Origin of the sequence: Pseudomonas sp. SIMBA_067 (genome assembly GCF_046534675.1) — a bacterium.
GTDB classification, from domain to species: domain Bacteria; phylum Pseudomonadota; class Gammaproteobacteria; order Pseudomonadales; family Pseudomonadaceae; genus Aquipseudomonas; species Aquipseudomonas putida.
In genome coordinates, this window is sequence record NZ_JAWRYH010000001.1 from 340,727 (window position 1) to 397,839 (window position 57,113).

52 protein-coding genes, 2 pseudogenes and 1 riboswitch (2 of these 55 running past the window's edge) are annotated in these 57,113 nt (G+C 62.8%); of the genes and pseudogenes, 18 read left to right on the plus strand and 36 right to left on the minus strand.

What is annotated here, in order from left to right:
• The 8 genes from SB765_RS01630 to SB765_RS01665 form a co-directional block, all read right to left on the minus strand.
• Positions 1–505 carry the beginning of a carboxylate-amine ligase gene (locus tag SB765_RS01630; RefSeq protein ID WP_410930809.1) on the minus strand. The gene continues 602 nt to the left of window position 1, outside the view, so 505 of the gene's 1,107 nt are visible here — the first part of the coding sequence; its start codon is at positions 503–505; the stop codon falls past the left edge of the window.
• Positions 506–511: 6 nt separating this feature from the next.
• Complete coding sequence (locus tag SB765_RS01635) at positions 512–1,465, minus strand: methyltransferase (RefSeq protein WP_410930810.1); 954 nt, start codon at positions 1,463–1,465, stop codon at positions 512–514.
• On the minus strand, positions 1,465–2,796 hold the full coding sequence (locus SB765_RS01640; protein ID WP_410930811.1) for an iron-containing redox enzyme family protein: 1,332 nt from the start codon (positions 2,794–2,796) through the stop codon (positions 1,465–1,467). Before SB765_RS01640 ends, SB765_RS01635 begins: the two co-directional genes overlap by 1 nt.
• A gap of 18 nt (positions 2,797–2,814) precedes the next feature.
• Positions 2,815–3,012, minus strand: a complete 198-nt coding sequence (locus SB765_RS01645; protein WP_016499655.1) for a hypothetical protein — start codon at positions 3,010–3,012, stop codon at positions 2,815–2,817.
• 60 nt (positions 3,013–3,072) lie between these two features.
• Positions 3,073–3,249: a general stress protein gene (locus SB765_RS01650; protein WP_016499654.1), complete on the minus strand. Its 177-nt coding sequence runs from the start codon at positions 3,247–3,249 to the stop codon at positions 3,073–3,075.
• Positions 3,250–3,396: 147 nt separating this feature from the next.
• Positions 3,397–4,680 carry an NTP/NDP exchange transporter gene (locus SB765_RS01655; RefSeq protein ID WP_410931052.1) on the minus strand — a complete coding sequence of 428 codons (1,284 nt, stop codon included), beginning with the start codon at positions 4,678–4,680 and terminating at the stop codon, positions 3,397–3,399.
• A 4-nt stretch (positions 4,681–4,684) separates the two neighbouring features.
• The gene (locus tag SB765_RS01660) at positions 4,685–5,596 is read right to left on the minus strand and encodes an aldo/keto reductase (RefSeq protein WP_341795545.1); all 912 of its coding nucleotides are present in this window, start codon (positions 5,594–5,596) and stop codon (positions 4,685–4,687) included.
• 89 nt (positions 5,597–5,685) lie between these two features.
• Positions 5,686–6,546 carry a Dyp-type peroxidase gene (locus tag SB765_RS01665; RefSeq protein WP_341795544.1) on the minus strand — a complete coding sequence of 287 codons (861 nt, stop codon included), beginning with the start codon at positions 6,544–6,546 and terminating at the stop codon, positions 5,686–5,688.
• Positions 6,547–6,730: 184 nt separating this feature from the next.
• On the opposite strand from SB765_RS01665, the gene SB765_RS01670 reads away from it, so the two are divergent.
• On the plus strand, positions 6,731–7,624 hold the full coding sequence (locus tag SB765_RS01670) for a bile acid:sodium symporter family protein (RefSeq protein WP_410930812.1): 894 nt from the start codon (positions 6,731–6,733) through the stop codon (positions 7,622–7,624).
• Between the two features lie 78 nt (positions 7,625–7,702).
• Here SB765_RS01670 and SB765_RS01675 read toward each other — a convergent pair whose 3' ends face one another.
• Positions 7,703–8,170 (minus strand): beta-carotene hydroxylase, encoded by a 468-nt coding sequence (locus SB765_RS01675; RefSeq protein WP_258911904.1) that lies wholly within the window; start codon positions 8,168–8,170, stop codon positions 7,703–7,705.
• 397 nt (positions 8,171–8,567) lie between these two features.
• Here SB765_RS01675 and SB765_RS01680 point away from each other — a divergent pair, with 397 nt between their 5' ends.
• Positions 8,568–9,281: an MgtC/SapB family protein gene (locus SB765_RS01680; protein WP_410930813.1), complete on the plus strand. Its 714-nt coding sequence runs from the start codon at positions 8,568–8,570 to the stop codon at positions 9,279–9,281.
• A 17-nt stretch (positions 9,282–9,298) separates the two neighbouring features.
• Positions 9,299–9,808, plus strand: coding sequence for a GNAT family N-acetyltransferase (locus SB765_RS01685; RefSeq protein WP_410930814.1), 510 nt, complete (start codon positions 9,299–9,301; stop codon positions 9,806–9,808).
• Between the two features lie 22 nt (positions 9,809–9,830).
• On the opposite strand, the gene SB765_RS01690 is transcribed toward SB765_RS01685, so the two are convergent.
• The gene (locus tag SB765_RS01690; protein ID WP_341795541.1) at positions 9,831–11,399 is read right to left on the minus strand and encodes a sensor domain-containing diguanylate cyclase; all 1,569 of its coding nucleotides are present in this window, start codon (positions 11,397–11,399) and stop codon (positions 9,831–9,833) included.
• 152 nt (positions 11,400–11,551) lie between these two features.
• Here SB765_RS01690 and SB765_RS01695 point away from each other — a divergent pair, with 152 nt between their 5' ends.
• Complete coding sequence (locus SB765_RS01695; RefSeq protein WP_410911653.1) at positions 11,552–12,052, plus strand: DUF4142 domain-containing protein; 501 nt, start codon at positions 11,552–11,554, stop codon at positions 12,050–12,052.
• A gap of 8 nt (positions 12,053–12,060) precedes the next feature.
• The gene (locus tag SB765_RS01700) at positions 12,061–12,312 is read left to right on the plus strand and encodes a hypothetical protein (RefSeq protein ID WP_341795539.1); all 252 of its coding nucleotides are present in this window, start codon (positions 12,061–12,063) and stop codon (positions 12,310–12,312) included.
• A gap of 95 nt (positions 12,313–12,407) precedes the next feature.
• Here the strand turns inward: SB765_RS01700 and SB765_RS01705 are convergent, their stop codons facing one another.
• Together SB765_RS01705 and SB765_RS01710 are read right to left on the minus strand one after the other, a co-directional pair.
• On the minus strand, positions 12,408–12,572 hold the full coding sequence (locus SB765_RS01705) for a DUF6021 family protein (RefSeq protein ID WP_241801080.1): 165 nt from the start codon (positions 12,570–12,572) through the stop codon (positions 12,408–12,410).
• Between the two features lie 55 nt (positions 12,573–12,627).
• Positions 12,628–13,614, minus strand: coding sequence for a DNA-binding protein (locus tag SB765_RS01710; RefSeq protein ID WP_341795538.1), 987 nt, complete (start codon positions 13,612–13,614; stop codon positions 12,628–12,630).
• 238 nt (positions 13,615–13,852) lie between these two features.
• Between SB765_RS01710 and SB765_RS01715 the strand changes: the two genes are divergently transcribed.
• From SB765_RS01715 to SB765_RS01725, 3 genes are all read left to right on the plus strand, one after another.
• On the plus strand, positions 13,853–14,458 hold the full coding sequence (locus SB765_RS01715) for a transcriptional regulator (RefSeq protein WP_341795537.1): 606 nt from the start codon (positions 13,853–13,855) through the stop codon (positions 14,456–14,458).
• Positions 14,459–14,564: 106 nt separating this feature from the next.
• Positions 14,565–15,566 (plus strand): threonine/serine dehydratase, encoded by a 1,002-nt coding sequence (locus SB765_RS01720; RefSeq protein ID WP_341795536.1) that lies wholly within the window; start codon positions 14,565–14,567, stop codon positions 15,564–15,566.
• Positions 15,563–16,510, plus strand: a complete 948-nt coding sequence (locus tag SB765_RS01725; protein ID WP_410930815.1) for an ornithine cyclodeaminase family protein — start codon at positions 15,563–15,565, stop codon at positions 16,508–16,510. The genes SB765_RS01720 and SB765_RS01725 overlap by 4 nt, the downstream gene beginning before the upstream one ends.
• A gap of 13 nt (positions 16,511–16,523) precedes the next feature.
• On the opposite strand, the gene codA is transcribed toward SB765_RS01725, so the two are convergent.
• The 5 genes from codA to SB765_RS01750 form a co-directional block, all read right to left on the minus strand.
• A complete protein-coding gene (gene codA / locus SB765_RS01730; protein WP_410930816.1) occupies positions 16,524–17,765 on the minus strand; it encodes a cytosine deaminase in 1,242 nt (413 codons plus the stop codon).
• A 4-nt stretch (positions 17,766–17,769) separates the two neighbouring features.
• On the minus strand, positions 17,770–18,987 hold the full coding sequence (locus SB765_RS01735) for a PucR family transcriptional regulator (RefSeq protein WP_410930817.1): 1,218 nt from the start codon (positions 18,985–18,987) through the stop codon (positions 17,770–17,772).
• Positions 18,984–20,249 (minus strand): cytosine permease, encoded by a 1,266-nt coding sequence (gene codB / locus SB765_RS01740; RefSeq protein WP_410930818.1) that lies wholly within the window; start codon positions 20,247–20,249, stop codon positions 18,984–18,986. The genes SB765_RS01735 and codB overlap by 4 nt, the downstream gene beginning before the upstream one ends.
• A gap of 281 nt (positions 20,250–20,530) precedes the next feature.
• Positions 20,531–21,196: a thiaminase II gene (gene tenA / locus SB765_RS01745; protein WP_410911663.1), complete on the minus strand. Its 666-nt coding sequence runs from the start codon at positions 21,194–21,196 to the stop codon at positions 20,531–20,533.
• Positions 21,193–21,840 (minus strand): TenA family protein, encoded by a 648-nt coding sequence (locus SB765_RS01750; protein WP_410930819.1) that lies wholly within the window; start codon positions 21,838–21,840, stop codon positions 21,193–21,195. The genes tenA and SB765_RS01750 overlap by 4 nt, the downstream gene beginning before the upstream one ends.
• A gap of 78 nt (positions 21,841–21,918) precedes the next feature.
• A riboswitch (TPP riboswitch) is annotated at positions 21,919–22,033 on the minus strand.
• Positions 22,034–22,285: 252 nt separating this feature from the next.
• Here SB765_RS01750 and SB765_RS01755 point away from each other — a divergent pair.
• The 4 genes from SB765_RS01755 to SB765_RS01770 all read left to right on the plus strand — a co-directional run bounded on the left by SB765_RS01755 (position 22,286) and on the right by SB765_RS01770 (position 30,230).
• Positions 22,286–25,681, plus strand: a complete 3,396-nt coding sequence (locus tag SB765_RS01755; RefSeq protein ID WP_410930820.1) for an Ig-like domain-containing protein — start codon at positions 22,286–22,288, stop codon at positions 25,679–25,681.
• A gap of 100 nt (positions 25,682–25,781) precedes the next feature.
• Complete coding sequence (locus SB765_RS01760) at positions 25,782–26,765, plus strand: SCO family protein (RefSeq protein WP_341795528.1); 984 nt, start codon at positions 25,782–25,784, stop codon at positions 26,763–26,765.
• An 81-nt stretch (positions 26,766–26,846) separates the two neighbouring features.
• Positions 26,847–29,171: a putative bifunctional diguanylate cyclase/phosphodiesterase gene (locus SB765_RS01765; RefSeq protein WP_410930821.1), complete on the plus strand. Its 2,325-nt coding sequence runs from the start codon at positions 26,847–26,849 to the stop codon at positions 29,169–29,171.
• A 108-nt stretch (positions 29,172–29,279) separates the two neighbouring features.
• Positions 29,280–30,230, plus strand: coding sequence for a site-specific integrase (locus tag SB765_RS01770; RefSeq protein ID WP_410911672.1), 951 nt, complete (start codon positions 29,280–29,282; stop codon positions 30,228–30,230).
• Here the strand turns inward: SB765_RS01770 and SB765_RS01775 are convergent.
• Positions 30,220–31,329, minus strand: a complete 1,110-nt coding sequence (locus SB765_RS01775) for an SMP-30/gluconolactonase/LRE family protein (protein ID WP_410931053.1) — start codon at positions 31,327–31,329, stop codon at positions 30,220–30,222. The two genes, SB765_RS01770 and SB765_RS01775, sit on opposite strands and share 11 nt — an antisense overlap.
• A 54-nt stretch (positions 31,330–31,383) precedes the next feature.
• A pseudogene (locus tag SB765_RS01780) lies at positions 31,384–31,944 on the minus strand (SDR family NAD(P)-dependent oxidoreductase); the annotation flags it as partial.
• Between the two features lie 126 nt (positions 31,945–32,070).
• On the opposite strand from SB765_RS01780, the gene SB765_RS01785 reads away from it, so the two are divergent.
• Positions 32,071–32,979 (plus strand): LysR family transcriptional regulator, encoded by a 909-nt coding sequence (locus tag SB765_RS01785; RefSeq protein ID WP_410911674.1) that lies wholly within the window; start codon positions 32,071–32,073, stop codon positions 32,977–32,979.
• A gap of 45 nt (positions 32,980–33,024) precedes the next feature.
• Here SB765_RS01785 and SB765_RS01790 read toward each other — a convergent pair whose 3' ends face one another.
• Positions 33,025–34,164, minus strand: a complete 1,140-nt coding sequence (locus SB765_RS01790) for a glycerate kinase (RefSeq protein ID WP_410911676.1) — start codon at positions 34,162–34,164, stop codon at positions 33,025–33,027.
• A 225-nt stretch (positions 34,165–34,389) separates the two neighbouring features.
• On the minus strand, positions 34,390–35,487 hold the full coding sequence (locus SB765_RS01795) for a sugar diacid recognition domain-containing protein (protein ID WP_410911678.1): 1,098 nt from the start codon (positions 35,485–35,487) through the stop codon (positions 34,390–34,392).
• A gap of 163 nt (positions 35,488–35,650) precedes the next feature.
• On the opposite strand from SB765_RS01795, the gene SB765_RS01800 reads away from it, so the two are divergent.
• The 4 genes from SB765_RS01800 (at position 35,651) to SB765_RS01815 (ending at position 41,172) form a co-directional block, all read left to right on the plus strand.
• Positions 35,651–36,979, plus strand: a complete 1,329-nt coding sequence (locus SB765_RS01800; protein ID WP_063424194.1) for an MFS transporter — start codon at positions 35,651–35,653, stop codon at positions 36,977–36,979.
• A gap of 196 nt (positions 36,980–37,175) precedes the next feature.
• Entirely contained in the window at positions 37,176–38,696 is a 1,521-nt protein-coding gene (locus SB765_RS01805; RefSeq protein WP_410930822.1) for an FAD-dependent oxidoreductase, read from the plus strand.
• Positions 38,697–38,768: 72 nt separating this feature from the next.
• Complete coding sequence (locus SB765_RS01810) at positions 38,769–39,779, plus strand: aldo/keto reductase (protein WP_341795519.1); 1,011 nt, start codon at positions 38,769–38,771, stop codon at positions 39,777–39,779.
• Positions 39,780–40,044: 265 nt separating this feature from the next.
• A complete protein-coding gene (locus SB765_RS01815; protein ID WP_410930823.1) occupies positions 40,045–41,172 on the plus strand; it encodes an alkene reductase in 1,128 nt (375 codons plus the stop codon).
• 126 nt (positions 41,173–41,298) lie between these two features.
• Here SB765_RS01815 and SB765_RS01820 read toward each other — a convergent pair whose 3' ends face one another.
• The 13 genes and pseudogenes from SB765_RS01820 to benR all read right to left on the minus strand — a co-directional run bounded on the left by SB765_RS01820 (position 41,299) and on the right by benR (position 54,230).
• Positions 41,299–41,511, minus strand: coding sequence for a cold-shock protein (locus tag SB765_RS01820; protein WP_410911684.1), 213 nt, complete (start codon positions 41,509–41,511; stop codon positions 41,299–41,301).
• 198 nt (positions 41,512–41,709) lie between these two features.
• Positions 41,710–42,621 carry a LysR substrate-binding domain-containing protein gene (locus SB765_RS01825; RefSeq protein WP_410930824.1) on the minus strand — a complete coding sequence of 304 codons (912 nt, stop codon included), beginning with the start codon at positions 42,619–42,621 and terminating at the stop codon, positions 41,710–41,712.
• 77 nt (positions 42,622–42,698) lie between these two features.
• Positions 42,699–43,391: a TraX family protein gene (locus SB765_RS01830; RefSeq protein WP_341795516.1), complete on the minus strand. Its 693-nt coding sequence runs from the start codon at positions 43,389–43,391 to the stop codon at positions 42,699–42,701.
• Positions 43,392–43,394: 3 nt separating this feature from the next.
• A complete protein-coding gene (locus tag SB765_RS01835) occupies positions 43,395–44,471 on the minus strand; it encodes a metal-dependent hydrolase (protein ID WP_410930825.1) in 1,077 nt (358 codons plus the stop codon).
• A 105-nt stretch (positions 44,472–44,576) separates the two neighbouring features.
• On the minus strand, positions 44,577–45,827 hold the full coding sequence (locus tag SB765_RS01840) for an OprD family porin (RefSeq protein ID WP_410911692.1): 1,251 nt from the start codon (positions 45,825–45,827) through the stop codon (positions 44,577–44,579).
• A 54-nt stretch (positions 45,828–45,881) separates the two neighbouring features.
• On the minus strand, positions 45,882–47,081 hold the full coding sequence (locus SB765_RS01845; protein WP_341795513.1) for a benzoate/H(+) symporter BenE family transporter: 1,200 nt from the start codon (positions 47,079–47,081) through the stop codon (positions 45,882–45,884).
• Between the two features lie 56 nt (positions 47,082–47,137).
• Entirely contained in the window at positions 47,138–48,469 is a 1,332-nt protein-coding gene (locus SB765_RS01850) for an MFS transporter (RefSeq protein WP_410911694.1), read from the minus strand.
• A gap of 56 nt (positions 48,470–48,525) precedes the next feature.
• Entirely contained in the window at positions 48,526–49,287 is a 762-nt protein-coding gene (locus SB765_RS01855) for a 1,6-dihydroxycyclohexa-2,4-diene-1-carboxylate dehydrogenase (RefSeq protein WP_028613974.1), read from the minus strand.
• A 145-nt stretch (positions 49,288–49,432) separates the two neighbouring features.
• Positions 49,433–50,443 carry a benzoate 1,2-dioxygenase electron transfer component BenC gene (benC, locus tag SB765_RS01860; RefSeq protein ID WP_410911696.1) on the minus strand — a complete coding sequence of 337 codons (1,011 nt, stop codon included), beginning with the start codon at positions 50,441–50,443 and terminating at the stop codon, positions 49,433–49,435.
• Positions 50,444–50,515: 72 nt separating this feature from the next.
• Positions 50,516–51,001, minus strand: coding sequence for a benzoate 1,2-dioxygenase small subunit (gene benB, locus SB765_RS01865; protein WP_004374327.1), 486 nt, complete (start codon positions 50,999–51,001; stop codon positions 50,516–50,518).
• Positions 50,998–52,356, minus strand: a complete 1,359-nt coding sequence (gene benA / locus SB765_RS01870; RefSeq protein WP_341798846.1) for a benzoate 1,2-dioxygenase large subunit — start codon at positions 52,354–52,356, stop codon at positions 50,998–51,000. The genes benB and benA overlap by 4 nt, the downstream gene beginning before the upstream one ends.
• 542 nt (positions 52,357–52,898) lie before the next feature.
• A pseudogene (locus tag SB765_RS01875) lies at positions 52,899–53,153 on the minus strand (RHS repeat-associated core domain-containing protein); the annotation flags it as partial.
• Positions 53,154–53,264: 111 nt separating this feature from the next.
• On the minus strand, positions 53,265–54,230 hold the full coding sequence (gene benR / locus SB765_RS01880; RefSeq protein WP_341798845.1) for a benABC operon transcriptional activator BenR: 966 nt from the start codon (positions 54,228–54,230) through the stop codon (positions 53,265–53,267).
• Positions 54,231–54,611: 381 nt separating this feature from the next.
• Between benR and SB765_RS01885 the strand changes: the two genes are divergently transcribed.
• Entirely contained in the window at positions 54,612–55,496 is an 885-nt protein-coding gene (locus SB765_RS01885; protein WP_341798844.1) for an alpha/beta hydrolase, read from the plus strand.
• Between the two features lie 93 nt (positions 55,497–55,589).
• Here SB765_RS01885 and SB765_RS01890 read toward each other — a convergent pair whose 3' ends face one another.
• Together SB765_RS01890 and hisN are read right to left on the minus strand one after the other, a co-directional pair.
• Positions 55,590–56,321: a hypothetical protein gene (locus SB765_RS01890; protein ID WP_341798843.1), complete on the minus strand. Its 732-nt coding sequence runs from the start codon at positions 56,319–56,321 to the stop codon at positions 55,590–55,592.
• 103 nt (positions 56,322–56,424) lie between these two features.
• Positions 56,425–57,113, minus strand: partial view of a histidinol-phosphatase gene (gene hisN, locus SB765_RS01895; RefSeq protein ID WP_410930826.1) — the 3' portion only. It continues 103 nt past the right edge of the window; 689 of the gene's 792 nt are visible here — the last part of the coding sequence; the start codon falls outside the window, past its right edge; its stop codon occupies positions 56,425–56,427.

Sequence of the window (57,113 nt, forward strand, 5' to 3'; positions counted from 1 at the left end):
TACGCTGGCCAGCCCAAAAGGGCGACGAGGTGCTCAGTACCAGCAACAACGGCAACCAGCCTAGCAAGCGGTTGATCAGTTGCATGCGGTCACAACCTGGCGGAACACCAACGTGCACATGCAAGCCGTTGAGCAGGCTTCGCCGGGCCACATGCCGGTAGTCATCGAACAGTTGCTGATAATGTGCCGGGGCTGCAGCCTTCTGCCGCAGCCAGGCGGCACTGGGGTGACTGGCCGCACCGTAAAGTCCCATCCCCTCCTCGGCCAGCGCCACGCTCAAACGCTGCCGCCTCTGCTGGAAGAACTCACGTGCTTCATGAAGGTTGCTGAACACCGGGGAGGCCAGCTCGATCTGGCTGCGGAACATCTCCTGGGCAAAGTATTGGCCCAGCACTTCGCGACAACGCCCAATTACCGCAGGGGACGGTGTCGCAGGGACCTGTCCTGAGTCCAGCCTCACCAGCAGGTATTCCTCCTCGATGCCAAATGTGCAGGCCCGGGCCATGTTGCCTCAGCGATGACGGGTTACCGTGAGCGCCACGGCGGCGATGCGTTCGACCTGCTCATACCCCGGTTCGGCCAGTTGCTCGCCAAACACGTCAGGGTCGATCTCGCGGTACACCCAGGCCCATTGTGGCCCCGCCAGGCGCAAGCGGACAGCTTCGAGCAAGGGGTCGCGGCCATCGACAATGGCCACGCCGGTGTATAGCAGCAAGGTGCCGTGGCGGGTCAGGCGTTCGCATGCCTGCTCAACGATGCGCAGCGACAGTTCAGCGCCCAGCGCACCACCGCCGTGGCGATAGGTGCGGGCGCTGCGGTCGAGCATGTATGGCGGGTTGGCGACAATCAGGTCGAACGTACCGGTGATGCCGTCCAGCAGGTCGCTGGGCGCTATCGACACATTACTCACCCCCGCCAGCGCCGCGTTGATCGCGGCGTAGCGCAACGCCAAGGGGTTGATGTCCACGGCGCTGACCTGCGCATGCTGAGCGGCGCGAGCGATCAGCAGCGCACCCACCCCGCTGCCGCAGCCGATATCGACTGCATGCTCGACCGGCATGGGGTGGTGCTGCAGGTGCTGGTGGATGACCTGGGCAAAGCGGTAGCTGTCCGGGCCGAAGAACACCGCATCGCTGGCGTCGGTGGGGAACGCTGAATGCAACAGCAGCAGGTCGTCCAGGCTGGACCAGCGCACCGCACTGCCCAGCAGTTCGCCCCTTGGGACCAGCACCTGCGCGCGTTCGAGCAACTTAAGTTCATCATTTGATACGAGGCCTGGGGCGAAAGGTCGGCTCCAGCCGAACACGTCGCGCAAGCTGCTGGCCTGTCCGGAACCCTCGCGGGCATTGACGCGGCTGTGGGTCGCGGGTGTCACGCAGGTAAATCGGTAGCCGTCCGCGCGTAACCGCTGGCCCAGTTGCAGCAACGCCTGGTCGGCCTCGACTTGTGTGGCATCAAGCATCATCAGCGGGGTTCCTCCTGAAGCAGCCCGGTGGTGCGAATGTATGCCCGGGTCGCCGCCAGGCCCTCTGGTGTGGCATGGCGGTTGCCGGCCATGCGCCCTATCAACGCGGCGACTGCTTCACCGGGCATTTCGCCTTGTGATTCCCCCGGGGATTCGGGCAGGCCCCAGCTACCGGGCGCTACACGGCGGATCGTGGGCCGCCAGGTGTCGGCGATCCAGTCGTGCCACAGTTGTTTCTCGTAACTGTTGAACACACCGAACATCACCGCCGTGGGCCCTTCGATCAGCTTCCACCAGCGGCTGTGGGCCGGGTCCTGGCCCCGCACAATCCAGCCTTGGGCCTGCAACGCGGCAACGAACTCGGGCATGGCGCCGGGTGTGGCCAACCACTGATTGATAGTGCGCTGCTGCAGGCGGCAGCGGTCGGCATGCATGAACTGGCCGTAAATACGCTTGCGTTCCAGGGCTGCGAACAGTTCATCCTGCAGGTCGAACTGGCGGATCAGGTCAGCTGCCGCAATACCCAGCTCGTTCAGGCGATAACCGTTGCGCACCCTGTTGTAGAACGCCTTCTGGTCGTGATGGGGGCTGAGCTGGCGCAGGGCCTGAAGCGATAGCTGAGCGTGGCCGCTGGCGGCATTGTCGATCGTCACATGCAACTGGAAGTACTGGCCGTCGATGCCCAGCTCTGCCAGCTCGTAAGTGGTGATCAGCAGGTGCAGCGGTGGTTGTTCATAGCCGAGGTTATAGCCAATGACCTCAGGCAGCTGCGTGTTGCAATGCTGCCCCAGGGCCAGCTGCAGGCTGCCTTGGAGATACCGTGCATCGTCCAGTGGCATCGCCTCTACACACCCCAGGCGACCCAGCAGACGCTGGTAGATCAGCACATGATTGCAACGCGGGTCACCATTGCCAAGCTCTTCCAGGTAAGTCCGGATCAGACCGTGAAAACGTGGGTCGCCCCAGTGCTGCAGCGTGCCGTGCAGCCAGGCTCCATCCACCGCTTTGGTCGGTGCAACCTGTTGCAGAAACCACAGCGCATGGGCGCGGCAGGTAAAGAAGCGGCGTGGTGCGCCTTGCCGGCGTTGCTCAAGGTAGTCGGCGTAGCCGGCGGCGACATCGCCAGCGCACCTCGCGCTCCAGGCTGGCAAATTCGAAGGTGAGTCAGGCAGGTCATCCGGCAAACGTGCAGCACGTGAAAGTTGTTCGTCGAGCCATGCGTCGCTGCCGTCATAGTGGCCTGTCAGCATTGCCTGATAGCGCTGTTGCACGCTGGACCGCTCGGCGGTCATTGGCAACATTGGAGCGGTGTCGCGGTTCATCACCCTCATGCCGTACTCCTTGTGGGCCTATTGGCTCGGTTTCTGCCCCGGCATCGGTTCCGGGTCGGGCGCAGGCTGCGGTGCCGGCTTTGTATCGGGTTGCTGCATCTGCAGTGATGGCTTGCTGGGGTCGGCATCCTTGCCCGGGTGGTCATTGTCGCGGTCAAAGCAGCCGCCGACCAAAGTCAGCGAGCCCATGAGGATGATCAGTGGAGTCAGTCGCATGGGTATTCCCCCTTTGGCTGATTGCAGTGCCAGGTCGCCCCGGCACTGCGCGTCGGTCAATTACGAGCGGCCGCCCTTGCGGCCCGACTCGTGCGGCATGTCCTTGCCAGAGGACTGGCCGCCCTTGCGTCCGGCTTCGGAAGCCTTGTCACGATCGTTGGCGAAGTTGCCTGGGTTCTTGTTACCGCCTTGGCTGCCTTGTTGGTTGCCGGTACGGCTGTTGTCTTTAGTGGCCATGGTGTTCAAACCTCGTATGACTTCGGAATGCACGGCAAGCTGCCGTACACAGGTTGGGAGTTCGGCGATATCGCGGGATTCGTTTTATTGCGAAGGGTTCGGACCGGCGGCGTTAAATAAGCGGCAACGCCATATTTGGTGCGCCTGTCAGTCGTGCGGCGGGTTATCCAGATGGGCCTGGCGGCGGCCCAGCCAGCTCCCGGTCGCAGCCCAGCCCAAGGCAATCACGGCGCCGATCAGCATCGCCAGTTGCGGGTGCTCACCCATTACGTCCAGCGCACGCTTGACCCAGCCGCTGAGGGCATCGCCGCCTCGGTAGACCACCGTGTCGATGAAGTTCTTGGCCTTGTACTTGTCCTCGGCGGGCAGCACGGTGAACAGCATCTCCCGCCCTGGCCGCACCAACGCGTACTCGCCGGCCCGGCGCACCACCATCACCACCACGAATACTGCGAACACCGGGGCCAGTGCCAGCCACAGGAAACCTGCTGCCATTACCAGCGGCACCGCCACCAGCAGCACCCCCACGCCCATGCGCCGGGCCAGGCGCCCGGTGAGGAATACCTGAGTCAGGATGGCCAGGGCCTGCACCACCGTATCGATCAGGCCGAAGACCTGGGTTTGCCGGGTGCGGTCGGTGAAGGTTTCACTGACGATGCGCGCCTGCTCGAAATACAGGAAGGTGCTGACGCTGGCCAGCAACACCACGAACAAAGCGATGCCCAGCAGATACGGGGAGCGCAACACGGCGGTAGCGCCGGCAAACGGGTTGCCACCCAAGGGCCGCGAGCCCGCCCGCTCGACCTGTTCAGGTAGTGGGTGGCGCAGTCGCCAGCGCTGCAGGAACAGCGCGGCACCGATACTGCCCAGCAGAAACACTGCGGCCAGCACCAGCAGCCCGGAATGGCCCAGGGGGGCCACCAGCAAGGTGCCAAGGATTGGGCCGCTGAGCCCGCCCAGGCTGGCCCCGGCGGCCAGCAGGCCGAACAGGCGCTTGCCCTGCGCAGTGGAAAACAGGTCGGCGAGCACGCTCCAGGCCAGGGAAATGGTCAGCAGGTTGAAAACCGATAGCCAGATGTAGAAGGCTCTGGCGGCCCAAAGATCGTCCGGGTTGCCGGCAAACAGCGCCGCGAACAGCAACAGGTTGCTGGCAAAGAAACCGTAGGTCCAAGGCAGGATATACCTGCGCTGCACCTTTGACGCGAGCCAGCCAAACAGCGGCAGGCAGGCCAGGGTGGCGATGAAGGTGCCGGTGAATAGCCATTGCAGGTTGTCTACACCACCGGCGACGCCCATGGTTTCTCGCACCGGGCGCAGCATGAAGTAGCCGGTGAACAGCAGGTAGAACAGCATCAGACCGGCGATTACTGCTGGCCCCTCGCCGGGCTGAATGTTCAGCCCTTGGTCCAGGCGCCGCCGCCAGCCTTGCATGATGTCAGGCAAACTGCTTGATCAGCGCCTGTTGCTGCGCCTGGGTGAGCATGGGTGCTTGTCCGGCCTTGAGCTGGTCGAGCTGGCGATCGGGTCGGCCGGTGGCGGGGATTACCGTGGTCACTGCCGGGTGGCTGATGGCGAACTTGAGAAACAGCTGCGCCCAGCTGCCAATGCCTGCCTCAGCAGCCCAGCCGGGTAACGCCAGGTCCTTGACCTTGGCGAACAGGCGGCCATCGTCGAAGGCCCGGTTGATGAGCACCGCAACGCCCTTGTCCTGGCACAGCGGCAGCAGTTCGCGGGCAGCGTCGGGGGCATTGACCGAATAGTTGATCTGAATGAAGTCCAGCGGCTCGCTGCGCACGATACGGGCGACTTCGTCTTGGCCACTGTTCAGGTAATGGGTTATGCCGACATAGCGGGTCTTGCCCTGCCGCTTCAGCTCGCGGGCATAGGGCAGCTGGGTCTGCCAGTCACGCAAGTTGTGGATCTGTAGCAAGTCGACCTTGTCGGTGCGCAGGCTCTTCAGGCTGTCAGCCCATTGCGCTTCGGCGTCGGCACGGCTGTCGGCGGCGATTTTGGTGGCAATGAAGCACTGTCTGTGCCAGCCGCCCTCTTCCAGCAACTGCCCGAGGATGCTGTCGGCACCGCCGTAGTTGGGCGAGGTGTCGATCACCCGGCCGCCCCCTTCGAAGAATGCCTTGAGCACCGCTTTGAGCTGCTGATACTGGGCCGAGTCGGCTTGTACCTCAAAACTGCCGGAAGTACCGGCACCGATCACGGGTAACGCCTCACCGGTGGACGGTACTTTGCGGGTCAGCAAACCCGCCGGGGTGGCGGCGTGCAGCCAAGGGCTGACGGCGGCCAGCACCCCCAGCGTGGCACCCGCGCGTAGGACATCGCGACGTGCGTACATGGAAAAGCTCCCGTCATGAATCGGAAACTTTCAAGGCTAGCCGCACTATCCCGTGCCGGCAGGTGTTTCTGTATCTGGATGTTTAGTGATCAGGCCAGCAGCAGGCTCAGGTCAACACCCGTCTCGCCCATCGGCGGGCACCAGTAATAGCCACCGGTCAGTGGCCGACTGAAGCGGTACAGGCCGTCGATGATGCCGTCCTCGAGGCCGCTCATGCGCCGCAGCTGTACTTCAAATGCATCGAAGCTGTGGCCCAGGGCAACGAAGGCAAGGCCGGCGCCACGCTGGTCTGCCCAGGCCACCGAGCGACGGACCATGAATGCTTCGGGGTCAAAGCTTTCCTGGGCGGTGCGTTTGACGTGCGCAGACTCGGGCGCATCGTCCAGCTCTTCGTTGTCGCTCAGGCGGCGGCCGATGATGTTGTCCTGGTCAGCCTGGGGCAGCGACTTGAAGTACTCCAGGTCGTGCTTCCACAGCTGAAACGCCGCAAAGCTGGAGCCGTCGGCAGCAATGGCTGCCTGCACAGCGTCTTCGTCCACCGGGTTTTCGGTGCCGTCTTCATAGCCGGTCAGGTCATGGCCGCCACGGTGCAGGAAGCCGTCAACGCTGTCCGTCAGGCGCAGGGCTGGTGCCAGCGCGTGCTCCAGGGCCTGGGCGCGCAGTAGCAGATCGCCGCGCTCGTTACCGCGCAGCCACAGCCACAGCGCGTGCTGGGTGCTGGGGTTCTCCACGGCGGCGTCCAGCAGCGGGAAAGCTCGCAGGCCAGGCACAGCACGGCCCAGGGCCTTGGCCAGCGGTGCACCGACACCCAGGATCAGCTGGTCCCCATCGACCTGTGGCAGCAAGGCATCCAGAGCGGCGGGCAGCGCCTCGGGTGATTGCAGGGTGAAAAACAGGTGACGGGCATGGGCCGGCACCGGGGTGGCAAGCAGCCCTTTCTGGAACGGCATGACAGGCTAATCCTCGGATAAAAGCGGAATGCTACTGCGCCTGCAGGCCTGCTGCAATGCGGCATGCAGCCTCGCCAACTGCCGCAGTTGGTAACAAACGGTTACCAATAGCTGGCCCTTTGCGATTAGCTATCAATCAGGCTCGACCTACACTGCTCGAGATCGTTCGCCCGAGAGACTGCCCATGACTGCCTCGCCCTTGCTCACCGCCTTTCTGCCGCTTGCCTTGGGCATCATCATGCTCGGCCTTGGGCTGTCGCTGACCCTGGCCGACTTCGCTCGTGTGGTGAAGTACCCCAAGCCAGTGGTGGTGGGCCTGGCCTGCCAGATTCTGCTGCTTCCGCTGGTGTGCTTCCTGATCGCCAACGGCTTTGGCCTGGAGCCGGCCCTGGCGGTGGGGCTGATGCTGCTGGCCGCTTCGCCGGGTGGCACCACGGCCAACTTGTTCAGCCATCTGGCCCATGGCGATGTGGCGTTGAACATCACGCTCACGGCCGTCAACTCGCTGATCGCGATTTTGACCATGCCGTTGCTGGTGAACTTGTCGCTGAGCTGGTTCATGGCCTCGGACCAGGCCATTCCACTGCAATTTGCCAAGGTCTTGCAGGTGTTCGCAATTGTCCTGCTGCCGGTCGCCCTGGGTATGCTGATTCGCCATTACGTCCCTGCTTTTGCCACACGCATGCAGAAGCCTATGAAACTGGTGGCGGCACTGTTCCTGGCCTTTACCATTGTCCTGGCGCTGGCCAAGGATTGGCAGACCGTGGTCGAGTACGCACCGGTGGTGGGCCTTGCTGCGCTGTTGTTCAACCTGCTGAGCCTGGCCGTGGGCTACTGGGTGCCGCGCCTGTTGAACATCCCCAAACGTCAGGCAATTGCCATCGGCATGGAGATTGGTATTCACAACGGCACGCTGGCGATTGCCTTGGCACTGAGCCCTTCATTGCTGAACAACCCGACCATGGCGGTGCCGGCGGCACTTTACAGCCTGATCATGTTCTTCACGGCAGCAGGGTTTGGCTGGTGGGTGAGCCGCGGGCATGTGGCCGCGCAGCCCGAGGGTGAAACCGCAAATTGATGGTGCAGACCTGCACTGCCCCTTGCAGGAGCGGCACAAGGCCGCTCCTGCAAGGGGCCGAGCCAACCGCCCGGGTCGTTATTGCTGGCCCCGCTCGCGCCGAAGCTGCTGCTTCAACACCTTCAACGGCGGCGCATAGAAAAACCCGAACGACACACTCCCCGTGCGCCCCTTCACCGCGTGGTGCAACTGATGCGCACGGTGCAGCCGCTTGAGGTACCGGTTGACCGGCCGTGGCGCGCGCGGCCAATGCCGGTGAAAGAACCCGTCGTGGGCCACGACATACAACATGCCGTACCCCGCCACCCCGCCACCAATCCACTGCAAAGGGGCATAACCACTTTTGCCCAAGGCGACCAGCGCTGTGGCGATCAGCCCCAGCGCCACCAGGTACAGGTCGTTGGTTTCGAGCATGCCCAGGTGTGGCTCATGGTGCGAGCGGTGCAGCCACCAGCCCCAGCCATGCATGATGTACTTGTGAGCCAGCGTGCCAACGCCCTCCATGGCCACCAGGGTGCCGAACAATACGGCGAGATTGAACAGCATGGAACGGTCCGGTGGATGGCAAAGGGAGGCGCAAGGTTACCGGCTGCCCAGGTTTTTTTCCATGCGGGCGTGACCGGTTGCAGGCCACCCACGGATGAAGCCATCGTCATGTTTTCACCCTTGACCTGCTCTGCCACGCGGCGTATGGTCCGCGACGCAATTTTGCCTTCCTCAACAGGAGACCTGCCTTGGACAGTAGCCCCAGTCGCTTGCGACAGGCCCACGTGGCGCGCTAGCCCGGCAGTTTCCTGCACTGTCTGGCCGCTCTGGCAAGACGGTGGTTTCCTGTAACCCCCGCTTCTTCTCCCCTCCTCGTGGTCCTGCGCATTTTTCTGGTTTTTCAACCACGCCAACTGATGGCGTTCATGCGGGCGTGTGCCTGCGGAAGAGGTTTGCTATGGATTGGAAAGTATTTCTGCTGCGCGTCAGCATTGCCCTGCTACTCGGAGCACTGATCGGCGCCGAACGGCAATTGCGCCAACGCCTGACCGGGCTGCGCACCAATGCGCTGGTAAGTACCGGTGCCTGTCTGTTCGTGCTGATGACCCAGGCGGTGCCAGGCATGGCGCCTGCCGATGCGTCGCGCGTCGCCGCCTATGTCGTGTCGGGTATTGGCTTTCTCGGTGGCGGTGTGATCATGCGCGATGGTTTCAACGTGCGCGGCCTGAACACCGCGGCCACATTGTGGTGCACGGCTGCGGTCGGCGTGCTGTGTAGCTTGGGGCTGTTGCTGGAGGCAGCATTGGGTAGCCTGGTGGTGCTATGCGCCAATATCCTGTTGCGTGATATCGCCCAGCGCCTGGACCGACAGGACGTGGTGCCGGCCAGCGAAGTGGAACAGCACTTCGAAGTGCGCATCGTCTGCCGCGCCGAGGACGAAATCCAGGTGCGCAGCCTGATGCTGCATAGCCTGGGCGATCCGCAGCTGCGCTTGCAGTCACTGCAGAGCGAAGACCTGGCCCCCCCTGCGCGCCTGGAAGTGCGCGCCGAACTGCTGGGCACTGCGCAGGCACCGGCGCAACTGGAGCGGCTGGTCAGCCGGGTCAGCCTGGAAAAAGGCGTAAGCTCGGTGCGCTGGCAATTACAGCCGCAGGTGTTGGCGGCGGACTAGAACGACAGGAGTGATTCATGCTTATCCGCCCTACCCTTGAACATGATGTTCCATCCCTGCCGGACATCGAGCGTTCGGCAGCCCAGGCATTTGTCGGCTGGCCGGGACTGGCCTGGCTGGCCCAGGGTGATGTGATGGATTGCGCTGCGCACAGGGCTTTCGTCGAGGCAGGTGGTAGCTGGGTGGCTGAGGATCCTGCCGGGCGCATTGTGGGGTTTGCATGTGCCCGGCTTGTGGGCCAGGCACTGCACCTTCATGAGCTATCGGTGCGCCAGGAAGCCCAAGGAAAAGGGGTCGGCCGCCGGTTGCTGCAGCAAGTCACAGATGCAGCGCGTTGCGCAGGTGTGGGCGAGCTGACGTTGACCACCTTTGTCGATGTACCCTGGAATGCGCCTTTTTATGCACGGTTCGGGTTTGAAATTATCGATGAGGGGCTGCTGGGCGAACGACTCCGGGGCATTCTTGCCAGTGAGCACGCTCACGGTCTGCAAGGGCGATGTGCAATGCGCCTCTGCCTTGCTCGTTAGCCGTCGGGGGCGCAAAGCCAGATCACGAATCAACGCCCAGCACTACACTCCCCGCCACACAATACCGGTCCCGCCCCTGCTGTTTGGCCTGGTACAACGCCCGATCTGCCGCCGCGACCAGCGCCTCAGCAGTCACGCCCTCCCGCGCCAGGTCGCCCACTGCGATCCCCGCACTGAACGATACCCGTCCCAACGGGCTGGCCGCATGCTCCAGCATCTGTCGGTGTAACAGTTGCTGCAGCTCCTGCACCAGCGCCTCTGCCCCACGGCCATCGGTGTCGGGCAACAACAGCGTGAACTCCTCGCCGCCATAGCGCACAGCCAGGTCGGCGGGCCGCTTCAAGGCCTGTCGCAGCACCTCGGCAAAGCGCCGCAGGCAGTGGTCGCCTGCCGGGTGCCCGTAGTGGTCGTTATAGGCTTTGAAGTAATCCAGGTCGAGCATCACCAGCGCCACCGAATAGCCCTGGCGGCGGGCCCGGCGCAGCTCTGACTCGAACACCGCATCCAGCCGGCGTCGGTTACCCAGCCCGGTCAGGCTGTCGGTCAAGGCCAGCGCTTTCAGTGTCTGATGTGCCTGGAGCAGCGCCCGCTCTATGGCAATGCGCTCGCGCAACTGGCGCAGCACCACACCTGCGAACGCGGCCAGCCCGACCAGTAACAGCAACAGTACCGCCACCGATTTGATTGCATCATGCCGCCAGGGCGCGATGATCGATTCACGCGACAAGCCCGCCTCCACTACCAGCGGGTAGCTGGACAACGCGCGATAGCCATACAGCCGCGGCGTGCCATCGATCACCGCGACCGCCTCGGCTACCCCTTCTGCGGCATACGGCAGGTGGTTACGGAAAATCTCGCTGTTGGCCAGGCTGCGGCCTACCACCTGTGCCACGAACGGGCGCCGTACCAGGATGGTACCGTCGCGCTTGGCCAGCACCAACGCGCCGCGTTCGTCGATCTTGAAGTCGCCGTAGTAGCGCACGAACCATTCCACTTTGATGGTGCCCAGCAATACACCGGCGAAGCTGCCGTCGGCATATTCCAGGCGCCTGGAAATAGGAATGATCAGATCGCCGGTCGAACGGCTGCGTACCACCGAACCGATACGTACCCCCCGGTCGGTGTGGTTGCGATGGTAAGCAAAGTAGTCGCGGTCGGCGTTATTGGCGTTGGGCGGGATTGCCGGCTGATCGGTAACGATCCAGCTTCCATCCGGGCCGTAAACGAACAGTCCGTGCAACTGCGGCATGATGCGTTTGTGCTGCACCAGCAAGGCATGCAGGCGCGGCCGGTCGATGCGCTCGAAACCGTCGCCTTCCAGGCGTTCGGCCAAGGCAGCGGTAATGGCGTCGACCTGGCGGATAGCGTCCTCGGCATGCTGCGCCGTGGCACGGGCCAGGTTGCTGACCATGTTCTCGGCATTGCTGTAGGCGTATCGGTAGTCACGCCAGATGCGCCAGCCTTCCACCAGCACAAATGCCAGCATCACTACCAACATGAAAGCCAGTACCAGGCGGAACAGCCCCACGGCGCGGCCCTCGCCTGTTAGCGCGAAAAGTCCGTCGTCATCCTGTTTCCTGGCTGCGCCCATTGGAGTCCCTGGCCATACCGCGTTCGCCGCCTTTCACTATAGTTCAGCGTCCCACAGACGAAACCGGAGGCGAAAAAGATTAAACCTTTGTCTCACCGTCACCCTCAACTGTACGCGACATTGAGGTCGCGCCACGGTTTAAGGAGTGAAGCATGAGCAATCTCTTCATCAAGCGCGTTGGTTTCTCCATGGTGTTGGGCCTGGCATCGGTGCACGCACTGGCGGCGAGCTCCGACGACTTCGTCGATGCGGCCACCGAGGCCGGCATTGCCGAAGTGGTCACCGGTAATCTGGCCAGGGAAAAAAGCCAGAATGCCGAAATCAAGACGTTCGCCCAGCAAATGGTCACTGACCACACCCAGGCCAACCAGAAACTCGGCGACATCGCCCGCAAGCTGGACATTTCCGTTCCGGACGAGGCAGCCATGACTGACAAGGTCAAGAAAATGATCCTGGAATGGCGTGATGAGTCGTTCGACAAGTCGTACCTCAACAATCAGGTCGACGCTCACGAAAAAGCGGTGGAACTGTTCAAGAAAGAGGCTGCATCGTCCGACAAGGCCGAGCTGAAGGCCTTTGCCAGCGAAACCCTGCCTAAACTCGAACAGCACCTGGAGCATGCCAAGGCGCTTCAGGCCAAGCACGCCAAGTGAGGCTCGCCATGAGTAACGATGCATTGAAAACCGAAGTGCTTACCCGCCTGCTGCATGCGCACCCTGAAGGGCTGGGCAAGGAAGTGCTGGACAACTACCGCGGTGAGAAAGCGGTGGCCGGCATGCTGAAGACACTGCAGGAAGCAGGCCTGATCCACGACGGCAGCGTGGTAGTGGGTAGTGATCACCAGATCAGCGTGCACTACCCGATCAAGCTGTCGGCGTCGGGGGTCGAAGCAGCGCGAAAAGCTGACGCCTGAATACTCGCCCGTCGGGCCCTAAGGCCGCTATTACGGCAAACCTGCTAGCTCAATGAGCTAGCAGGACGCTGTTGGAGCGCTGGGCATAGCCGCACTCACTTGTCCTTTTCAATGTCTCTGGGCGCCTTGGCCGGCCCTTGCGGGTCCACCTGTGGGTCGTCTACATCCGGGGAATCAGGGTCGAAACCAAGGTCGTCCGGTTTATCCGACTGCTCCGTCGAGTGGGGCCCCTCTTTGCGTACTTGCTCAGAATCATGCATGGCGTTTTCTCCCGTGAGTGTCAAAGGAAGAACACGCCAGCCACGGAAAGTTTGATTAATCTCCAACGGGTGCCAGCTGTGCGCGACATTGCGCCAGCGCCTGGTCCCGTTCCTTCAACTGTTCCTCAAAGCGCTGCAATTGCCGCGCTTGTTCGGCGCACAGGTCTCGTCTGGCCTCCAGGCTCTGCGCCTGCACATCCAGCTGACGGCGCATTTCCTCGCTGGCGCCTTGAGCCTGGGCCAGGATCGTGCGCAAGCCCTGAATCTGCGCATCGCGTTGCTCCAGCAACTCGTCCTGCGCCCGGCACTCGCTGGCCGCTTGGCGGTGTTCGCCCAACAAGCGCTCGTTGTCGCGGTGCAGGCGGGTCAGTTCATCCTGCTTGACGATCATGCCCTGCTGCAACTGCCGCACTTCCACCTGCATCTGCTGCAACTGCGCTTCGTGGCGGCGCTGCTCCTGCTCGCGCTGCTCACGGCTGGCATTGCGGTAGTGCTCCAGAGCATCGCGGGCATGGCGATGCTTGTCTTCCAGCGATTTGACCTGTTCGTCCTTGTCAGCCAGACGCACCTGCAGTTCGCCCAGTGACTGGTTGAGGCTGGCACTGCGCAGCTGTTCGGCCTGCAGGGTGCTTTGTGTGGACAGCAGCTTTTCTGTCTCGGCGGCCAATGCCGCTGCATCGATTTTGTGTTGCTGATGCGCTGCAGCCAGCGCCTGCTGGGCAATCTCCAGCTGCGCTTCAAGCGTTTCCCGCTGTTGAGTGAAGTTGCTTTCGGCCTGCTCGATCGTCAGGTCGGCCTCGTCCTGCAATTGGGTTGCCAGTTGCCCGACCAGGCGGCTCAGCACATCGCTCAGCGCGGCGCCGCCTTCGGAAGCCACCGGCTGCTGGCCGTTCAACTCCTTCAGGTAACGGTGAATGGTGGTCTTGGAGCCGGTATTACCCAGCTCGATACGTATGGCATCGATGCTGGGGTTCTCGCCCCGGGCAATCAGCGCCTGACGCGCCTGCTGCACTACCACCTTGTTGATACCGCCCCGGGCCATGCTTGCTCCTACGATTTTGTACTGTGTTATGTACCATGTAATTACGTACTGATTATGGCGATATCCAATCGCTGCTGCAAACAGTTCCTGACATGGAATAATCACGGCTTATCGTATGTGATAAGCAAAATGCTGTTGTTTTCGACGCTGGCAGCCGTACGGAAGGCGCAGGGCACGACCTTGTGCCGGTTTCGCTTTGCCGCCACCATGGGCGTCCAGCACTGATCACCGACAGAAAATGAACCTGGAAAACTACAAGGCAATCGCCGACAGCATCGCCCTGCTGCTGTACCCGCACGCTGAAGTCATCGTCCATGACCTGCGCAGCCAGACGGTGGTGCACATCGCCAACAACTTCTCCCAGCGCAAGCTGGGCGATGATTCGGCGATCGATCACGAATTGGGCGATTTGCTTGACGGTGCCAACCTGGGCCCGTACGAGAAGCTCAACTGGAATGGCCAGAAGGTCCGTTCCATCAGTACCGTCCTGCGCAACGCAGATGGCGAAGCCGAGCACCTGATGTGCATCAATCTGAACGTGTCGGTACTGGAGCAAGCCCGTGTGGCGCTCGATGCGTTCTTCCAGATGGGCCGGCTGGTACCGCAACCTGACTCGTTGTTCCGCAACGACTGGCAGGAACGTATCAACACCTTCCTGCACGCGTGGCTGCAAGCGCGCAACCTGTCGCTACAGACACTGCAGATGAAGGACAAGCGCAGCCTCGTGCAGGCACTGCACGCCGAAGGCGCGTTCGAAGGGCGAAGTGGTGCTGACTATGTCGCCAACGTGCTGAGCATGGGCCGGGCCACCGTGTACAAGTACCTGAAAGAGCTGAAGACCTAGCAGTGCGACCGTGACCGACAGGAGGTCGCCAAGCGGGCGTGCTCGTGCACTTGCCTGGCATGGATAATTATTCTACTGTGGACAAATATTCCATAAGGAGCACAGCATGCCAGCCACTACAGCTTCACCGACCTTTGCCGACAGCCTTTACCTCGATGCACTCTACGAATCCATCAAGGAAGCACACAGCGCACTGCGCCCAGCCGTCAGCATTACACCACTCACCTACAGCGCCCGGTTGTCGGCATTGAGCGGCTGCGAAGTCTTGCTGAAATGTGAACACCTGCAGCACACGGGGTCGTTCAAGTTCCGTGGCGCCAGCAACAAGATCCGCCTGCTGCCGACCGAAGTACGCAAGCGCGGGGTAATCGCTGCCTCTTCCGGCAACCACGGGCAGGCACTTGCACTGGCCGGCAAAACGGCTGGCGTGCCAGTGACTGTCTACACCGCCACTTCCGCCTCGCCATACAAACTGGAGGCGATGCGTGCGCTGGGCGCCGAAGTGCTTTGCCTGCCCACGGACCCGCTAAGTGCAGAGCTGGAGGCAGCCAGGCAAGCCAAGGCTCAGGGTGTACCGTTCGTGTCCCCCTACAACGACCTGCAAGTCATTGCCGGCCAGGGCACCATCGGCATGGAGTTGTTCGAGCAGGCACCCGACCTGGACGCGGTGTTTGTCGCCGTCGGCGGTGGCGGGATGATTGCCGGCATCGGTGCCGCCCTGCGCGTACTCAAGCCGGGTACCGAGATAATCGGCTGCTGGCCGGCGAATGACCCTGCACTGGAGCGATCCCTGAAGGCCGGAGAGATTGTCGAGGTGGACGCCCGCGAAACGCTGTCGGACGGCACAGCTGGCGGCGTCGAGCCCGGCGCTGTCACCTTGCCGCTGTGCCAGGCGTTGCTCACCGATACCGTACTGGTCAGCGAAGACGAAATTCGCGCCGCCATGCGCGTTATCGCCAGCACTGAACGCTGGATCATCGAAGGCGCTGCAGCGGTTGCGGTCGCCGGCATGCAAAAGCTCGCCGAGCGCTATCAGGGCAAACGTGTCGCAGTGATCCTGTGCGGCCGTAACATCGTGCTGGAAAAATTCCTCGAGGCCGTGCAATGAAAGTCTTCAGCAAGGCGCAGATCACCGCCAGCTTCAATCCCGAGCTGGCGGTTAGCCTGCTGGAAGAAGGCTTCATCGCCTACTCCAACGGCAAGGTCCAGGTGCCGCCCGTGCAGGCCTTCGCATTTCAAGCGGCGAACGGTGACTGCTGCGTGAAATCGGCCTACATCGAAGGCAGCCCTACCTTCACCGTCAAGCTTTCAACCGGTTTTTATGACAACCCTTCCAAGGGCCTGCCGAGCAACGATGGCCTGATGCTGGTGCTCTCGGCGCTCACCGGGCAGCCGCTGGCACTGCTGCAGGACCAAGGCTGGCTGACCGCGATGCGCACCGCGCTGGCCGGGCGTATCGCTGCCCGGCTGCTGGCACCGGCCGAGGTCAAGGCCATTGGCATCCTCGGCACCGGCATGCAGGCGCAGATGCAGCTTGAACAGCTGCGCGCCGTTACCGATTGCCGCCAGGCCATTGTCTGGGGCCGGCATGAAAACGGGCTTGTGGCCTATGCAGCATTTGCCCGTGAACTGGGCTTTGAGGTTCGCACCACACGGGATGCGGCAGAGGTCGCGGGCGCGGCAAACCTGATTGTCTGCACCACCCCTTCCCGCCAGGCGCTGCTGCACAGCGAGTGGGTCCAACCGGGTACGCATATCACTGCCGTCGGCGCCGATGCACCCGGCAAGCAGGAGCTGGACCCGGCACTGGTGGCCAGGGCAGACCGCATCATCGTCGACTCGGTCGCCCAGTGCAGCCAGTACGGCGAAGTGGCTCACGCGCTCGAGAGCGGTCAGCTACACGCGAACCAGCTGATCGAGTTGGGTGCGCTGTTGGCCGGCCGCACCAAAGGGCGCGAGCACGACGGCCAGATCACCCTGGCAGACCTGACCGGCGTGGCTGTGCAGGATGCTCAAGTTGCGAGCTGCGCCCTGGCTGCACTGAGCACCTGAAGCCACAGCGAAGTCAGAGCAAACGCTGCACCTGTGCCGGCGTACGCTGCATCAGCACCTTGCCATTGCGTACCGACACCAGTGCATGCCCCTGAGTACGGACCATTTCGTAATCATCAGGCGCCGACAACAGCAACAGGTTCGCCGGCCGCCCCACCTCGATGCCATAGCGCTCGCCAAGGTTCAAGGTGCGGGCGCTGTTATCGGTGACCAGGTCAAGGCAACGCTGCAGGTCTTCGTAGCCGAGCATGTGGCAGATGTGCAGGCCGGCTTCAAGAATGCGTAGGATGTTGCCATTGCCCAACGGGTACCACGGGTCGACGATGGAATCCTGGCCAAAGCACACGTTCATCCCGGCACGGTCGATCTCGGCAACACGGGTGACGCCACGGCGTTTAGGGTAGTTGTCAAAACGCCCTTGCAGGTGAATGCTCTCGGTCGGGCACGACACGAAGTTGATGCCCGACAGCTTTAGCAGGCGGAACAGCTTGTAGCAGTAGGCATTGTCATACGAGCCCATGGCCACGGTATGGCTGGCCGTCACCCGGGCCCCCATGCCCCGCACCCGGGCCTCTTCGGCCAGCACTTCAAGAAAACGTGATTGCGGGTCATCGGTCTCGTCGCAGTGCACGTCCACCAGGCAACCGGTACGCTCGGCCAGGTCCATCAGGAACTTCACCGACGACACGCCCTGGTCGCGGGTATTCTCGAAATGCGGAATGCCGCCGACCACATCGGCGCCGATGGCCACCGCTTCGGTCATCAGCGCCCGGCCGTTGGCGTACGACTCTATCCCCTCCTGCGGGAAGGCGACAATCTGCAAATCGACCAGTTCGCGCACTTCGTCACGCACTTCGACCATAGCCTTGAGCGCGGTGAGTTTCGGGTCGGTCACATCGACGTGGGTGCGCACATGCTGGATTCCGTGGTCCACCAGCATGCCGATGGTCTTTTTCGCACGGGCCTTGATGTCTTCATGGGTGGTGATTTCCTTGCGCTCGGCCCAGCATTCGATGCCTTCGAACAGGGTACCGCTCATGTTCCACCGGGGCTCGCCGGCAGTCAGTGTGGCGTCGAGGTGGATATGCGGTTCGACAAAGGGCGCCACCACCAGGTTTTGCCCTGCGTCCAGCTCATGGGCGGCAACGGGCGCCACCACCTCGGCCTTCGGCACGATGGCGGCAATGCGCTCGCCGTTCAGTTCGATGCGGAACAGGCCAGGCTTGCCGCGCAGCCGTGCGTTGATGATGTTCATGCTGTTACTCCTTGCCGTGGGCTTCGCTCATGCGCCATACCAGCATGGCGACCGAAGCATTCATGCGAAAAAGCGGGTCATCAATGGACTGCCCGCTCAGTTGTTCGATGCGCTGGATGCGCTGATTGATGGTGTTGCGGTGCAGCCCTAGCCGCTGTGCAGCCTTGATGCCGTTGCCGTTTTCCATGAGCAAGGCGTCGAGGGTGTGCACCAGAGCATTGGCCTGCTTGCGGCCAGGGGCGATCAACGGGCCAAGCGTACGGCTGACGAAATCGTCGATCAGCGAGCGGTCGACGATACCTTGCAGCAGGCGCAGCACGCCCAGTTCGCTGAAGTTGCAATAGCCGTTGGCTGGGCGCAGGTGCTGCGCGACGTCCAGGGCCTGACGCGCCTCGTTGAGGGCCTGACGATAGTGCGCGCAATCGTCGGCGACGCTCGACAAACCCATGTGCAAACTCAGTTCACCCGTCGTGGCCTGCAGCTGCCGGTAAAGCGCAGCCAACGTCTCAGGCAGATCGTGTGTATCGGCCAGCAGCAACACGAACAGATCACCCGGCAGCTGCGCGGTAACGCTGCCTGGCCGTTGGCGGCACCAGGCTTCGAGCTGGTCTTCCAGGGCCTGCCGGGTAGCTTGCCAGGTACGCTCGCCGTGGGCCAGCCCGTGGCGCTCGAACAAACCGTCCACGCCCGCCAGGCGCAAAGCCAGCAACCGACGCGGCTCGTCCAGTGCCAGCTGTAGATGCGTTGCGCGCTGCCGGGCAATCGCCAGGCTCGGGTAGTCGCCAGTGAGCAGCTGGCCAAGGATATCGTGATGCGAGCGGCGTACCTGGCTCATCTGCACCAACGCCGTGCCGATCAGGTGGGTAACCACCACCATCTTCAACGCGTAGGGCTGCTCGATCAACGGCATGCCAAGTTGCTCGGCTTGTGCGATGACAGACGCCGGGACGCTCTGGATAAAGCTGCCGCCGGTGAGGATCACCATGCCGGCGATGCCCACGGCGTCGCCATCTTCCAGCAGGCTCAACAGGTTGGCCTCGCCGCGCGGGTGGTTGATGCCGGTAACGAACACCAGTTCACCGCCCATTACCCATTCAGCGATGCCTTCGTTTTCCGCCACATACGGCCAGCGCACCCGCCGCTGAAGGTTACGTGCCCCGGCCAGCACACGCATCTCGTGCAGGCCAGGCAAATGCAGGATCTCGTCCAGCGCCAGGCTCACGGCTCCACACCTGCCTGGCCCGGCGCCCGGCGGCGTGCGCCCAGTTCGAGCATGACGATGTAGCACAGGGCCGAGGCGCCTATACCCACCAGCGGAGCGACCCAGGGCGAGGCGTACGCCAACACTGCGCCCACGGCATAGGCAAACAGCCCGGTGAAGTTGTAGCGTGGCAGGCTTGCGGTGCGCAGTGCCGGGTATTGGCCGCGGTGTCGGTACCAGAAGTCAGCCATGATCACCCCGCCCACCGGTGGAATGATCGACCCCAGCAGCACCAGGAACGGGATCAGCATTTCGTACATGCCACCAATCGCCAGCACAATGCCAACCCCGGCCGCCACCAGCGTTGCCGTGCGCCGGCGCTCACTGCGCAACAAATGGCAGGCGGCCGCCGACACGTTGTAGATGGTCGGCCCCTGAATGGTCCACAGGTTCAGGCACAGCATCACTACCGCCGCGAACGACAGGCCCTGCAGCATCATTACTTCGACAATATCGGCCTGTTGGTAAACCATCGCGCACCAGGCACCGGCCACCACCATCAGGCCGTTGCCAAGCAAGAATGCCACCACGCTGGCGATCACCGCCACCCGGCCGCTACGCGACAGCCGTGTCCAGTTGGTGGCTTGGGTGGCACCACTGGCGAAGGTGCCGAACACCATTGTCACTGCTGCGGAAAAGGTCATGGTCTCGTGCGGCACTACTGCAGCCAGGCCGGCAAAGCCACCGGCATCGCGGGTGGCGATGTACATCGACACCAACAGCAGCACGAACATCAATGGCACCGACACGCGCGACAGCACGTCCAGCCCCTTGAAGCCGATGATGGCAGTAATGCTGAAACCCAGCCCGAACAGCACCATCAACGGTAAACCGAAGCCTTCCGCCAACCCCAACAGCTTGACCAGCACGATGGCCACCGTGGCCGTACCCCAGGCGTACCAACCCAGTTCAGCGAAACCCAGCAGAAAGTCCGAGAGCCGGCTACCTGCCTCGCCGAAACAGAAACGCCCCATCAGTACGGTATTCAGCCCGCTGCGCGAAGCGATGAATGCCAACGCTGCGGCATACATCGCCAGCAGGCTGTTGCCGACGGTGGCCACCCACAACATGTCGACAAAATTGAAAGCCATGCCCAGCCTGCCGCCGGCGAACATCGTGCCGGTGAAAAAGGTAAAGCTGAACAAGACCATGGCAATCGGCAGCAGGCCCTTGCGGGCAGACTGCGGGGCTTCGCTGAGGGGATATTCGCTGGGTGAGCTCATTGCACGGGGGCTCCGGGTGATAGTTGGGAGCTGGAAGAGCAATATGCGGGCCGCTTTTTCGAGGGCCGAAACCCGGAATCAAATCGGGCAGGCAGCCCAGAAGGTGATGTGCACTGTGAACATTAAAGTCGCATTTCGGCGTTATGAAGGTGTGCTGAACGACTTATTTTGAGGCATTCATGCACCAAAGCGGGCTTGGGCTGGGTAGGATTCACCCAGTCGACCAAGCACTTTGGGGCTGCTGCGCAAGCCATCGCCGGCAAGCCGGGCGGCCCCGGGGGCTACGCCACCCCGTCCAGGCCCATCTGCCAGAAGTCTGCCTCCAGGCTGGATGCCTGGCCAAAGATCCCCACCAACTCGGCAAACCGCTGCTCGGTCATGCTCCGCGCTGCCAGCTCATCCAGGTGCTTGCGCGCTGCGGCCGCCACCCCTTGGTAGCCTTCACCGGCATACTCGCCAATCCACTCGCGGTACGGGTGATTGCTCAAATCGCCAATCCGATCGGCCAGGGTCCGGCCGATTTCGGCATAGCCGATCACGCAGGGTGCCAGGGCCACATGCAGCTCCAGCAGGTCGCCGGCAGCGCCGCAGTCCAGCACGTAGCGCGTGTACGCCACGGTGGCCTGGTGCTCCGGCGCGGCCTCGATATCGGCCTGGGTCAGCCCCCAGCGGGCGCACAGGCGCAAGTGCAGGTCGGTTTCATCCAGAATCGCCGCCAACCCGGCCTGCGCCGCGCGGATGTCGGCCGGGCGACGGCTCTTGTAGGCCGCCAGTGCCCAGGCGCGGGCGAACTGGATGAGGAACAGGTAATCCTGTACCAGGTAGGTCCGGAACGCTTCCTCGCTCAGCGTGCCCTCGCCCATCTGCCGCACAAAGTCATGGTCTACGTAGCTGTGCCACTGTTGGGTGGCTGCGGCCTTGAGGCGCTCGAAGATATCCATGCTCATTTGCCCTCCGGGTAGACGGCATCGAAGAAGGCCAGCTCCAGCGCAACGGTGCGCTGGTAGAAATCGCTCGCCAGTGCGGCTTCCCGCGGGCCGACACGGTCCAGCTCAGACTGCAGGAAGACAACAAAGGCCTGGAATGCCGGGTTGTCGTGCAGGGTGATCCACTCGGCATGGACAAAATTGTCCGGCATCGGCTTGGGTGCCTTGAGCGCCCAGTCGAGGTAAAGGCCTTCGGCAACGTTGAGCACTGCCAGCGCCGCTGCATAGGAGCGGGTCGCTGCCGCTTCACGCATGATCGCCTTGAACCCTGCGGTTGGCACGGTATCGGCGGGTGCGCTGCGTTGTGCGGGGCTCACGTCCAGGGCCTCGAAAGCACGCAGGAAGTAGGTGTTCTCATCGCTGGAAATCATCCCGGCAAAGCAGCCGAAGCGCAGACGCGCCTCGAACGTATCGGCGGTCGCGATGGCCGCACCCAGCAAGGTCAGGAAACTGTCGAGAAAGCGATGGTCCTGCACCAGGTAGTCGACCATGATCGGGTCCGGCAGGCTGCCGTCGCACAATTGGGTCACGAAACGGTGGCCAACGGCCGCCGACCAGGTCGGCTCGCTTTGGCGACGCAGGGACTGGCTGAAACGTTCGGTCATGTTGCTGTCCTTGATGTAGGTGACAGCGAGACCTTGGCAGTTGGCATGGGCGGGCCTCGCAGTGAGGCCGGCAAAAAGGCAGGTTACAAGCCCCATCCCTTCGCCGGCATGATCCGGAGCAGGTTCGAAGGGTCACCGCGCTGCTGCTTGCAGCGGTTTCTCAGCCCTTTGCCGGGCTCCCCTTGGTGGCGAACAGGTATACCCCAGCGGATCGAGGCTGTCACGCCCCCAATCCACCCAATCAGTGGGCATTGGGTCACCCGCTTGTGGGGATTTATACCCATTCTTGACGCTCCGTCATCTAGCGCACGCCAGGCGCCACAAGGATATGTTTAACAAAGCATTACTCGGATATCTGTTGGCACAGCCGTTGCTCAAGGCCTTTTATCGGGCAAAACGCCATTGATGGCTAGAAGCCATAAAGCCGCGAGCGAGGCACAAGGCAATGAAAACACCTGCCGTGATCCACCCTACCAGGCACGCATTCCAGCTATCTTCGGTCACTGCGCTGATGCTCAGCCTCGGACTGATCACGGCCATGGCCGCCCCCATGGACGACAACAGTCAGCCGCCGCCGACCGACTCATCGGCCTATACCGACCAGCCGGCTGACCCGACCCCGGCTTTGCTCAACCTGAACACTTTGCCAGAAGCCAACCAAGGCTCACTGGAGCTTATCAATGGCGTGTACGGTGACCGCAATACAGTGCGCACCGATAACGTGCTGCCGCCAGCCTTGCAAACCTCGGACAGGTACCCCACCAACGGCAAACCCAGCCCATTGTTCGGTGCGCAACCCTTCACGCAGCAACTGTTGTTGTTCGAAGAGTTCGGGCCAGAAAAACTGGACCCGACACTGCCGCGGCCCGACCTTGGCTTCCCAGTGCCCACCCTCGGCGCGGCACCCGCGCAAGACCCTAACGTAGTGGCCCGCAGCGGTCCTAACGGCACTGCGCTGGAGGCCTTCCTCAAACAACCTGGCCTATACCCCTTCCCGACCCAGTACTCCAATGTGCTGGACCGCAACCCCTGGAAGGCGCAGATCGAGATGTTCCTCAACCGCCAGCCGGTCGGTTCGCCTGCTGAAGGCCGGCCACCAGGAAAAGGCTGGTCGCACCAGCGCTGGAACGAGTTCTACCCGCAGGCGGCGTTCAAGACTGCCCAGGCCGGTGCGCGGATCAACCTCGGGCTGCGTGACCGCAAACAGCTGCACAACTATGCGGTTGGCGAGTTCGCCCCCGGCGGCCTGTATTACCAGACCTCCGACATCCCGACCACACTGGGCACCACCAAGGGCATCGACACGCGCTTTCACCCGAACATGCCCTTGCAGAACCACAAGTCGCTGTGGACATTCGACGGCACCTTCCCGGCCAAGCTGTTGATGGTGCGCTACGGCCAGCCGATCCTGATGCGCCATTACAACGCCCTGCCGATCGACCCCTCGGCCAACGGCGGCTTTGGTCTGCACACCCTCTCCACCCACGAGCACAACGGCCACTCCCCGGCCGAGAGCGATGGCTTTGCCAATGCCTACTTCTTCCCGGGCCAGTACTACGACTACCGTTGGCCAGTGCAACTGGCCGGGTATGACACCATCAACACCCGTGCCCAGGACCCGCGTGCCGCCTTCCCCTGCTCACCGGGCGAAACCCTGTTCGTCAATGACGCCACGCCGGGCCTTAAAACCTGCCAGAACGGCAGCATCAAGATCCGCGGTGACTGGCGTGAAACCATGAGCACGCACTGGTTCCACGACCACATGATGGATTTCACGGCGCAGAACGTCTACAAGGGCAACGCCGTGATGATGAACTACTACAGCGCCCTGGACCGCGGTAACGAAGCCCTGCAGGATGGCGTAAACCTGCGCTTCCCCAGCGGCTCGGGCATGCCGTGGGGCAACCGTGACTATGACGTCAACCTCATGATTGCCGACAAGGCCTGGGATGCCAACGGCCAGCTGTGGTTCAACCCGTTCAACACCGACGGCTTCCTCGGTGACCAGATACTGGTCAACTGGCAGTACCAGCCCAAGCTCAAGGTGCGGGCGCGCAGCTACCGCTTCCGTATCCTCAACGGCTCGGTATCGCGCTACTTCAAGTTTGCCGTGGTGCGGGAAATTGCCGGTACCAGCGGTGAGTTCAAAGGCCCCGCCGGCTCCAACCTGTCGTATGCCCGGGTGCCGTTCCACATGATCGCCAACGACGGCAACATCATGGAGCACGCCGTGCCATTCGACGGCACCATGGATCTCAACGGTGACGGCAACCTGCAGGACAACAACGGCATCCTGCCGCTCCAAGCCATCGCCGAGCGCTACGACATCATCATCAACTTTGCCAAGAACGGCATCAAGGCAGGCGACAAGCTGTACTTCGTCAACCTCCAGGAGCACCGCACCGGCAAGGGCCCGGAAGCTATCATTGCGCTGGCCGACGTGCTGTCGGGAAAATACAAGGCGGTGATCAAGCAGACCAGCAAAGGCCCGCAGTGGGACAACGGCGACCCCGCAGTCGGCAAGTTCTTGCAACTGCTGGTACAGCCTTATACCGGCCAGGACCTGAGCATGGACCCGGTGGCCTATGAGCCAGCCAAGCCAGGCAAGGCCGCAGGCCTGAAAATGCTACCGCTGCCAATTGACCGAAACTCCGCCGCCGACCTGGCCAAACTCAAGGATGCCCGCCATCGCGAGTTCATCTTTGGCCGCTCCGACGGCACCGACACCAAGCCGTGGACCATCAAGACCGATGGTGGCTTCGGCTATAGCATGGACCCACGACGCATCACTGCTGCACCGCAATTGGCCAATCAGTCTACTGACGGTGGTTTCAGCGGGGACGGCACCCTGGAAGTGTGGAAAATCATCAACGGCGGCGATGGCTGGAGCCACCCGGTGCACGTGCACTTCGAGGAAGGCGTGATTCTGAGCCGTGACGGCAAGGCGCCACCAGAATGGGAAAAATGGGCGCGCAAGGACGTGTACCGCATCGGGCCGGAGACCGAATCTTCGGAAGAAGTGGAAATGGCCATCCGCTTCCGCGAGTTCGCCGGTACCTACATGGAGCACTGCCACAACACCCAACATGAGGACTCGTCGATGCTGCTGCGCTGGGACGTTGAGCACCCGGGGCAGTTCCAGGTGATGCCGACCCCGCTGCCAGGATGGGATGGCGTGCGATACATGGCTTCGGTGGGCTTGCCGACCTTCCGTACCAAAGGCAATGACGACAATGACGACTCGGCCAACAAGCCCCCCGTCGCAGCCAATGACAGTGCAGCCACTACCGCTGGCAAGCCAATTACCCTGAACGTGCTGGCCAACGACACCGATCCGGACGGCAACGTACCGCTGACCGTGACCGGCCTCAGCCAGCCAGACTTCGGCCAGGGTTCAGTCAGCACGGGCGGCACCACGGTGGTTTATACCCCACCTGCCACGGTCACCACGCCGTTCACTGCCAGCTTCAACTACACGGTGCGTGATGCCAAAGGGGCCGAGTCGGTAACCCCGGCCACAGTCAGCATCGCCGTGAGTGCGGCGGCAGCGATTGACCAGATCCAGGTCACCAGTGCCACGGTGCAGGTGCGCAGCGGCAACCGCTTCACCTGGGATGTGCAAGGGACCACCACGGTGGCCACGGGCAACAGCATCACTGTGACTGTGGCAACTACCGGCGGCCCGGTCAGCCTGGGTAACGCGACGCTGACAGCTGCTACTACGGGTGCCCGTTGGCGGGTAACGGTGACCACCACCGGCTTCGGTCCGGCCACGCCGGCAACGGTCACGGTGAAATCGGCGCTGGGCCAGACGGTGACTGCACCAGTCAGATATCAGTGAGTGCACCGCTCCCACAGAAATCGCGCAGCCGCGAGCGCTGTGAAGGTTCTGTGGGAGCGGCCGTGCCCGCGAAGGGCTGCACACCATCGAGGACCCTATCATGCCTGGCTCATGGCGTTTCCTGCTGGTACTCGCGGTATTTGCCGCCAGCATCCCGTTCTGGCCACTGCAACCGCAAAAACCGGTCGCTGAAGCAAGCGCGAGCCCTTGGGGCGCCGACTACTTCCCCAACATCCCCCTGCTCACCCAAGACGGCGAGAAGGTGCGTTTCTTCGACGACCTTATCAAGGACAAGGTGGTCGCCATCAACTTCATCTTCACCGGCTGCACTGACTCCTGCCCGGTGGAAACCGCGCGGTTGCGCCAGGTGCAAAAGATTCTGGGTGACCGGGTCGGCAAGGACATATTCCTCTATTCCATCAGCATCGACCCCTACAACGACACCCCCGCCACCCTGAAGCGCTACGCCGAAAAATTCGGCATCGGCCCTGGCTGGACGCTGCTCACCGGCGAGCCCGACGACATCGAGCAATTGCGCCGTAGCCTGGGTTTGTGGATAGACGGCCTGGAAAACGGCCGCTCCAAAGACCACAACCTGAGCCTTATCATCGGCAACCAGGCCACCGGCCGCTGGATGAAGGCCTCGCCCTTCGAAAGCCCGTACATCCTCGCTGACCGGCTGGGCAACAGCTTGCACAACTGGAAGCAGGCCAGCGCCATGAACAATGATTATGCCCAGGCCCCCGAGATACGTTCGCCCAGCAGTGGCGAGCAGATTTTCCGTACGCGTTGTTCTTCCTGCCACACCTTGGGCAACACCGAGCCAGGCCAGCCAGGTATCGGCCCCGACCTGCTGGGCGTAACCCGCCAGCGTGACGCCAACTGGCTGACCCGCTGGCTGAAGGAGCCCGACCAGATGCTGGCCGAGAAAGACCCGCTGGCCATGCTGCTGTATGAGCAATATAACCGCCTGGCCATGCCCAACATGCGCCTGGGCGATGCCGAAGTCAGCGCATTGATGAGCTATATCGAGGAAGAAACCGCGCGCCTGCAAACACCTGTCGCGAATAGGGAAAACCCTTAAAGGCGATTAGCCATTAGTCATCAACCTGTCATCTCCTTGTCGTATTTTTTGAGCATCACCCAGGGTCGGGAACTGTCAGCAGTGATACGCCGTTCGCTTTCATCCGCCAGCCTCCTGCGACTGCTGATCCTGATGCTCTGTGCAGCCACCCTGGCCTTTCTCTGGGGGCTGCACATCACGCAGAAAGCCGCCGCCCGCCAGGACGCGCTGTCGGCCAAGGCCGCCGAGCACCTGAACCTGGCCAGCATCGTCGGTGAAAGCCTGCGCCAGCTGGTCGACCGCGCCCAGGCCGTTGGCCGGGTCACCCAGGACGACATGAAGGTGCTACGCCAGGGCAACTTCAGCCTGGCGCGGATACTGGCCGAGGACCCGGTGTTCAAGCGCATGAGCCTGTACGACCGGCAAGGCCGGCTGTTGTCAGCCAGCCATACCGACGAAGCTTCCGCACTGCCCGAGGACTGGTTACGCCAGCTGCAACTGCACGTTGCCCGCTATGGTTTCCAGCCCTTTCTGCCCAGCGTGCAGGCGCCGGACCAGCAGGCTACCCTGCCCAACTGGCGCCTGCCGTTTCTGCTGCCGTTGACCGACCTGCCAGGCCGCGAAATCGAAAACATCCTGGTGGTGCAGCTGGACATCGGCTACCTGGCGGTGCTGTGCCAGCATATCGACCTGGGCAGCAGCGGGCTGGTGCGCCTGCTGCAGGATGACGGGCTGGAGCGGCTGCGCATAGACACCAGCGGCGTAGTGGTGGCCGGCAACGGGTTGCAGCCTGAACTGCCGGATACCGGCAGCGACGCGGGCATGCTGACCCAATACGCGGCCGGCGACGCGTACCAGAGCCTGTACCGACATGTGCCAGAGCGCGGGTTCAGCATAGTGGTCAGCCAGCGCCAGGATGAAATCCTCGCCCCTTCGACCCTGGCCTATTCCCGGCAATTCTGGTTGAACCTGAGCATGACGCTGATGATCATCGCCAGCCTGCTGTGGACCTTGCGTCTGCTGCGCAAGCGGCAAGAGGCCTTCAGCGCCCTGGAGCATGCCCAGCAGGTCAACCAGCAGCTTATCGGCCGCCTTGAGGACGAACACCGGCGCAGCAGCCATGCCGCCGCCACCGACCACCTCAGCGGGCTGCACAACCGCCGCCAGTTCGTCGAGGTGGCCGGCCAGGCGCTGACCCGCCAGCGTGGCAAGCGCCGGTTGATGGCAATCCTGTTCATCGACATGGACCGCTTCAAGTCGATCAACGATTCGCTCGGGCACAAGATCGGCGACCTACTGCTCCAGGCCGTGGCCGGGCGCATCCAGCGTTTGCTGGAGCCCGGTGACGAGGCGTCGCGCTTTGGCGGCGACGAATTCGTGGTGTTGCTGGCGGGTGAGCGCAGCGAAGACCAGATCAATGCCTGGGTCCGTGAACTGGTCCAGCGCTTGTCGGCCACTTATGCCCTTGACGGCCAGGAGGTCAACACCAGCCCGAGTGTGGGCGTGAGCATCTGCCCACGCGACGGCCAGGACATTGATAGCCTGATCCGCAGTGCCGATGCCGCAATGTATTCGGCCAAGCAGGCCGGCCGGGCCCAGTACCGCTTCTTCGACCCCTCGCTGAACCTGGCCGACATCCAGGCCTTTACCCTTGAACAGGCGTTCGGCAGCGCCTTGGCCGAGCGCCAGTTCGTGCTGCACTACCAGCCGCAGATCCGCCTCGACACCCAGCAGGTACTGGGCTACGAAGCGCTGGTGCGCTGGGACCACCCCGAGTTCGGCCTGCTGTACCCGGACCGCTTCATCGACCTGGCAGAGCGCAGCGGCTTCATTGTCGATCTGGGCTGGGAGGTGTTGCGCCTGGCCTGTGAAGCCTTGGCGGGCTGGGACGTGCAGGGCCGGGAAACGCGGTTGGCCGTGAATGTATCCGCCCTGCAACTGCGCCAAGGCGACTTCGCCATGCGGCTGCTGAACGAACTGCAAAGGTATGCCATCGCCCCGCAGCGGCTGGAGCTGGAAATTACCGAAACCACCATCCTCGACCCCGAAGGTACGGCCGTGGAGCACCTGCATACCCTGCGCGGCGCCGGCCTGGGCATCAGCCTGGATGATTTCGGCCGTGGCTACGCCGGCTTCGCCCATCTGCATTCGCTGCCATTGAGCAAGCTGAAGATCGACCGCTCGCTGATCGCCCCGCTGTCCAACAGCCCTGATGACAGCCCGATCGTGTCCTCCACCATCATCCTGGCAAAGCGCCTGGGCCTGGAAGTGGTTGCCGAAGGCGTGGAAACCCGCGAACAGGTGGTGTGCCTGAAGCTTGCCGGTTGTGATATCGCCCAGGGCTACCACTTCAGCCGACCACTGTCGCCGGCGCAGTTGCGCGACTACCCGCCCTTCAATAGCGTCGAGGAGAAAGCATGCGTGTAATGCCAACCCTGGCGCTGACCCCAGCTGACGCTCCTACAGAGACCGCGCTGGCATGCAATATCCCTTGATTCGGTTTATCGTGTGCCCATCACCCACCGAACCCGCATCATGACCGATATCGAGCGCTACCTTCGCGCCGCCACCCGTGACAACACCCGGCGCAGCTACCAGGCTGCCATCGAGCACTTCGAAACCCACTGGGGCGGTTTTCTCCCGGCCACTGCCGAGAGCATTGCCCGCTACCTGGCCGACCACGCCGACCAGCATGCCGTCAGCACCCTGCGCCAGCGCCTGGCTGCGCTCAGCCAATGGCACGTCGCCCAAGGCTTCCCCGATCCGACCAAGGCGCCGCTGGTGCGCCAGGTGCTCCGCGGTATCCGCACCCTGCACCCGACACCGCCCAAGCAGGCAGCCCCGCTGTTGTTGCAGCACCTGCAAACTGCGGTGACCTGTTTTGAAGAGGAGGCCCGCCAGGCACGTGAACATCACGACCTGGCCGCCCTGCGCCGGGCCCGCCGTGACAGTGCGCTGCTGTTGCTGGGTTTCTGGCGTGGCTTTCGTGGTGATGAACTGGCGCGCCTGCGCATCGAACATATCAAGGCCGAAGCGGGTGTCGGTATCACATTGTTCCTGCCGCGCAGCAAGGGCGACCGAGAAGCCCTGGGCGTGCAACACCGCACCCCTGCTCTCAAGGCCTTGTGCCCGGTCACGGCCTACCTGCAATGGCTGGAGGTCGCCGGCATTGCCCATGGGCCGGTGTTCCGCAAGCTCGACCGCTGGGGCAACCTCGGTGACAGCGCGCTCAACAGCAACAGCCTGGTCGGGTTGCTGCGGCGCATGCTGGAGCGTGCCGGGGTACCGGCGGCGCTGTATACCGGCCACTCGCTACGGCGTGGCTTCGCCACCTGGGCAACCGCCAATGGCTGGGAACTGAAATCGCTGATGAGCTACGTGGGTTGGAAAGACGCCAAGTCGGCCTTGCGCTATATCGACTCGGCGCAGCGCTTTGGCGAATTGGCCGTTTTACCGGCCGGCCAGACGCAACGGCTTATTCCTTGAAGCCGTGCCGGGCAACGCCGCCAGTTTCCGGGCGGATGGCATACAGGTCGCCAGCATCGGGGTAATGGTGCAGCTCTTCCGGGCTCATGTCGAAGCGCGCGGTGCTGATGTACAAGGTGTTCAAGCCCGGCCCTCCAAAGCAGCAACTGGTGGGGCACGGTACCGGCATCAACACCTGGTCGGTCAGGTGGCCGTGGCGGTCGTAACGCAGCAGGCAGCTGCCATGGTACTGGCACACCCACAGCCCGCCTTCGCGGTCCAGCGCCAGGCCATCCGGCCGCCCCAGTTCAGCGGGGGTTTCGGCAAACAGCGTCACCGCACCCAGTCGGCCTTCGACGAGGTACTCGGCGCGGTAGATGGCGCGCGCCGCCGAATCGACGAAGTACACCGTATGGCCATCCTGCGACCAGGCAAGGCCGGTGGGCAAGGCCATGTCGTCGTGGATCACCTGGTCGTTCAACTGCCCGTCGAAGCGGAACAGCGCCCCGGTATTGCCGCTCAAGGCCTCGTCCATCAGCCCGGTAACGAAGCGTCCTTGCGGGTCGCAGGCGCCGTCGTTGAAGCGGTAGGTTGAACGCGGGTGGACAGATGCAGAATGCTGGAGCACCTTGCGCGCCGGCACATCGAAGATGGCCACGCTGGCATCTTCTGTGAAAATCAGGTTGCCCCGGTCGGTCAGCGCCAAGGCGCCAATGCGCGCGGCTGACGCGTAAACGCTGTGAACTTCGCCGTCCGGTGTCAGGCAGTTGATGCGCCCGCCAGAAATATCAACGAAGTACAATGCGCCGCTGCGCTCATCCCAGACCAGGCTTTCACCCAGGTCCGCGCGCGTGTTGGCGACTTTGACCGGCACGTAGTTGCATTCCTTGATGCGGTTCCAGCGCTCGGCCACTTCCGCCAGGTCGGCGGCCTGCACACGGCCCAGGTCCCGGGGGTAGCTGACGCCGCTGTTTTCGTTGAAGCGGGTGGCGGTGAACTGGCCGTTGCTGGCGCGCAAGATGTAGCCGGTGTCATGGCACAGCGCACTGGCCAGGTACAGCACGCCAGGCGTAACCCACTCGGGCTTCAGCTCTTCTGGCGGTTGGCTGATGCCCCACATGCGGGTCTTGGCCACCGGCGATATGGCATTGACCAGGATGCCGTGCTCCTGGCCCTCCATGCTCAGGGCGTTCATGATGCCGACCTGGGCCATCTTGCCGGCGGCATAGGCCACCAGCCCAGGCTGCGCATAGCGCTGGTACATGGCACGGTCCGAGGTGGTCAGCACTACCCGTGGCGCTGCGGAGCGCTTGAGGTGGGGCCAGGCATGCTTGGCCAGCCACACGGGCGCATGCACATTGATGCCCAGCGCGCGTTGCAGGAAGGCGGATTCATGATCTTCGATACGCTGGTAATCGACCCAGCCGGCATTGTGGATGAGGATATCCAGCGCGCCAAACTGCTCGATGGCCAGCTCGACCAGTTGCTTGCAGGCGCCCTCGTCCTCCAGTTGCCCGGCGTGCCCAACCACCGCAAAGCCTTTGCCACGCATGGCCGTCAGTGCGTGTTCGAGTGCCGAAGCGTCCTGCCCTTGCCCCGATCGGTCGGTGCCCAGGTCGCTGATGACGACCTGCGCGCCACGTTCGGCCAACGCCATGGCATAGGCCAGGCCCAGGCCTTGTGCGGCACCGGTGATGACCGCAACTTTATTGTGAAAAGGGTCTGTAACGGGCATTTCTGGCTACCTTCAATTCTCCTTTTTACGATATCAACAAACAAATCTATGACTTAATATTAAAAGCATGCACCTTTGATATCTCAGGGATATCACCGACGAGTAGCCACGCTGCAGGGATAGTGGATGATCGAAACACGTTTGCTCAGGCAGTTCATCGCTGTGGCCGAAGAATTGCACTTTCACAAGGCCGCCGAGCGCCTGCACATGGCGCAACCACCGCTGAGCCAGGCGATCAACCGCCTTGAAGAAAAACTGGGCTTCAGCCTGCTGCTGCGCAACAAGCGCGGGGTGCGCCTGACCGCAGCGGGTGCGGCGTTTCTGGACACGGCCTACCGCACGCTGGCTGAGCTGGAACAGGGGATCGAGTACGCCCGCAGTGTGTCTGCGGGGGGCAGCGGCAAGCTGACCATCACGGCCATTTCCATCGCCTATTACGACTCGCTGCTCAGCAGCTTGCGCCGTTTTCGCGAGACTTATCCGAACGTGCAGTTAACCATCCGCGAGATGCCATCCGCGTCACAGGCCAAGGCTTTGCTGGCCGGTGAGGCAGATATCGGCTTCATGCGCAGGCTGCCGCTGCCGGCTGGCACCCTTGACGCACGGTTGTTGCTTGATGAACAGATCGTCATGGCCTTGCCCGCCAGCCACGCGAAGGCGCAAGAGGGGGAAGTCGACCTGCGCGAGTTTGCCGATGAGGATTTCGTATTCACCCCGCAAGCCTTGGGTGGTGGCTATCACGCGCAGTTGCTTGCGCTGTGTGAGGCGGCGGGTTTTTACCCCCGGGTGGTGCAGGAAGCTGCGCAGATTCACACTTTGCTGGGCCTGGTAGCATGCGGTTTTGGCGTGGCCCTGGTGCCGGCCTCGTTCGTCGGTTCCACTGCGCGTGAGCGGGTGCAGTTTTGCCCGATCCGGCCGATCGATAAGCAACCCGCACCCGGGATCGGCCTGTACATGAAATGGAACCCCCAGAACGCTTCGCCAGCACTGGCCAACTTCATTGCCATGTTCGATTCCCAGCCCACCATCAGGTAACCCTGTGGGAGCGGGCACGCCCGCTCCCACAGGGTTCAGCGCAGGTCAGGTTCGCTTTGCAACGCGCCACAGCCGACCAATGTCACAAGCCCGCGCCTGCAGCAACTGCGCAGCATTGGCACAAGCCTGCTCCAGGCTCATCGGCCCGCTGGCCAACGCAAATGCAGCATCGACCCCATGGGCATACAACTGCTGATAACCCTCACCCAAGGTCCCGGCCAGCACCACCACCGGCACGCCATGACGCTTGGCTACCCGGGCCACACCCATCGGTGTCTTGCCACGCAGTGTCTGGGCATCGAAACGGCCTTCACCCGTCACCACCAGATCTGCCCCCTGCACCAATTCATCGAGGCCGGCCAGCTCGGCCACTACCTCCACCCCAGGGCGGAACTGTGCGCCCATGAAGGCCCGGGCAGCGAAGCCCATGCCACCGGCAGCGCCGCAACCTGGGTAGTCGCGCACATCCTTAGCCAGCACCTGTGCACAGATATCGGCAAAATGCCCCAGCGCCTGGTCCAGGGCCTGCACCTGCTGCGGGCTGGCCCCCTTCTGCGGGCCGAAGATCGCCGAAGCACCATTGGCGCCACACAGCGGGTTGTCGACGTCAGCCGCCACTTCAAATTGCACTTCGGCGAGCCGGGGGTCGAGGTCGCTGGCGTCGATGCGGGCCAGCTTGGCCAGGGCCAGGCCGCCCTCCTCCAGCGCTTGCCCGTCAGCGTCCAGCAGCCGCAGGCCAAGTGCGCGCAACATGCCGCTGCCGGCATCGTTGGTGGCGCTGCCACCGATGGCCAGTACTACCCGCTGCGCACCGGCGGCCAAGGCGGCTGCAATCAGCTCGCCTGTGCCCCAGGTGCTGCTGCGGCAAGCGTCGCGCTGGCCGGTCGGTACCAGTTGCAGGCCACTGGCCTGGGCCATTTCGATGATTGCCGTACGGCTTTGCGGCAACCAGCCCCATCCGGCCTCCACGCTCTGCCCCAGCGGCCCGCGCACGGTCTGGCGGCGCAATTCGCCGTGGCTGGCGGCAAGGATCGCCTCCATGGTGCCTTCGCCGCCGTCGGCCATCGGGCACTCGACAAGTTCAGCGTCCGGCCACGCCTCGCGCAGTCCCACGGCGATAGCGCGGGCGACACCGGCAGCGTCGAGGCTGTCCTTGAACGAGTCGGGGGCAATGACGATCTTCATGGCGATTCTCCTGTCCTGATGAGCGGCATGCTGACAGCTGTTCGCCAACGGGGCCTCGGTCAAATGCACAAAACGCCGGACGGGTTGTTTGGGCGGATGCCTTCGTAACTGCTTGCCGGCCTTGTAGGAGCAGCCTTGTGCTGCGAAGAGGCCCGCATGGCCGGAGCGGGTTTGTCGCCCTGACCGGCCCTTTCGCAGCACAAGGCTGCTCCTACGGGAATCGCGTCAATCTGCTGGCAACAGCTGCAACCCCAAGTACAAACTGAGCATTCCTTCCATGCGTAGCGGGTCGACCTCGCCCAGTTCGGCAATCCGCTCCAGGCGATAACGCAGGCTGTTGCGGTGGATGCCCAGGGCATCGGCACAGGCCTGGCTCTGGCCGTCATGGGCACACCAGGCGCGCAGGGTGGTGAGCAGCTGGCCGCTGTTGTCCCTGGCGCGAATGCGCTGCAGTGGCTCCAGCAGCTCATCCAGCGCATCATCATTGCGGTGACGCCACAGCAGCGCCGGCAGCCGGTAGCGCTGCAGGCTGAGCAAGCGTTCGGTAGGCAATACCTCGCGGCCATAAGCCAGCAAATCGCGTACCCGGCGGTAACCCCGGCGCAACTGCTCCAGGCTCTGCGCGGCACTGCCCAGGGCCAGCCGCTCCACGTCCCAGCCATGGCGTTGCAGGCGCTCCAGCAGGCGCGGCTCATCCAGTGCCACGCTGGCCGGCCGGCACCACAGCAATGACTGGCGGGCCGGGCTGACACACCAGCTGTCCGGATACCGGCTCATCAACCACGCCGACAACGCCTCGGCGGGTGGCCCCGAGGCCAGTTCGAACAGGCAAGGTACCCGCGGCAGCTGAGGCTTGAGGCCCAATTGCCGGGCTTCGTCGAGCAGCCGAGGTGAATCACCGCTGCCGCCCAGCAACAGCGCCAGCAAATCATCACAGCGCTGCCGTCGCCATTGCTGGTCGGCCTGTAGATGGCGCTGGGCCAACAGCATCTCGGCAGTCATGCGTACCAGCTCACCATAGGTGCGCACCTGCTGCGGGTCCCCGGTCAGGCCCAGTACACCCATCAACCGGCCATCGAGCATCAGTGGCAGGTTCACCCCAGGCTGCACACCCTTCAGGCACTTGGCCGCGTCAGTATCCAGTTCGACGATTCGGCCGTTGGCCAACACCAGTTGCGCCCCTTCGTGTCGGGTGTTGATGCGCTCCGGCTCGCCGCTGCCCAGGATCAAGCCCTGGCTGTCCATGACATTGACGTTGCACGGCAGAATGGCCATGGCCCGGTCAACGATATCCTGTGCCAGGTCATGGTCGAGTTCGAACATTGCGTGGTCCTTTAGGTGTTAGGCTTTTGGGCTCGGGCACAGCAGCCTGGGCCAAGCACTGTGCAAAAGCACAAAGACAGGCTAGCCGCAGTCCCCGAGACTCGTCAGGGCGAGCGCCGGAACAGGCGACGCGGCAAAAACCATAACAAAAGAGAACCCGATCATGGCACACAGCCCCGCCCCTGACCAAGGCTCGGACACCACCCGCAACGCGCTGTACCGGCGCATCACCCTGCGGCTGATTCCGTTCATTTTCATCTGCTACCTGTTCAACTACCTGGACCGCGTCAACGTCGGCTTTGCCAAGCTGCAAATGCTCGACGCCCTGAAATTCAGCGAAACGGTGTACGGCCTTGGTGCCGGCATCTTCTTCATCGGTTACGTGCTCTGCGGCCTGCCGAGCAACCTGGCACTCAACCGCTTCGGCCCGCGGCGCTGGATTGCGCTGATGATGATTGCCTGGGGCAGCCTGTCCACCTGCCTGCTGTTCGTCACAACCCCCACCGAGTTCTACGCCCTGCGGCTGCTTACCGGCGCTGCCGAAGCCGGCTTCTTCCCGGGCGTGGTGCTGTACCTTTCGCGCTGGTTCCCGGCCGCCCGTCGCGGCCGCATCATGGCCCTGTTCATGTCGGCAATCCCGGTGTCGGGCCTGCTCGGCGGGCCGTTCTCCGGCTGGATCCTCCAGCACTTTGCCGCCGGCCAGCACGGCCTGGCCGGCTGGCAATGGATGTTCCTGATCCAGGGCCTGCCCACCGTTGCCTTGGGTGTGCTGGCGGTGTTCCTGCTCAGCGACGGTTACCAGAAAGCCGCCTGGCTGAGCCCGGCCGAGCGCCAGCTGATCGCCAACGACCTCGAAGCCGACGCTGCGGGCAAGCCGAAAACCACGGGCGATGGCGTGCTCGCCGTGTTGACCAACCCGCTTATCTGGACCTTTGGCTTCATCTACTTCTGCATCCAGAGTGGCGTGTACGCGATCAACTTCTGGTTGCCGTCGATCATCAAGAACATGGGCTTCGACAATCCATTGCTGATCGGCTGGCTCAGCGCCATCCCGTACCTGCTGGCCGGTGTGTTCATGATCCTTTGCGGCCGCTCGGCAGACCTGCGCAACGAGCGCCGCTGGCACCTTGTGGTGCCGATGCTGATGGGCGCCGTTGGCCTGCTGATTGCGGTGAACTTCGCCGGCAACCCAGCCATTGCCATTCTGGGCCTGTCGATCGCCACCATGGGCGCGCTGACCGGGCTGCCGATGTTCTGGCCGATGCCAACCGCCCTGCTCAGCGCCGGTACAGCAGTTGCCGGGCTGGCGATCATCAACTCCGTGGGCCAGATGGCCGGTTTCCTCAGCCCGTACCTGGTGGGGTTCATCAAGGACCAGACCGGTTCCACCGATGCCGCGCTGTATTCGCTGGCGGCGTTGATCGTGCTGGGTAGCCTGGTCGCCCTGCGTGTCACGCGGTCGGGTGCGCTGAGTTCTGCACGCGCCAGTTGAGCCTGTTTGCGGGTAAACCCGCTCCCACAGGCATGCCACAGCCTTCGAGGCTGTGGTGATCCTGTGGGAGCGGTTTCACCCGCGAAGAGGCCCGCCAGGCCACCCTACATTTCCCTCCTCCACCGATCGTCGGTTCAACGCATCCCCTCCCTACCCCAGGCGTCAAATGGTTCCAAAGGCCCCTTTGGAGAACCCCATGACCCAGCACGCCGTGGCCCGTCTGGCCCAGCTCGACGAGCACCGCCCCTTGCGCGTCCAGGCCGGCAATGAAGAGCTCATCCTCATTCGCCAGGGCGAACAGGTGCATGCCTACCAGGGCAACTGCCCCCACGCAGGTGCCCCACTGGATGAAGGCCTGGTCTGCGGCGGCCTGCTGGTTTGCCCTTGGCACAAGGCTGCATTCGCCGTCGATGACGGTGTGGTCTGCGAACCCCCTGCGCTGGCTGACCTGCGCCGCTACAAGGCCTGGGTGAAGGACGATGAAATCTGGGTCGACGACCAACCGCTGCCCGCCATCGAACCACCCAGGCACAGCGATGCCCGCTGCTTCGTTGTGGTCGGCGCTGGTGCGGCCGGCAGCGCCGCGGTAGCCACCTTGCTGGCCCATGGCTTCGCTGGCCGGCTGGTGTGGATCGAACAGGAGCGCCAGCCGGCCTACGACCGCACCGCGCTGAGCAAATTCGTGATTGCAGGGCAGATGACGCCCGATGAAGTACCGGCGTTGCTCGAAGCCGACGCCCTGCGCAAGGGCCAGTTGGAGCGCAAGCACGGCAAGGTGCGCACCTTGAACAGCCAGAAACGCCAAATTACGCTGGTCGATGGCCAGCAGATCGGTTACGACGCCTGCCTGCTGGCCAGCGGCGGCAAGGCACTACGCCCTGATATCCCCGGCGCCGACTTGCCCGGCGTGTTCACCTTGCGCTCGCGGGAGGATGCCGCACAGCTGCTCGACGCAGCCGAACCCGGCCAGCCGGCGGTGATCGTAGGTGACGGCTTCATCGGCCTGGAGGCGGCCTCGGCCCTGCGCAGGTACGGCGTTCAGGTGCACGTGGTGACTCGCCATGAAGTCCCGCTTGCCAAGCAGTTAGGTGATCGCATCGGGCGCAGTATCCGCGAACTGCATGAGCGTAAAGGGGTTACCTTCCATGGCCCTACGCAAGTCCAGCGGTTTGAAGGCCGGGACAAGGTCGAAGCGGTGCTGCTGGCCAACGGTGAACGCCTGGAGACGCCACTGGTATTGCTTGGCACCGGTGTGATACCGGCCACCGCTTTCCTGCAGGGCGTGCAGTTGAACGAGGACAAGTCGCTGCGGGTCGATGCAGAAATGCGCGCCGCTGACGGTTTGTGGGCTGCAGGTGACATCGCCACGTTCCCGCTCTCGGGTCGCCCTGTACGCATCGAGCACTGGCGCCTGGCCCAGCAACACGGGGTGATCGCCGCCGCCAACATGCTCGGCGAGCAGCGCCGCTACGCCGATGTGCCATTCTTCTGGACCTACCAGCACGGCCGCACCTATGAAGTGCTCGGCCACGCACGGGAGTGGAACCGGATCGAATTTGTCGGTGAGCCGGAAAAAGGCGATTTCATTGCCTTTCAGTGTGTGGGTGAACAGGTCGAGGCCGTCATCGCCAAAGGTTACTCCGATGCCATGGCGGCGCTGTCGCAGCGCCTGAAACGCCCATTGAACCTGCAGGAGGCGATCGCGCTGCTTGGCTGACAGCCGCCTTTAAAAGCGCCCCGGTTGTGTGTAAAACAGGTGGATCAGCCGACTGCAAAAGGACCAACGCGCATGATCTACCGCCCCCTCGGCCACAGTGGCCTGCAGGTTTCCGCCCTTACCCTGGGCAGCATGATGTTCGGCGAGCAGACCAGCACCGAGGACGCCCTGCGCATCATCGACAAGGCCTGGGACCAGGGCATCAACTTCATCGACACCGCCGACGTGTACAACGCCGGGCGCTCGGAAGAAATCGTCGGAGAAGCAGTGGCGCGCCATCGCCAGGACTGGATCGTTGCCAGCAAGGTCGGCTTCGGCCTGGCCGACGGCCTGCCGAACCGCAGCGGGCTGTCACGCAAGCACATCTTCAACGCGCTGGAAGCCACCCTGACGCGCATGGGCATGGACTATCTGGATATCTACTACCTGCACCGCGAAGACCACAAGGTGCCGCTGGAAGAGACCGTACAGGCCATTGGCGACCTGCTGCGCCAGGGCAAGATCCGCTACTGGGGCGTGTCCAACTTCCGTGGCTGGCGCATTGCCGAGGTCTGCCACGTTGCCGAGCGACTGGGTGTGCCCAAGCCGGTGGTCAGTCAGCCGCTGTACAACATCGTCAACCGCCAGGCCGAACCGGAGCAGCTCGCTGCAGCCGCCGCACACGGTCTGGGCGTGGTGCCATTCAGCCCATTGGCCCGGGGCGTACTCAGTGGCAAGTATGCGCCGGGTGCCGTGCCCGATGCCGGCAGCCGCGCCGGGCGCCAGGACAAGCGCATCATGGAGGTGGAGTGGCGCCAGGAGTCGTTGGCCATCGCCCGGCAGATCCAGGCTTATGTAGAGGCAAAGGGTATAGGCATTGTCGAGTTTGCCATTGCCTGGGTGTTGAACAACCAGTGGGTGAGTTCGGCGATTGTCGGGCCGCGTACCGAGGAACAGTGGGATACCTATGGTGGTGCATTGGCGGTGAAGATCACGGCGGAGGATGAAGCGTTCATCGATTCGCTGGTGACGCCGGGGCATGCGTCCACGCCGGGGTTCAATGATGTGGCCCACTATGTGAGCGGGCGGTTGGCCCGTAGCTGAATATCCCGTACCGGCCTTTTCGCGGGTAAACCTGCGATGGTTTCAAGGCGACCACAAGCCCTGTAGGAGCAGCCTTGTGCTGCGAAGAGGCCATTGCAGCTGAAGACAATCTTTAGCCTTACCGGCCTCTTCGCAGCACAAGGCTGCTCCTACAGGGCCGGTACTGACAACGCCATTGGGGAGCCCTGCGCCGGGCTTCCGGTCCCCCCTTTCCCCAATCATCTCGGTATCGTGCGCACCATTGGTTTTCACCTTTGGAGCTGCAATGAAACTCTTCCAACCCCTGCAAATCGGCCCGCTCACCTTGGCCAATCGGGTGTTCATGGCCCCCCTCACCCGCCTGCGCAGCCTCGAGCCGGGCGATGTGCCAACCCCCATGATGGCCGAGTATTACCGCCAGCGTGCCAGCGCCGGGCTGATCATCACCGAAGCCACCCAGATCTCCTTCCAGGCCAAGGGCTATTCCGGCTCGCCCGGTATTCATAGCGCCGAGCAGATTGCCGCCTGGAGGCACATCAACGAAGGCATTCATGCCGAAGGTGGCCACAGCGCCGTGCAGGTGTGGCACACCGGCCGGGTGTCGCACACCTCGTTGCAACCTGGCGGCGAAGCGCCTGTGGCGCCCTCGGCGCTGCCGGCCGGCGCACGTACCACCCTGCGTGACGAGCAAGGCAACCTGGTACGTGTAGAAACCTCCGCACCGCGCGCCCTGAACGAGAACGAAATTGCAGGCATCGTCGCCGACTTCGGCCAGGCAGCGGTGAACGCCCGAGAAGCCGGCTTCGACTTCATCGAACTGCACGCTGCCCACGGGTATTTGCTGCACCAGTTCCTTACCCCGAGCGCCAACCAGCGCGAGGACCGCTACGGCGGTAGCGTCGAAAACCGGGCGCGCATCGTGCTTGAAGCAGTGGACGCGGCAATTGCCAACTGGAATGCCGAGCGCGTGGGTATCCGCGTGTTCCCGCTGGGCGGGTTCAATGGCGTGGACAATGGCGAAGACCAGGAGGCCGCAGGGCTATACCTGATCCGCGAACTGGCCAAGCGCAACCTCGCCTACCTGCACCTGTCCGAGCCGGACTGGGCCGGCGGCAAGCCGCTGCGTGACGAGTTCCGCCAGGCGATCCGCGCTGCCTATCCGGGGGTTATCATTGCTGCGGGTGCCTACACCGCCGAGAAAGGCGAAGACTTGATTGGGCGCGGTTTGATCGATGCCGTAGCATTCGGGCGCAGCTACATTGCCAACCCGGACCTGGTACAGCGGCTGCGGGTGCAGGCGCCTCTGAACGAACATCGGGCACAGTTCGACTACGCCAATGGGCCCGAAGGCTATACAGATTATCCGTTTCTGCACCAGGCCATGGGCGCTGGTGAAGCTTGGGCTCACCGATAATCAGGGTATTCACCGGATACAGACGGCCATCCTGCCCCTGGATCTGAAAGACAAAAAACGGAGCCCTCCAAGGGCTCCGTTTTCCAGTGGCCGGGCACGCCTTAGCGTACCAGTCACTCAGGCATCTTACTCGGCGCGCACTTGCGCAGCCTGCATGCCCTTCTGGCCCTTTTCGGCAACGAAAGACACTCTCTGGCCTTCTTTCAGCGACTTGAAGCCGTCCGATTCAATGGCTTTGAAGTGGACGAAAAGGTCGTCGCCACCGCCTTCGGGAGTGATGAAACCGAACCCCTTCTCATCGTTGAACCACTTGACCGTTCCTGATTGTCTGTTGGACATACTCTAAATCCTCTAATGCTGGCTGGTGCGTTTACGTGGGTAGCTGAGCCGCCAGTCGATCGACTGGCATCTTCACACTCCATCTTGGGCGATATGAAGCCAACTAGCCACTCACACTTTTACCAGTACACAAAAAATTCGCCGATGCCAGCGATAAACCCAGATACAGGCTCGGCATGGGGGCCTGATAATCCCCAATCAGTGCTCCCAAGGCCCGCCCGATTCCCAGCTGGCGACCAACAAGTCGATGAAACCGCGTACCCGAGGGGACAGGTGGCGCTTGCTCGGGTACACGATGCGAATCGGGTCCGCCGGTGGCCGGTAGGCGTGCAGTACTTCCACCAGGGCGCCAGCGCGCAGGTCGTCACCGGTGATGTAGGTGGGCAGGTGAATCAGCCCGAAGCCGGCCCGGGCGCCGTCGAGCATCGCCTCTGAGCTGTCGATGTTCAACCGGCCAGGGTCTTCGCACAAGTGCAGGCCTGCTTCAGTGTCAAAGCGCCAAGGCATGGCTTTTTCGCCCGCGAGGAAGGCGATCTTGTCGTGACCATAAAGGTCGGCAGGCACCAAGGGAATACCTCGCGCTTCGAGGTACGCGGGTGAAGCGCAGGTGACAAACTGCTGCCAGGCCACCGTGCGGGTCAACAGCTGCGAGTCTTCCTTGGGTGCGCCAATACGCACCGCAACGTCTACGCCCTCCTCGACCAGGTCGACAAAGCGGTCTGTGAAGCGGATGTCTGCGCGCAGTTCCGGCCACTGTTTGAGGTACTGGTCCAGCACCGGCAGCACATGGCGCTGGCCGAGCGACAGCGGCGCAGTCAGGCGCAAGGTACCGGTGGGCTGGCCGCGGCGCTGGGCCATGGCGCTTTCCACCTCGTCCAGGTCATCCAGTATCTGTCGCCAGCGTTCGAATGCCACGAGGCCTTCATCGGTCAGGCTCAGCTTGCGCGTGGTGCGATTGAGCAAACGCACCGCCATGCGGGCCTCCAGCCGAGCAACGCTCTTGCCCACCGCCGACCGGGTCAGGCCCAGGCTTGCGGCGGCGGCAGTGAAGCTGCCGGCCTTGGCGGCGCTGACGAAGGCGGCGATATCGCCGAAGCGGTTGGGTTCCATGGACGGTTCCTAAGTGTGATGCGGCCGGTTTAGATGGGTCTGGATCTGTGAATTGCAAGCGCCGGGAACGGCAAGCCTCACGACAAGCCTTTGATCACAAGCAGATGCACGGGATAGAACAGGTATCCCCACCGCCCTACCGCAGGTACCCGCCAAGCATCATGACGCAACAACAGCCACCCGACAGGGACTGCCAGCGCAGCTGCGACCAGCGTCAGTAGGGTAATGGGGGCCAGAAAGTGCTCGCGCAGCCAGTTGTTGGTCAGGTTGCCACCAATGGCCATCAGGCAGGGTAGCAACCAGGCCAATCCGCCCTGCCTGCGTGCCACCAGCCAGGCGCCAGGTAGCAACACCCCCGCCAGCCCGTACATCAATTGATCACTGAACAACCACCCCGCCAGCAGGCCTGCAAGGCCAAGCACGCGCGCCGACCGCAATGGGTGGTGCGCACCCCAGGCAACCAGCAACCCCAGCACCAGTGTCGGCATTACACTGAACGTCTGCGAACCACTGTCCAGCCAACGATAGGCAGGCTCCGAGAGCACCGCGAACAGCAGCATCAGCGACAGATAGCGCAGATTGGCGCGGGTATGGAACAGCTCTGCCCTGGCGCGCCCCACATTCACCGCAATGGCCAGGCAAAACAGCGGAAACGCCAGCCGGCCGAGCACGAACAAACCATCGGCCTCAGGCCATATGAAGCGCAGGTGGTCGGCAACCATGGTCAGCATCGCTGTCCATTTGACCAGGTCCAGCCCGGCCGAACGCATGCCTCAGTGCCCGCGCTCGACCGCACCTGCCCCCAGGTACCGGTCGGTCCAGGCAGCCAGGGGCAAAGGTGGCTGCTGGTCGACGATACGACGCCAGATCAGCACCAGGTCATTGCCGTTGAACATTGACCCGGGCCCGGCGCCGTCCCACACCGAAGGCACATCGGCAATCCAGTGGCCCTGGGTGTCGCGGTGCGCCATGTTGAAACGGAAGGTGTAGTTGCCCGGGATGCCCATGCGCAGGTCGGTTACCACCAGCGCATCGCCTATCTGGTCATACCGCAGCCAGTCGCCGGTGAACCAGCGCAAGCGCTGGTGCAAAGGGTCGCCTGCCAGCGCGTTTGCCAGTTCCAGGTTACGCGGCAAGCGTTGCATTTCCGGCGCCTGCCGGTCGAACCCGCTGCTGATGCCTTCGTAGTAGTCGCCATTTTGGGTCTTGGCCATTACCCGCCAGACCAGGCTGTTGAATGCGATCGGCACGGCGCGAACCTCGCTCACGACGTTGCCTTGCTGGTCCAGTGCCGCCTGGAAGCGTTGCTCGGCTGCCATACGCCCGGCAAGGCCGAAACCCAGGTAAGCGGTACTGAACACCAGTGCAAGGGTCAACAGGCGTGTAGCCCGGCCGGTAACGCCCTTGATGCTTGTGTAGATGACTGCCGCCAGCAGTGGCAAGGTATAGACCGGATCAATAATGAACACTGCGGCCCAGCTTTGGGGGGTGGGTTGCAGTGGCCAGAACAGTTGCGTGCCATACACCGTAAAGGCATCCAGCAACGGGTGGGTGATGAGTACCAGCCAGAAGGCAAGGAACAGCCTGGGCAAGGTGTAGCCTTTGCCGGGCCAGCATTTATTGACCCCCCAGGCCAGCAGCAAAGCCAGCCCGGTGAGCACGAACAGCGAGTGCGAGAAGCCGCGATGGTAGGTCATCTGCGACACAGGGTCCGCATAGCGGATGATCACATCAAGGTCGGGCAGCGTGCCCAGGGCGGCGCCATACAACAGCGAGCGGCGGCCCTGGATGCGGCCAAGTACGGTGCCTTGCAGGGCAGCGCCGAGTACGGCCTGGGTAATGGAGTCCACGGGTAGCATCCCGGAAAGGTGGTTCCTGAAAGCTACCCTCAACCTGTGCCGATACGCAATTCCCGTGTAGGAGCGGCGAAATGCTCGTGATTTTGTGTATACCTTTCAGAACAACTGCCAGGTGTACACCAGGGTCAGCCGGTTCTCGTCGATATCGCTGCGGTAATTGGAACGTGCCATGGCGTTTCTCACCCGAATCCCCAGCCCTTTCAGTAGCCCGCTCTGTACCGCATAACCGATGTCCAGGTCGCGCTCGCGATCACGGCCTTCATAGCCCAGCCCGGTATCGACATTGTTGCCGGTGATGTAGCGCACGGTCGCCACCAGGCCTGGCACGCCCATGGCGGCGAAGTTGTAGTCGTAGCGCACCTGGTACGAGCGTTCGTCGGTGTAAGCGAATTCATAGGTCGGCACCTCGTTACCCAGCGGCGAAATATTGGCGAACACCCGTGGGAACGGGCTGTCGCCATAGATGCCCTGGTAGCCAGCATGGAAGCTGTGCCCGCCATGCCGGGCGGTGAACATCGAGAAGAACGCCTGGTTGTCGATGTTGCCCAGCAACGCCTCGCCATCCTCACGCGCGGTGAAGTAGCCCAGATTGGCACTGAGCACCCAGTCCCCCACAGGCTTGCTGTGCTTGAGGCCGACAAAGCCCTGTTCGTAGATATCCTCCAGTTGCCCGTACCACAGGCTGACGCTGCTCTGGTTGGCATTGAACGCATAGTCCCCGCCCACGTAGTTGAAGGCATCGCTCTCGGCCTGGCGCATCGGCACATGGCCGAGCATTGCGTTCATCTTGCCGTCGCCGCCTTCGTTGCGCAGGTGGGTGCTTTTCAGATGCCCGGCCTGCACGGTCAGCCCGTCAATTTCAGACGAGCTCACGCTGGCGCCCTGGTAGGTCGGCGGCAGCAGGCGGATGTCGCTGAAGGTCAGCACTGGCAGGTTCGGTTGCAGTTCACCGACGCGCAGTTCGGTCTTCGACAGGCGGGCCTTGAAGGTGGGCGCAAGGCGGCTGTACTCGTCGGCAGCACGGCCGTCGCCATGCACCGGCAGCAGGCCGGTGTTGGTGCGGTCGGGGCTGCTGTCGAGCTTGATGCCCAGCAGGCCCAGGGCGTCCACGCCAAAGCCCACCGTACCGGGCGTGTAACCGGACTTGAAGTCGAGGATGAAGCCCTGCGCCCACTCCTCGGCCTTGGACTGCTTGTTGGCCCCGACAATGTCGGAGAAATCGCGGCTGAAGTAATAGTTGCGGGCGCTCAGGGTGGCCTTCGAATCCTCGAAGAAACCGCCTTCGGCGGCCAGTAATGGTTGGCTGAGCAAAGTCAGGCCCAGGGCTACGCAAGGGGTGTTGTTCATTCCGAAGCTCTCTTGATCTTGTTTTTATGGATAAAGCGTTGGGAACACGGCGGTTCATGGGGTGCGGCGCAGCACCTCCCCGGCACGCGGCTGGCGCAGCCTGAGCAGTGCATGGGCCAGCAGGCCGAACAGCAGCCCCCAGAACGCTGCCGACAGGCCAAGGAAGGCCACCCCCGAAGCGGTGACCAGGAAGGTGAACAGGCCTGCATCGCGCTCGGCCGGTTCTGCCAGGCTGCGGGCCAGCGCCTCGCTGATGGCGCCGTACAGGGCCAGCCCGGCCAGGGCCGCGATCAGTGCGGCGGGAAAGGCTGCGAACAGCGACATCAACGTGGCACCGGCTATGCCCAGCAACAGGTACAGCGTGCTGCCAGCCACTGCCGCCACATAGCGCCGTCGTGGGTTTTCGTGGGCCTCATGGCCCGTGCACAGGCTGGCGGTAACCGCCGCCAGGTTCAGCCCGTGGCAGCCGAATGGCGCCAGGACGGCACCGGCCAGGGCACTGGCGCTGATCAACGGGCTGGCCGGTGTGGCGTAACCCGCATTGCGCAGCACCGCCATGCCCGGCATGAACTGCCCGGTCAGCGCCACCAGCACCATCGGCAGCGCCAGGCTGAATACCGCTGGCAGGCTGAACTGAGGGGTGATCCACTGCGGTGAAGCCAGTTCCAGCACCAGCGCCTCGCTACGGAACGCACCGCTGGCCACGGTCACCAGGGCGCCCACGCACAGCACCGCAGCCACTGCGTAACGGGGCTGAACCCGGCGCATCAGCACGTAGGTGACGAACATCGCCAGTACCAGCAACGGCTGCACTGGCAAGGCGCGGAACACTTCGATACCAAAACCGAACAGGATGCCAGCCTGCATGCCAGCGGCGATGGACCCCGGCAAGCGCGCGATGATGCGGTCGAAGGCCCCGCTGATGCCGATCAGCAGCAGGACCAGGTTGGCCACCAGATAGGCACCTACGGCCTGTTCCAGGCCGAGTTGCGGCAAGGCAGTGACCAGCAGCGCGGAGCCTGGGATCGACCAGGCGATCACTACCGGCACGCGGTAGCGCAAACTGAGCAGCGCACCAAGCACGGCACTGCCCATGGACACGGCCCAGACCCAGGATGACAACTGCTGGTGCGACAGCCCGGCCGCTTCGGCAGCGTGGAAAATGATCACCAGCGGGCCGGCGTAGGAGATCATCGTGGCGATGCAGCCCGCGACAATGGCGGACAGTGAGCTGTCCTTGATCAGGGTTTTCATGGCGCATCCCGCAAGGCAGTGGCCGGTCTTTGTGGCTGGCTCTTGTTCTTTTCGGGTCATGCCTGCGCCGCGATGGCCGGGGCTTGCCGACGGCCGCTGGCCAGGTGCACGGCCATGGCCAGGGCGGCAATCGCGCCTGGGATGGCGAAGGCGATGAAGTTGAGTTGCAGGGGCAGGTTGATGCCCATCAGTGCGCCGCCCAGCAAGGGGCCGACGATGGCGCCGTTGCGGCCGATACCCGAGGCCCAGCCAAGCCCCGTGGAACGCACCGACAGCCCATACATTTGCGCGGCGCCGGCATACAGCAGGATCTGCGTACCAATGGTGGTGGCGCCGGCAATGAAGATCAGCAGGTACAGCACCGGCATCGGGCTATTGACGCCCAGCAAGCTGATCGACAGCGCGGCGGCAATGAAGAACGCCACCTTTACCTTGACCAGGTTGTAGCGATCACCCAGCCAGCCGCCGAGGATGGCCCCAGCCATGCCGCCGAAGTTCAACGCCAGCAGGAACGACAGGCTGGAACCCAGGCTGTAGCCAGCGTTGGCCATCAGTTTTGGCAGCCAGGAGCTGAGTGCATAAACCATCAGCAGGCAGCAGAAGAACGCCAGCCAAAGTGCCAGGGTGCGGATGGCGAGGCCGTTGCGGAACAGCTCCAGCACTGACGCCCCGCCACCTGCTTTACGGTCAGCCGCCTGCAGCACGTCATCGGCCTGCACGTCGCAGTGCGGGTCGAGTCGTTTGAGCAACGCCCGCGCTTCCTCGGTACGCCCCTTGCGCACCAGAAAACCAATGGACTCTGGCAGGTAGTAGAGGATCACCGGCAACAGCAGCAGTGGTACAGCAGCGGCGAAGAACATCGACTCCCAACCGAAGCGCGGCAGCATGAAGATGCCAACGCCCGCCGAAAGCATGCCGCCCACCGAATAACCGCTGAACATGATCGCCACCAGCGTGCTGCGCAAGCGCTTGGGGGCGTACTCGTTCATCAGTGCCACGGCGTTGGGCATCAGGCCACCACAGCCCAGGCCAGCGATGAAGCGGTAGATGCCAAACTCGCTCGGGCTGCTGGCAAACCCATTGAAGATGGTCGCCACCGAGAACAAGGCGAAACAGATGGCAATGCCCTTCTTGCGCCCGATGCGGTCGGCCAGGCTGCCGAATGCCAGGGCGCCGAACATCATGCCGAACAGCGCGTAACTGCCCAGCGCGCCGGCCTGCAACGGGGTCAGGCCCCACTCTTTCATGATGACCGGCAGTACCACGCCGTAGATGAACAGGTCATAGCCGTCGAAGATCAACAACAGGCCGCACCAGGCCATGACCATCCAGTGAAACGGGGTAAAGCGCGCGTTATCGATGATCGGGTGTACGTCAAGGGTTCGCATGGCATCTGTCGCTCTTGTTTTTGTTGTGATGGAAAGCTCTTGCCTTGGGGTGTTGCTCAGCCGAGGTCGCCGCCACCTACCGGCAGGGTCACGCCGGTGATGTAAGAGGCCTCGTCGGAAGCGAGGAACAGGATCGCCCCCACCTGCTCGTCGATGCTGCCGTAGCGGTGCATCAGGCTGCTGTCGAGGGTCTGGTCGACGATCTGCTGGTACCAGTGTTTTTCCTGTTCGCTTTGCTCGGCGCTGTTGCGTGGCACGCGCCGGGGTGGCGCTTCGGTGCCGCCGGGCGCAGTGGCGTTGACGCGGATGCCGCGCCCTGCAGTTTCGAAGGCCAGGCAGGCGGTAAGCGCGTTGACGCCGCCCTTGGCTGCGCCATAAGGCACCCGGTTGACGCCACGGGTGGCGATGGAAGAAACGTTGACGATGGCGCCGCTGCCGCGCTCAAGCATGTACGGCAGCGCGGCATGGCAGCACCACAGGGTGGGGAACAGCGAACGGCGCACTTCGGCCTCGATCTGCTCGACTTCGTAGTGCTCGAAAGGCTTGGCCCAGATGGTGCCGCCGACGTTGTTCACCAAGATGTCGAGGCGGCCGAAGGTTTCCACCGCACTGGCCATGACCCGGGCGCAATCGGTGTGTTGCTCCAGGTCGGCGGTGAGGGTGAGCATGCCTTCGCCGGCCAGCTCGTGGACCAGTTCGGAACGGTCTACCGCCACCACTTGCGCGCCTTCGGCCTTCAGCCGCCAGCACACGCCCCGGCCGATGCCTTGAGCGGCGCCGGTGACCAGGGCAACCTTGCCTTGGAATCTGTTGTTCATATGTTTTTCCTGCATGACCCGGTTAATGGCAATTGGGAGGGCTGCGCCCTCCATCGCGACGCAAGGCCGCTCCCACATGGATCGCGTTTCCCTGTAGGAGCGGCCTTGTGCCGCGAAAGGGCCGCGAAGCGGCCCCGGCGATCTGTCAGGCCGCCGCCGCAAACTTCTCGTAGTAGAAGTTGGCCGGGGTAATACCCTGCTCGCGCACGTACAGGCTGACCGCCTCGACCATCGGCGGTGGCCCGCACAGGTACAGGTCCACATCGCCGTCGTTGAGGTGGCGTGGCTCGATGTGCTGGGTCACGTAGCCCTTTTGTGGGTACTGGCTGTCCGGGTTGGCCACACAAGCGCTGTAGGTAAAGTTGGGGATGCGCGCCGCCAGCGCTTGCAGGCGGTCTAGCTCGACCAGGTCGAAGTCGTTGGTCACGCCATAGATCAGGTGCAGCGGGTGCTCACTGCCCTGCTCGGCGATTTTCTCCAGCATCGCGGTGAACGGCGCCAGGCCGGTACCGCCGGCCAAAAGCAACAGCGGGCGCTGGATCGGCCGCAGGTAGAAGCTGCCCAGCGGCCCTGCCAGGCTCATGCTGTCGCCGGCTTTGGCCAGGTTGGTCAGGAAGCTGCTCATCAACCCACCCGGTACGTTGCGGATCAGGAAGCTGACTTCGCCGCCCTTCTGCAACGAACTGAACGAATAGGCGCGGCTCTGCTCGCTGCCCGGCACCTTGAGGTTGACGTACTGCCCCGGCAGGAAGGCCAGGCGGCTTAACGCTTCACCCTTGATCGACAGGGCAATGGTGCTGGCCGACAGTTGGCGCACATCGCTGATGGCGGCCTCGAAGCTGGCCTGTTCGGTCTTGCACAGCTGCGACGAAGCAGGGATGCGGATGACGCAGTCGCTTTCAGCCCGCATCTGGCAGGTCAGTACGTAGCCTTCGGCAATTTCGTCTTCGTTCAGGGCATCTTCGATGAAGTTGTCGCCCAGGTCATAGCGGCCGGATTCGGCCTTGCACTTGCACGTACCGCAGGCGCCGTCGCGGCAGTCCAGCGGGATGTTGATGCCCTGGCGGTAGGCAGCGTCAGCCACGGTTTCATGGCCGGTAGCCTCGATGAAGCGGGTAACCCCGTCTTCGAAATTCAGTGCGATCTGGTAGCTCATGTTGCACCTCGCAGGCGAGCCGGCCCACGGCGCGTCGCAGGACGCACCGGGCAGTACTCGCAAAAACCTGTATCAGATGTGGTAGATGTCGATGACCTGGCGCACGTAGTCGTTCTTCAGCACCACCTTCTTGGCCTTGATCAGCGGCTGTTCGCCGCGCAGGTCGAGGGTGTAGAAGCTGGTGCCGAAGTAACTGTCCGTGGTCTTGTAGCGGAAGCTCAGGGTGTGCCAGTTGAAACGCACCTGGCAGCTGCCCTCGCCCTGCTCGACGATCTCGATGTTGCTGATATTGTGCGAAGTGCGGGTATCAGGCACGGTCGCACTGGAGCGCTCGGTCTTGATGCGGAACACGCGGTCTTCCAGGCCGCCACGGTTGCCGTACCAGATCAGCGAGATTTCGCTTTGTGGGTCTTCGGTGAGGGTGTCGTCATCGTCCCAGCTCGGCATCCAGAAGCTGGCATCGCTGGCGTACAGTTCCAGCCACTGGTCCCACTGGGCGTCGTCCAGGTAGCGCGCTTCGCGGTAGAGGAAGTCGCGCACGGTTTCATACAGGCTCATTGCACGGCCTCCACAGGGATCAGCTGCTGTTCGTCCTTGAGGGCCTGGATCATGGTGTCCTGCCAGTACTTGTGCTGCAGCACGAACAGGCCTTCGTCTTCGGTACGCACGCCAGACAGCAGGGGTTCGAGGTCAATCTCCCTGGCTGCCTCATCGGCGCCTTCGACCCAGTGCTTGGCGCCACGGGACATGTCGTTCCAGCCAGTGCCGCCGCCATAGCCGGTCTGGCACGAGCGGAACTCTTCCAGGTCGTCCGGGGTGGCCATGCCGCTGACGTTGAAGAAGTCTTCGTACTGGCGGATGCGCTTGGCGCGGGCATCGGCGCTCTCGCCTTTGGGGGCGATGCAGTAAATGGTGATTTCGGTCTTGTTCACCGAAATCGGCCGGGCAACGCGGATCTGCGAGCTGAACTGGTCCATCAGGTACACGTTCGGGTACAGGCACAGGTTGCGCGAGTTCTCGATCATCCAGTCGGCACGCGCCTGGCCGTAGTCGGCAGCCAGCTGGTCGCGGCGCTCATAGGCCGGGCGGTCTTCCGGGTTGGCCCAACGGGTCCACAGCAGCAAGTGGCCGTGGTCGAAGGAGTAGAAGCCTCCACCCTGCTTGGCCCAGGCACCGGCGCTCATGGTCTTGATCTCGTCGCCCGCCTCGCGCTGCTTGCGCTGGTTCTGGGTAGCGGCGTAGTTCCAGTGCACGGAGCTGACGTGGTAGCCGTCAGCGCCGTTTTCGGCGGTGAGCTTCCAGTTGCCTTCGTAAATGTACGAGCTGGCGCCACGCAGCACTTCCAGGCCCTCAGGCGACTGGTCAACGATCATGTCGATGATCTTGGCCGATTCGCCCAAGTGCTCCACCAGTGGCTTTACATCGGCATTCAGGCTGCCAAACAAAAAGCCCCGGTACGACTCGAAGCGCGCCACCTTGGTCAGGTCGTGGGAGCCGTCGCAGTTGAAGCTGTCGGGGTAGCCGGCGTTGCTCGGGTCTTTCACCTTCAGCAGCTTGCCGCTGTTGTTGAACGTCCAGCCGTGGAACGGGCAGGTATAGCTGGAGCGGTTGCCGCGCTTGTGCCGACACAGCATGGCACCGCGGTGGCTGCAGGCGTTGAGGAAGGCATTGAGCTCACCGTCCTTGTTGCGCGCGATGAAAATCGGCTGGCGCCCCATGGTCAGGGTGAGGAAATCGTTCTTCTCGGGGATCTGGCTTTCGTGGGCCAGGTAGATCCAGTTGCCCTCGAAGATGTGTTTCATTTCCAGGTCGAACAGGCGTGGGTCGGTGAACATCTCGCGCTTGCAGCGGTAGATGCCCTTTTCACGGTCGTCCTCGAGCATGGCATTGAGGTAGTCGAATCCCACGGACATGGCCAGGGTCTCCCTTGTTATTGTTTAGACCTGGTCAGGTTAGGGAGACGACTGGCGGGGGGCTATCCGGATTGTGCAGAGTGCTATCCACCTCTACGAATTCTCGGCATATTCTCGGGAGGAAACGGCAGCACTTCGAATAATTTCTTGCGTTCTACCATTGGCCTGATCTTAATCAGCTTAGAATCGACCCATTTTTTTACAGCTAAAATCTCATGCCATGTCTCATACGCTGCTTGAGCTTCTAATGGGAAATTTCCGGCATCAAAATTTTTTTTTGCCAACTCAAACCGATTGGCCCTTCCGTAAAGCCAAAAAGAAGCGTTTTCTAGTCGTTGTACGTCGCGCGGCTGCCAAGACTCATATCGCTCCACCTTCTTCATCCTTCCCTGCAGACTAGCGTCGATTTCAGAGAGAGCCTTCTTCACACTCAAGGTTTTCAATGCTGGAGCTTTTGAGCTTTGACCGGCGACCATCGATGCGAGCGTGCGAAGCCCCCAGCGCTTTGTGAATAGACCGCCATTCACGAAGCTATTGAGCTCAATCCCCGCGTGACCGCTGGGGTCAATTTTGTTCACCGGGTCGCCCCCGCAATAGCAATAGGCGTTGAGCCCCCCGTCACCAAAAGGACTAAAGCTATCCGGCGAATTGAAACGCATCAAGGCTGAATTGAAGCCGCGATATCCGTTCCCAAGCAAGTAGTGCCCTGTAACAGGTTCTTTACTCTGCCCATTGAAGCGCAGCACAGATGCGCATTGCTCGCCGCCATCCCGCCCATAAACGGTGTAGCGCAGTGCACAATAAGAAATTTGCGATGTCGACATGGTGACCACCCTTTACCCGAAATAAGGCAGATGGTGGGCTGTGCATGAAATGCCAGCAACTGGCAGAAATATCAGGTGGCCTCGTTAGCGCGCCTCACCCCGACGCTTGAACGTCTGCGAAGGCAACTCGCCAAATTGCTGCCGATACACCTCGGAAAACCGACCTAAATGAAGGAAGCCGTAATCCAGGGCAAGTTCGGTCACACTGCGCACACCGCAAGTCGGGTCGCTCAGGCACGCATGCACCCGCTCAAGCTTGCGCTGGCGCACGTAATGTTTGGGCGTGGTGCTAAGGTGCTGTTCAAAAAGCGCATACAGCGAACGCAAACTCATACAGGCCTGCTCCGCCAGCACTTCTGCGGACAGCTCCAGTTTCAGGTTGCGTTCGATGTAATCAAGAATGCGCTCTAGCCCGGCCTGCGGTGCGCTCAGGCTTTCGCGGCGGATATTGGTGCTCATCAGGGTCAGCAACTTGCTGGCGACAATCTGGCTGTAGTGCCCCTGCACCCTGGGCAGCGAATCGCTCACTTCCGCTTCATGGCAAACCATGGCCAGCAGGTTGACGAACCCGTCCAGTTCATCCAGCCGGTAATGATTGCGCAAGAACCGCACCCCCCCGTCAGGCCGCTGCCAGCGCTGTTCGTCGCAGATCGAATCCAGCAGCCGTGTTGGCACCTTGAGGATGAACTTCTCGCAGTCTTCCGAATAGGTCAGGTCAACCGGATCATCCGGGTTGATCAGCAGCAACTCGCCCGGCACCAGATGCTGCTCGTGCTTATACCCACGCCACAGGCAGTTGCCGTTGAGCAACACTTGCAGGTGATAGATGGTTTCCAGCGCCGGCGAGGTAACGCGCACGCTGCCCCCGTAGCTGATGCGGCACAGGTCGAGCTCGGCGAACTTGCGGTGGCTGAGGCTGGCCTGGGGGTGGGTGGTGCGGGACAGTCCGATGCAATGCTGGCCTACATGCTGGTTCACATAATCGGACACAGCATAAGGGTCGGCGTGGTGAAACACGCTACTGCGCTCGCTCAGCAGGCGGCTTTCCATAGGCAAGGCACTCGGTATCGTTATTGTTCTGGTCGCCGCTTCCTACGGCCTTGTGGGCGGTGGTTGCGGTCGTCACGGTCATTCTATCGGGCCGGTGGCGGATAGCCGGGGGCAGGCGACAACCGGTGGATGGGCACACTACAGCAAAATGGCGGGGGTTGAGCAATGCGGCGACGGGATTGGATGGGCGGATAGCGGACAAGCCAGATGGAGCTGGCGTTCGTTTATCGAACAGTATGTCCCTGTACCGACCGCTTCGGGAATAAACCCGCGCGAGACCGGTAATATTCCTGTTCTTCAAGAAATAGCTTGCAATCAAACCACCCTGCCATTCGGTCACTTTTTCAACACCCGGCACAGTGCTTCTGCTAGAAAGCGCACATGCCTACCCTCTTCCTTACCCACCTGCGCCGCCGCTGGCTCACCTGGTTGTGCGCCACCTTGCTGGTCATTGGCCTACCCTCCAGCTGCGCCATGCTGCAGCACAAGGAGCGCGAGCTGGTGTTCCGCATCGAGCCTGGCCAAGCCAGCTGGTTCCGCGGTTTGCCCAGCGACGTGCAGGAACTCGACCTGCGCCCGCGCAGCTTCAGCGATAACCAGAGCCTGCACGCCTGGTGGTGGCCAGCCAAGCGCGCCAATGCCCCGGCGGTGCTCTACCTGCACGGTGTGCGCTGGAACCTGACCGGGCAATTGTTCCGCATCGAGCAGCTGCATGCCATGGGCTACTCGGTGCTGGCCGTGGATTACCGTGGCTTTGGCCAGAGCCGGGGCGACCTGCCATCCGAGGCCACGGTGTACGAAGATGCCCGCATTGCGTGGGAGCGCTTTGCCCAGCTGCAGCCGGATGCCGGAAAACGCCTGATATTCGGTCATTCGCTGGGCGGCGCGGTGGCGGTGGAACTGGCCAGCGAACTGACACGTGAAGCGCAGCAAAGCGGTGTTGGGGCGCCGGCACGCGGGCTGATCCTTGAGTCGACCTTCACCTCCCTGGGCGATGTCGCCGCAGCGGTGGCCAATACCTCCCTCCCGGTGCGCTGGTTGATGTCGCAGAAGTTCGACTCGCTGGACAAGATCAGCGACATCGGCCTGCCGGTGCTGCTGGTGCATGGGATGGATGACCGGTTCGTACCGCCGCGCTTCAGCCAGCAGCTGTTCGACGCGGCCCGGCAGCCCAAGACATTGCTGCTGGTGCCGGGGGCGACCCATAACAACAGCATGAGCCTGGCCGGGCAGCGTTACCGGCAGGCGATACAGGCGCTGCTCTGAACCTGGCCTTGGGTGGCTGAAATCCTGGGGCCGCTGCGCGCCCCTTTCGCGGCACAAGGCCGCTCCTACAAGGGCCTGCGCTACGGCTACGGTTCACTGCACCGGCAAAAAGTTCATCAGCAACAGGCTTTGCGCGTAATTCAAACCAATCCGCCGATAACGTTCATCCAGCAACTCGGCTAACAGGTCCAGCCGCGCAACGATCTTGCCAAACTCCACGGCAAAACTCAGGTTGCTGCCCTCTTCCGAAATCTCGTTGGAGAACAGCAGCAACACCCCATTGGCGTCCTGCCGCTGGCTGAGCATCCAGGTGGCCTTTTCGATATTGCGCGCCGCATTGTTGATGAACAACGGGTCGATGGTATCGGTCATGTAGAACTCGGTACGCCCGCCATGCGCGGTGATCAGCATGCTGCCGATGGCGTAGATGAAAGCACCCACCCGATCACCACGAAACTCCGGGCTCAGGGCGTAGCTCAATGCCGCCAGGTCACGGCGGTTGCCCAGTTGCGGCAGTGGCTGACGATGTTCGATAGCCATGCGGATCTGCCGCTCGGCCGTGGCAGCGTCCACATAGCCCGACATCTTCAACTGGTTGGGGTTGCGCAGGTACAGCTTGTTCATCAGCAGGTACAGGCTTTGCAGGTTGTCGCGCATCGATAGCGTGGCCAGGCGGTCAACGCTGGTCTGGAACAACTCACTGGGTTTGCCGTTGCCGAACTGGCTGACAATATCGCGGCCTTGCTCCTGGGTGCAGGCGCACAGGCATGTAAGCGCGCCTGCCAGCAGCAGGCGTGGGAGGAAATTCGGGGAGCTTGCAACCATCGGCACCGGGTCGATATTCGGCGGCCGCACCGGGGGTCAGTGCAGCCTGGCCAAGCATAGAGCCCGGAAATCGTAAAAAGTGCAGTGATCGGGGATAGGTGGCTCACATGGCGTGGCGCAACATCTCTACCATCTGCGCATGCAGCGCCGGGTCACCACAGGCCACAACGCACCCGCCATTCTGTGCACTGCTGCCATCCCAGGCAGTGATCACCCCACCCGCCCCTTCGATGATCGGCATCAGTGCCTGTACGTCATACGGCTGCAGGCTCGCTTCGACAATCACGTCGACAAAGCCCGAGGCCAGCATGCAGTAGGCATAGCAATCGCCGCCGTAGCGCATCAGGCGCGCCTTGCCGGCAACGGCCTCGAACGCGGCCTTGCGCTCGGCGTTATCGAACATGTCCGGCGTGGTGCACATCAGCGTGGCCGAAGCCAGGTCGGCACAGGCACGGGTTTTCAGTGGCGTACCGCTGCGCCAGGCACCTTCAGGGGTACCGACAAAGCGTTCACCGGTGAATGGCTGGTTCATCACGCCAACCACAGGGCGCGTGCCATCGTTCAGGGCAATCAACGTGCCCCACAACGGCAGGCCGGTGATGAAGGCACGGGTACCGTCGATCGGGTCGAGCACCCAGGTCAACGGGCTGCTGCCGACGGCCACGCCCGCCTCTTCACCAAGAATACCGTGGTCTGGGTAGCGGGCCTGGATCAGCGCGCGCATGGCGTCCTCGGCCGCCTTGTCAGCCACGGTCACTGGGTCGTACAGGCGCCCGCCCTTGTCCTCGACAT

Coding starts and splice junctions, on each gene's coding strand:
- SB765_RS01635 (WP_410930810.1), bottom strand. CDS start 1,465: ATGATGCTTGATGCCACACAAGTCGAGGCCGACCAGGCGTTGCTGCAA.
- SB765_RS01640 (WP_410930811.1), bottom strand. CDS start 2,796: ATGAGGGTGATGAACCGCGACACCGCTCCAATGTTGCCAATGACCGCC.
- SB765_RS01645 (WP_016499655.1), bottom strand. CDS start 3,012: ATGCGACTGACTCCACTGATCATCCTCATGGGCTCGCTGACTTTGGTC.
- SB765_RS01650 (WP_016499654.1), bottom strand. CDS start 3,249: ATGGCCACTAAAGACAACAGCCGTACCGGCAACCAACAAGGCAGCCAA.
- SB765_RS01655 (WP_410931052.1), bottom strand. CDS start 4,680: ATGCAAGGCTGGCGGCGGCGCCTGGACCAAGGGCTGAACATTCAGCCC.
- SB765_RS01660 (WP_341795545.1), bottom strand. CDS start 5,596: ATGTACGCACGTCGCGATGTCCTACGCGCGGGTGCCACGCTGGGGGTG.
- SB765_RS01665 (WP_341795544.1), bottom strand. CDS start 6,546: ATGCCGTTCCAGAAAGGGCTGCTTGCCACCCCGGTGCCGGCCCATGCC.
- SB765_RS01670 (WP_410930812.1), top strand. CDS start 6,731: ATGACTGCCTCGCCCTTGCTCACCGCCTTTCTGCCGCTTGCCTTGGGC.
- SB765_RS01675 (WP_258911904.1), bottom strand. CDS start 8,170: ATGCTGTTCAATCTCGCCGTATTGTTCGGCACCCTGGTGGCCATGGAG.
- SB765_RS01680 (WP_410930813.1), top strand. CDS start 8,568: ATGGATTGGAAAGTATTTCTGCTGCGCGTCAGCATTGCCCTGCTACTC.
- SB765_RS01685 (WP_410930814.1), top strand. CDS start 9,299: ATGCTTATCCGCCCTACCCTTGAACATGATGTTCCATCCCTGCCGGAC.
- SB765_RS01690 (WP_341795541.1), bottom strand. CDS start 11,399: ATGGGCGCAGCCAGGAAACAGGATGACGACGGACTTTTCGCGCTAACA.
- SB765_RS01695 (WP_410911653.1), top strand. CDS start 11,552: ATGAGCAATCTCTTCATCAAGCGCGTTGGTTTCTCCATGGTGTTGGGC.
- SB765_RS01700 (WP_341795539.1), top strand. CDS start 12,061: ATGAGTAACGATGCATTGAAAACCGAAGTGCTTACCCGCCTGCTGCAT.
- SB765_RS01705 (WP_241801080.1), bottom strand. CDS start 12,572: ATGCATGATTCTGAGCAAGTACGCAAAGAGGGGCCCCACTCGACGGAG.
- SB765_RS01710 (WP_341795538.1), bottom strand. CDS start 13,614: ATGGCCCGGGGCGGTATCAACAAGGTGGTAGTGCAGCAGGCGCGTCAG.
- SB765_RS01715 (WP_341795537.1), top strand. CDS start 13,853: ATGAACCTGGAAAACTACAAGGCAATCGCCGACAGCATCGCCCTGCTG.
- SB765_RS01720 (WP_341795536.1), top strand. CDS start 14,565: ATGCCAGCCACTACAGCTTCACCGACCTTTGCCGACAGCCTTTACCTC.
- SB765_RS01725 (WP_410930815.1), top strand. CDS start 15,563: ATGAAAGTCTTCAGCAAGGCGCAGATCACCGCCAGCTTCAATCCCGAG.
- codA (WP_410930816.1), bottom strand. CDS start 17,765: ATGAACATCATCAACGCACGGCTGCGCGGCAAGCCTGGCCTGTTCCGC.
- codB (WP_410930818.1), bottom strand. CDS start 20,249: ATGAGCTCACCCAGCGAATATCCCCTCAGCGAAGCCCCGCAGTCTGCC.
- tenA (WP_410911663.1), bottom strand. CDS start 21,196: ATGAGCATGGATATCTTCGAGCGCCTCAAGGCCGCAGCCACCCAACAG.
- SB765_RS01750 (WP_410930819.1), bottom strand. CDS start 21,840: ATGACCGAACGTTTCAGCCAGTCCCTGCGTCGCCAAAGCGAGCCGACC.
- SB765_RS01755 (WP_410930820.1), top strand. CDS start 22,286: ATGAAAACACCTGCCGTGATCCACCCTACCAGGCACGCATTCCAGCTA.
- SB765_RS01760 (WP_341795528.1), top strand. CDS start 25,782: ATGCCTGGCTCATGGCGTTTCCTGCTGGTACTCGCGGTATTTGCCGCC.
- SB765_RS01770 (WP_410911672.1), top strand. CDS start 29,280: ATGACCGATATCGAGCGCTACCTTCGCGCCGCCACCCGTGACAACACC.
- SB765_RS01775 (WP_410931053.1), bottom strand. CDS start 31,329: ATGTGGGGCATCAGCCAACCGCCAGAAGAGCTGAAGCCCGAGTGGGTT.
- SB765_RS01785 (WP_410911674.1), top strand. CDS start 32,071: ATGATCGAAACACGTTTGCTCAGGCAGTTCATCGCTGTGGCCGAAGAA.
- SB765_RS01790 (WP_410911676.1), bottom strand. CDS start 34,164: ATGAAGATCGTCATTGCCCCCGACTCGTTCAAGGACAGCCTCGACGCT.
- SB765_RS01795 (WP_410911678.1), bottom strand. CDS start 35,487: ATGTTCGAACTCGACCATGACCTGGCACAGGATATCGTTGACCGGGCC.
- SB765_RS01800 (WP_063424194.1), top strand. CDS start 35,651: ATGGCACACAGCCCCGCCCCTGACCAAGGCTCGGACACCACCCGCAAC.
- SB765_RS01805 (WP_410930822.1), top strand. CDS start 37,176: ATGACCCAGCACGCCGTGGCCCGTCTGGCCCAGCTCGACGAGCACCGC.
- SB765_RS01810 (WP_341795519.1), top strand. CDS start 38,769: ATGATCTACCGCCCCCTCGGCCACAGTGGCCTGCAGGTTTCCGCCCTT.
- SB765_RS01815 (WP_410930823.1), top strand. CDS start 40,045: ATGAAACTCTTCCAACCCCTGCAAATCGGCCCGCTCACCTTGGCCAAT.
- SB765_RS01820 (WP_410911684.1), bottom strand. CDS start 41,511: ATGTCCAACAGACAATCAGGAACGGTCAAGTGGTTCAACGATGAGAAG.
- SB765_RS01825 (WP_410930824.1), bottom strand. CDS start 42,621: ATGGAACCCAACCGCTTCGGCGATATCGCCGCCTTCGTCAGCGCCGCC.
- SB765_RS01830 (WP_341795516.1), bottom strand. CDS start 43,391: ATGCGTTCGGCCGGGCTGGACCTGGTCAAATGGACAGCGATGCTGACC.
- SB765_RS01840 (WP_410911692.1), bottom strand. CDS start 45,827: ATGAACAACACCCCTTGCGTAGCCCTGGGCCTGACTTTGCTCAGCCAA.
- SB765_RS01845 (WP_341795513.1), bottom strand. CDS start 47,081: ATGAAAACCCTGATCAAGGACAGCTCACTGTCCGCCATTGTCGCGGGC.
- SB765_RS01850 (WP_410911694.1), bottom strand. CDS start 48,469: ATGCGAACCCTTGACGTACACCCGATCATCGATAACGCGCGCTTTACC.
- SB765_RS01855 (WP_028613974.1), bottom strand. CDS start 49,287: ATGAACAACAGATTCCAAGGCAAGGTTGCCCTGGTCACCGGCGCCGCT.
- benC (WP_410911696.1), bottom strand. CDS start 50,443: ATGAGCTACCAGATCGCACTGAATTTCGAAGACGGGGTTACCCGCTTC.
- benB (WP_004374327.1), bottom strand. CDS start 51,001: ATGAGCCTGTATGAAACCGTGCGCGACTTCCTCTACCGCGAAGCGCGC.
- benA (WP_341798846.1), bottom strand. CDS start 52,356: ATGTCCGTGGGATTCGACTACCTCAATGCCATGCTCGAGGACGACCGT.
- benR (WP_341798845.1), bottom strand. CDS start 54,230: ATGGAAAGCCGCCTGCTGAGCGAGCGCAGTAGCGTGTTTCACCACGCC.
- SB765_RS01885 (WP_341798844.1), top strand. CDS start 54,612: ATGCCTACCCTCTTCCTTACCCACCTGCGCCGCCGCTGGCTCACCTGG.
- SB765_RS01890 (WP_341798843.1), bottom strand. CDS start 56,321: ATGGTTGCAAGCTCCCCGAATTTCCTCCCACGCCTGCTGCTGGCAGGC.